Here is a 57,671-nt window from a genome sequence, read left to right as displayed (position 1 = left end):
GAGAGACTCGGCCGGGCCGAGGTGTCGTTGCAGTTCAAGGTCTCCCGCAGCAAAGCCGGGAGTTGGATAGCGCTGGCGGACCTCCTGGAGAAGCTACCGCTGATCCGTGCCGCCTATCTGAACGGGGAACTCTCCACCAACCGGGCTTCGATCATGGCGCGCGCCGCCCAACGTGGCGCGGACACCGAGACCGACAGCGACACCGACAGCGAAAGCACCGACGGTGACGAGTCCGAGATGTCGTTCGAAGAGATCGTCCTGGATTACGGATCCCGCGCCACCACCGACCCGGTGCTGTCGCAACAACTCGACGCCGCACTGATCTCGATGAACCCCGACAGTGTGATCGAGGACCGCGACACCATCACCGATCTGGTCGGAAACGTGACCATCACCCCCGACGTTGCCGGGCACTCCGCTCTCGACGCGGTCGTCCCCGCCCACTACGGGGTGTTCCTCACCACCCAGATCAACGCCTTGATCGACGAACGCACCTGCCGCAAAGACCCCCGCCGCGTCGGGCCACTGCGGGTGATCGCCCTCGGGGAGATCACCGGCGTCCCCGGCGCCCGGCTCGACTGCGAATGCGGACAGGACGACTGCGCCAAGGGCCGTGCTGTCGACAGGAACGACTCCGCCGAAACTCCCGCTGACGCCGAGGACGCGGCAGCGTGGGACCACCTGATGCCCGAACCCGCCGATGCCGACATCCCTGAAGTCGAGTTGGTGGAGCCCGTCGTCGAACCCGAGATCCCCGACCCGATGAATCCACCGACGCCGGATGAGGTGCCGGTGGCATTCGGACGGGCCCTGGTCGTACCCGGCGCACCCGTACTGACGGTGTTGAAGGACCCCGACGGGATACTCGTGCCCCGGTTGCAGGGATACGGGCCGATCGACCCCGACTACGCCACCACCCTCGCCGACGTGGCGAAAACCATCCACTACCCCGAATCCGTACGCACGGCTGGTCCGTTGATCGCGCAGATCGCCGACCGCGCGCAAGCACCACCGGCGGATCCGACCGGACACGGTGGTCACACCGTGCCACCCCCTGGGGCATTGACCTATGCACCCAGCGCTGCGTTGCGCGCTGAGGTGCTCGCCAACGACGCCTGGTGCAGATACCCCTACTGCGGCATGCCCTCACACCTGTGCGACCTCGACCACTGGCGACCCTTCAACCACACCGACCCCGAAGCCGGAGGCTGGACGGTGCTCGGTGACCTCATCCCGCTATGCCGGGCTGATCACCAGCGGAAGCATCTCGCCGAGTGGGTACCGACGCTCTACACCGATCGGCGGGTGGAGTGGCGGAACCGGCGGACGGGGCAGGTGATCGTCACCTATCCGCGGTGACGGTGTTTCGCGGTGGGATGGAACCAGCTGTGACTCACCGGGTCTCGAGGCTCCTCGCTGGCGCTCGTCGCACCTCGACCACCAGAAAATGGCTCCTCGACCACCAGGAAAAGGCACCTCGGCCATCGGGGGAAGGTCCTCGACCACCAGAAAAAACGTATCCGAAGATGAGAGATGGGCTGCCCCACCGCAGTGGGACAGCCCATCTCTTGGGCGAAATCAGCCGAGCACCAACGACTCTCCGTCGGCGCTGACGTTGACCGGAACGATGTCACCGTCGCGGATGTCACCGGCCAGCAGGGCTCGGGCGAGCTGGTCGCCGATGGCCTGCTGCACCAGACGCCGTAGCGGCCGGGCACCGTAGAGCGGATCGAATCCGCGCTCGGCCAGCCATTCCTTGGCCTTCGGTGTGACCTGCAGTTCCAGTCGACGCTGCGCCAGCCGCTTCTGCAGCTGTCCCAGTTGGATGTCGACGATGGACACCAATTCCTCGGGGCTCAGCGCATCGAAGATCACCACGTCGTCGAGACGATTGATGAACTCCGGCTTGAAGGCCGCCCGCACCGCCGCCATCACGTGATCGGCGTCGCCGCCGGACCCCAGGTTTGAGGTCAGGATCAGGATGGTGTTGCGGAAGTCGACCGTGCGGCCCTGGCCGTCGGTCAGGCGTCCTTCGTCGAGGACCTGCAGCAGGATGTCGAACACGTCCGGGTGTGCCTTTTCGACCTCGTCGAAGAGGACCACCGTGTACGGCCGACGACGCACCGCCTCGGTCAGCTGACCGCCCTGCTCGTACCCGACGTAGCCCGGAGGGGCACCGACAAGTCGTGCCACGGCGTGCTTTTCGCCGTACTCACTCATGTCGATGCGCACCATCGCGCGCTCGTCGTCGAACATGAACTCCGCCAGCGCCTTGGCCAGCTCGGTCTTACCGACGCCGGTCGGTCCGAGGAACAGGAACGATCCGAGCGGTCGGTTGGGGTCGGCGACCCCGGCACGTGCACGACGCACCGCATCCGAGACCGCCACCACGGCGGCCTGCTGCCCGACGACCCGGTGCCCGAGTTCTTGTTCCATGCGAAGCAGTTTGGCGGTCTCCCCCTCGAGCATCTTGCCCGCGGGGATACCCGTCCACGCCGACACGACCTGCGCGACGTCGTCGGGACCGACCTCCTCCTGCAGCATCACGTCCTGGTCGGGATCGGTGCCGGTCTTCTCGATCGCGGCCTCGAGTTCCTTCTCCAAGCCTGGGATTCGGCCGTACCGCAGCTCTGCGGCCCGTCCCAGATCACCATCACGCTCGGCGCGATCGGCTTCTCCACGAAGGTTTTCCAGCTGTTCCTTGACGTCGCGGACGGCGTCGATGGCGGTCTTCTCCGACTGCCAGCGCGCCGAGAGCTCGTTGAGCTTCTCGCGCTGATCGGCCAGTTCCTGACGCAACTTCTCCAGCCGGTCCTTGCTCGCCTCGTCGTGCTCCTTCTCCAGCGCGACCTCCTCGACCTCGAGGCGTCGGACGACACGCTCGACCTCGTCGATCTCGACGGGGCGCGAGTCGATCTCCATCCGCAACCGCGAGGCGGCCTCGTCGACGAGGTCGATCGCCTTGTCGGGGAGGAAACGCGAGGTGATGTAGCGGTCGGAAAGCGTTGCCGCAGCGACCAATGCGGAGTCGGTGATGCGCACGCCGTGGTGCACCTCGTAGCGCTCCTTGAGGCCGCGAAGAATACCGATGGCGTCCTCGACGCTCGGCTCCCCGACGTAGACCTGCTGGAAGCGGCGCTCGAGCGCAGCGTCCTTCTCGATGTACTTGCGGTACTCCTCGAGCGTGGTCGCGCCGACCAGTCGCAGCTCACCACGGGCCAGCATCGGCTTGATCATGTTGCCCGCATCCATCGCGGATTCGCCGGTGGCACCGGCGCCGACGATGGTGTGCAGCTCATCGATGAAGGTGATGACCTGACCGGCCGAACCCTTGATCTCGTCGAGCACGGCCTTGAGCCGCTCCTCGAATTCGCCGCGGTACTTCGCGCCGGCGACCATCGAACCGAGGTCCAGCGAGATGACGGTCTTGTTGCGCAACGACTCCGGCACATCGCCCTCGACGATGCGCTGCGCGAGCCCCTCGACGATGGCGGTCTTGCCGACGCCGGGCTCACCGATGAGGACCGGGTTGTTCTTGGTCCGGCGGGAGAGCACCTGCACGACGCGACGGATCTCGGTGTCGCGGCCGATGACCGGGTCGAGTTTGCCCTCTCGGGCGGCCTTGGTCAGGTCGGTCGAGTACTTCTCCAGCGCCTGATAGGTCGACTCCGGATCCTCGGAGGTCACGCGGGCGTTGCCGCGCACGGCGACGAAGGCCTCACGCAATGCCTGCGGTGTCGCACCGGCATTGTGCAGCAGTTTGGCGACCTCGGAGTCGCCGGTCGCGAGGCCGACGACGAGGTGTTCGGTCGAGACGTACTCGTCGTTCAATTCGGTCGCGAGCTGCTGGGCGGCACTGACCGCGGCGATCGACTCGCGCGACAGTTGCGGCTGAGCGCTGGCGCTGGCCACCGTCGGCGCGCGATCGACCATGCCCTGGGCCTGCGTACGAACAGTCGACGGATCGACCCCCACCGCCTTGAGCAGCGGCGAGGCAATGCCGTCGGACTGGTCGAGCAGAGCGACCAGGATATGGGCGGGACGCACGTCGGGGTTACCAGCAGCGGCCGCCGCCTGCACCGCAGCACTCAACGCCTGCTGCGTTTTGGTGGTCGGGGTGAAGCTGTCCACTTCGGGTGCACCTTTCTCTACGTTCTTAAGTCGGTACGGCTCAAGTATGGCCGTTCGACTCCTACAACGCGAGCAAGGTTGAGTGCATTCCGCTCAACTTATGCAGTTTGGTGATATGGGTCACACTCGGCAAGTGCCGCGCGCGGTCAAAGTCTGGACTGGACGGCGCCTTTTCTGGATTCCTGGACTGGAACGCCACACCAACCACAACAGTCACAATTTCTGGACTGAACTCATCACATCACCGGCAACCAGCGGCGTCTTTTGAGTGAACCGGGAGACGCATCCCGCTCGTCGGACGTCCTCGACGAGCGGGCGGTCATGCGGTTGCCGTGCATGAGTCGCACAGTGTGGCGATCCACGCGTTCAGATGACGGGCGTCGACGGTTGAATCTTGGGTTCCGCACCATTCGCAGGTGCGGTAGGACAGATCTTCGGCTGTCTCGACGAGGTCGTTGAGCCGATCCTCTAGCTCGCCATCCTCCCAATTGCTGGACTCGATGTAGTAACGCAGACCGCCGTATTTCTGTTTGACCTGCCAGACCTTGTATTCCGGATCGATCGTGGCCAGTCGGGTATCGAGGTCAACGATGATCGGATACCAGCCACGCGACACCCTCACCGCGCGCCCCCAACCATCAGGGATACGGCGGAGAATAGCCATGATGCCGTCCGTGTACTCGCCGGCGTCGGTGGGCATGAACGTAGTGTTCAACAAATCAGCAACGACGTCTCGCTTCTCCTCCATCGACTTCTCCTGCCGTTTTCGGAACAATGCGCGTCTTTGAAAGACGAGTAAATACTCTGTTGCCCAACAGTATTCGACCAATCTCTACCGACTGGCCGCTGCAGGGCCCGCTCTCGGTTCACAGGCGGTCGCAGCACGGCAGCAGGTGATCGTAGAGGCTTTGGCGCGCGGCCATGTGAGTTGTCCGCGCAGTTCACACTATTCGGCTGGCGTCCGAACGGGCTGTCTCGCTCTGACTACGAAGTGCACGGAAGAGCGTCTCATACTCGCGGTAGGTGATACGCCGGGTGACGAAGGCATGTTCGATGTCGTCCCAATTACCGCGCACGTAAGCGTCACTCGCAGCATTGTTCACGTTGGGATTGAAGCCCTCGGTGTAGTCGATGGCCAAGAGCTGCGTCATCATTTGCCGTGCCGTGACAACTCCTGCATCGCGGCCGTCGATGATCTCGAGCAAGCCCGGCTGTCGCATCATCCTCGCCTCCAATGCAGTCAGCATACCCATGCTCGTAAACGACCGTCGAGCTCTTCAGGCACCTCGTCGTCTCGTCTACCGGTTCGAGGCCCGTGAGCGGTGACACGTCGTGCTGAAAGCCTCGAATGTCGAAGTGGTGCCGAACATCGTGGGCTCCCGTGATGTCGACGGTCGATCCCGTCGCGTGCGGTGCACGGTCCGAGGCGGGAACACGATGGTCTCGACGACATCGCGGGGTGTGGGACGGACTCGCGATTCGGTAGTCGCCGTTGATGTTTGCCGCCTGTCGCCGCACGAGTCGGTCGCGCTATTCGGGTGGCGACCGACCAGACTCTGGACCGATGCTCCGTGCCGGGCCAGCACGCGGGTGCCCGGCGGGCGTTTGAGTTCGGTGATCATCTCCGGTTCTTGCAGAGCCTGCTGGAGGAAACGGGTTGCCGTGTCTTTGTCTTGGCGAGGCTGTCCGTTATCTGCTGGCTTACACCACGGGGGCTGGATCGGGAGCCAGGTGCCCCAGACAGACGCAGCCGAGGTCGATCGGGCCGTCCTGGTACGGCTCGTTGTCGAGGAGGCGTCCGGTGGTCCCGACAATGCACGAGCTGAGCCCGATGTCGGTGGCCGCAAGGTGCAGAAGCATCAGCAGCGCACCTGCCTCACGCCACAGCAGCGAGTCGCCGAGTGGGTATCTGCTCAGCGTGAGGGCTGGATCGGCCACTACGAACACCGCTGCGGGCGGGTTGCCAGCGTGTGTCGCGTCCGCGATGTCAGCGAGCGCGGACGTAGCGCGCTCGTCGGTGATCGTGCCGCGCCGGAGCACGGCTGCGTGCGCGTCCAGCACCCATAGGCCGGGCGGGATACCGCGGACGTCACGTGCGAGGAGAGCGAGCTCGAATGGATGTCTGCCACCAGCGGACGGGGCTGCTCGACTGCCGATTGCCATGCCGGTGCTGTCGGTCGCTGTCGCTCGGCTCAGTCCCGCACGTGCGATGACGAGTCCTATCTCTTCTGCGGACGGTGGGGTCAGTCGGCGCGAGCTCACTCGATCAGCGACGACCTCGGCGAAGGGACGGCTGGGTCCGACGTCGCTTACCTGGATGAAGTGGGCGGCAGCGTCGGTCGGGGCAACGAGGGAACGGCGAACGGATGTGGCGCGGCTACCGCCTACCGGGCCGGGCCTGACATGTCGGGCCTGCTCGAACGAGCTCGCCGGATGGTACTGATCTAGTGGGTTCACGAGCGCTCGTCCCGCTCGTCGAGGATCTGCAGCTCGGCCAGCACCCGACGGCGCTTCCAGCAGCCCGGGCATGCACCGCAGGGGGTATCGCTGCGGTGGCAGGAGGTCGTCCAGCCGAGTTGGCTAGGCCCGAGGCCACTTCGACGGAGTAGATCTGTGGTCGAGCAGCCGATCGCGGGAGTGTGTACTTTCACTGCTCCCTCCTGAACCGCCATTACCGTGTTCAGCGCGTCGTAGAACGCCTGCGTGCCATCGGCGTGGCGTTCCCCGTCGCCGGCGACGGTGCCGATGTAGACGTCGTGCAAGCCATTGTTGAGAGCAACAGCAGCGGCAGCGGTGACCAAAAGCTGATTGCGGAACGGCCACCATTCCGGGCTGGCGGCATCAGGTGGCGCGGGGCCGTCGTCAAGGAGAAGCCCACTGCCGATCGCCGCAAGGTCCAATGTGATTGTGGCGCAGACGAGGTCAAGTTCCCGACAGACCGCGGTAGCCGCGCGTGTCTCTGCCGCGGCCGGACGCTGTCCGTAGGCTATGGCCAGGCATAAGGTGGGCCGTAAGATCGCGGCGAGCGCAGTGCTGTCCAAACCGCCGGACAACAGTAGAACACCGGGAGTTTCCGGAGGTGTGGTGTCAGCCGCAACGGTCATTGAGACTGGACCCTGACCCGCCCGGGAGAGAGCGCAGCGCCTTGCGCGGCCCATGCTGCGCGGTAGAGTGCACTCGAAAGGTCTTGATGCAGCTCAACGCCACTTCCGACGAGCATCTTGGTGCCATCGTTGTCGATGTCGGTGATGAGCCCGACCACCGGAAGCTCGTGTCGACGCGCCCAGCCGACTTCGAAGATCGTGCCCGGATCCCAGCCGTCGACAACGGCCAACACAGCGTTGGAGTCGCGCAATCCGTCGAGGTCGGGCCCAGCGACCTCGTCGCCCCCCGGTCCCACGTCGTGGAACGGACTGAACACCGTGATCCCCATCCCTGACAGCGCATTCCGACAGGTTTCGACTAGCCACCGCTCGGCCAGCGAGAAGAACGGTGAGGCCAGGTACACGTCGAACTGCCCGTCCGCTGCTGGCAATTCGGACGCAATTGCCGGGTGGATTGTGCTCGGGTCAGTTCCGCCGAGGATTTTCGGGGGCACCGCGAATACCCTTGTAGCGCACCACCATGCAGCGCTGGCACTACCCACCGCAGCGGCTTCGGCCAGTGTCGCGCCGCCTTCCCAGGCGTGGGTGAACCCGGCAGCGAACACGTCACCGCTACCGATCGGCCACACCGACCTGGTCGGATACGCACCGACTCGGACGATCCGGTCGGAGGCGCGATCGACAACCAGGCAGCCGCGGGCACTGTCTTTGACGATCACCCCGACTGCATCTGTCTCCGCGGCCACGCGGGCCGCAGCGACCTGCAGGTCGTGTTCGCCCTCTGCCAGAGCGCGGATCTCGCGTGCGTTGCCGACCACCACCAGCCGGTCCGCCTCGACGCCGGCAAGGGCTGCGGCTTCGAGTCCCCGGGGTTGCTGGGGGTCGAACACTAAACGATCGGCACGGATCGAGCGGGACCCGGTCTCGACCATCCCGAACATCAGCACCGTCCCGTCGTCCGCCATCAGGGGTGTGTCCAGGACTGCTGAGGGACCGTCGATCACCGGTGACGACATCGGTGTCGTGTACCGGAATCCGACGCGCTGATCGCGACCGACGTTTCGCGCGCTCACGCCGAGGGTGGCGTAAGCGCTATCCGCGTCCGTTGTGTGCGCCTCGTCGACCGCGGTTACCAGCTCACATCGACCAGCGGGCATCGCTGCCGCCGCGCGCAGGCCGCTGCCAGCGAACTGCTCGCTGTCTGGAATGAGCACGCTCTCGTGATAGCTACCACCGACGACGATCACGGCGCTCCCCGGATTACCGCCAACACACCTGCGTCGGTGATCGACACAATCTGCGCCCGGAAGCGCAGGCCCTCGTCCAGACATGCGGCCAGCGCCTCATCCCAATCGAATTGGCCGACGGTCGCCCCGCCGGCGACAGCGACGCGATGCTCGGCGGCAATTCCGGTGGCCGCCTCCACCGTCAGGAGATCGCCTGTGGCGACCGAGCATCCCGGCTCCAGCCGTATCTTGACCAGACGCCGCAACGTCGTGCAGTCCCGCGCCTGCACGTTCAGCTCGATGGCACCGCCAGCGATAGCACGAACAACCGCTACGTACTCGACCCCGCGGCGCAAGCAACTGAGGAGGGCCATCGTCGGCAATATGCCGCCGGCATCGCGATCGAGCTCGTCGGTGATCACCACGACTTCAGGCGGACCCGCGCGTAACAGAACATGACAGACGTCATCGATATGCAGGTCCTTGACAACGTCAGGCACCGGCGCCTGAAGCGTCCGAACAAGTTGCAACGAATGGCAGTCGACCCCGTCACCGCCCGCCCCGGCACCGTACCCGGATGCGCTACTTACTGGTGCATCTGAACCGCTCATCGTCCTCCTTCGGGTCGTGATTTACGAACGATAACGTGGGGCGCCTCTGCGGGTTCGCACTTCTTGCGCGCCCGCGGCCCAGATCATCGCATCGAGGTCGGCGGCATGCACCCCCCCACGGCTGGCCCACGCCAGGAAGAACGCCTCCATTCGGCGATAGTCCCTGTCGATCTGCCAGCGTGGGTCGAACACACCAGCGCGTACGGCAGCACGATGGATGTGTACATCGATGATCGCCACATCATCACTGGACAGGTGATTTCTCACGATCCACCCGGCAGTCTTCGGGCCGATGCCGGGCAGCACCAGCAGCCAGTCGCGCAATGCACGCGCCTCGGTCGGCAAGGCGTCCACCTCGCTGATTCTCGACAGAGCGCCGGCGAGGTATCTCGCGCGTTGACGCGGAAACCGGTATCGCACCTGCCGGTCGCCGACATGAAGAGGGGCCGACAGCACGGCCGCTACCTCCGCCGCGCTCGGCGTGCCGGCGAGCAGTCCGGCGTCGCGCACCGCATGGAAGCCCGCGAGACCAACTTCGAACGGCATGCCGTAACCGCCTAGTAGGCAAGCGGCCACCTCCTCAACAAAGTCGCGCCCCAGTCGGTGCCGTCCCGGCTGTGATCGTGGACGCGCGGCCGCAGCGTCCGCAGTCACCGCCACCCAGTAGTGCGCCGTGCCGACCTGCCAAACGTGCCCCCAATGCACATTTCTAGACTCAAATCCCAAGGGGCTCAATGATATCGAGGGACCTGCATCACTCAAGTGCATCGCAGAGGTGCCCGCGGCCAGCGTCATCGTCGACTCTCTTCGCTGGCGGGTCCGCCCGCGCGCGAATTTAGATCGTCAAGACTCAAGCCCAGCGCAGCGGCCAATCGCGCAACGGTGAGGAATGACGGCAGCGGCACGCGCCCGCACTCGATGCTGCGCACGGCGTCGATCGAAACCTTCGACTGCGCAGCGAGCTGGGGCGCTGATTGCTGACGCGCTGACCGCGTCTCAGCGATGAGTCGGCCCAGCATTTTGCCGTGCGCCCGATCTTCGGGCGGAACCGGACTCCGAGCCATGCTGATTATAATACATGTATTCTAATCAACGGGTCGATCGACGTCGGCGGTAGTCGCCTCCGGTACGGTCGCCTACCAGGGGTTCGTGCCCCGAAGGCCAGTACGTCCGGTTGGAGGGGAAGCGGATGCCCTACCAGGTGAAGGAAATCTTTTACACGCTGCAGGGAGAAGGGCAGAACACCGGCAGGCCGGCCGTGTTCTGCCGGTTCAGCGGCTGCAATCTGTGGAACGGCCGAGAGCATGGCCGGAAGGACGCAATATGCCGCTTCTGCGACACCGACTTCGTCGGGACCAACGGCGACGGCGGAGGGGTCTTCGCGAGCGCGGACATACTCGTCGACGCCGTTGCAGCGACTTGGCAGGGAGCGTCGCACCCACGAGCCGCCCGCTTTGTCGTCTGCACCGGTGGTGAACCTCTGCTACAACTTGACGCGCCGCTAGTGGAGGGGCTGCATGCGGCCGGTTTTGAAGTCGCCGTCGAGACAAACGGCACCAGATCGACTGTGCCTGGCCTAGATTGGGTATGCGTCAGCCCCAAAGGCGGCACCGATCTCGCGATCACAAGCGGGAATGAACTGAAACTCGTTTTTCCGCAAGACGGCGTCGACCCTGCACGGTTCGAGAGCCTGGGATTCGACCGGCTCTGGCTACAGCCAATGGATGGTCCCGACGTCGAGCAGAATACGGCTCTTGCTGTGCGCTACTGTCTCGAGAATCCCCAGTGGCGGTTGAGCATCCAGACGCACAAGCACATAGGTATCCGTTGATGGAGATCTTCCGAGAGTTCGAATTCGAAGCAGCACACTATCTTCCGCACGTACCCCACGGCCACAAGTGCCGCAATCTGCATGGACATTCCTATCACGTCCGGATCGACGTGCGTGGACCGATCGACCCCGAACATGGCTGGGTCCTCGACTACGCCGACATCGATCACGCATTCGCTGGGCTGCATCGGCAACTCGATCATCACTGCCTCAACGATATCGAGGGCCTCGACAATCCGACGAGTGAGATGCTCGCGATCTGGATCTGGGACCGGTTGCCCGCCGACCTGCCCAGGACATGCGTCACCGTGTGGGAATCCAAGCGCGGTGGCTGCGTGTATCGAGGACACGCTACGGAAGGCGCTTGAGTAGGCAAGCTGACAGCCGCGTGGGCGGCGGCGCCATGGTGATCTGGATGGGCGGCGTAGCCGTAGGGCCGACCATCAGCTGCTCGTGGACCTGACGTTCAGGTAGGCGCGTTGGTGCGACCACCGTCGTTGACTGCAGCCCTAGACTGAGTGTGGCATTAATGCAGTCGGCGGCGGTTTCTCCAACGATCGTAGCGAGGATTTTACGATCCAGAAGTAGACAGTCACTTCGGGAACTTTGCTCGACACGTGTTGTGGTGAGCGTGCGGCGATACAATCAGCGTCCATGGGGTGCAGCCTCTTTCGTTGCGAGAGGATCGGTGGGCCGAGCCCAGATCGGGAGTCGGTTGGGGAACTGCCGTTGTGCTTGGCGGAGACCATCATGTACCAATCGGGGAGCGGTGAGCGCTGCAGCGGTGGCCACGGCCACCGCCGCGACAACGTCGCTTAACCAATGCACGCCCAGATAGAGCCGCGTGAGTGCGGCGAGAACGGTGATCGCCATGGAAAGTGTGACGGCGAGTCGCCGAACCGTTTGCGACGCAGTGGCTGTGACGACCAGAGCGGTCGTCAGCGCCAATCCGGCTGTGCCGGTGACATGTCCGGACGGATATGAGTACGTCATCTCGGTGATGCCGGGGTGGTAGTACATGGGTGGGCGGGGGCGGGCGACAACCAGTTTGATCAATTCAGTGATCATCGCTGCTCCGACGACCCCTGTGACAACTGCCAGCGCACGTTCGACCGACCGGTCACGCACGATCAGTATCGCGGCCACCACAACTGACCACAGGCTTACCAGCAGCGGGCCAAACAGATACGACACCGTCGACACCGCCTCCAGGGGTGCGACGCGGTGTCCAGCGATCCAGTTCATCACCGCACCGTCGATCCAGAAGGGCCCACCGTCGTAGGCCAGGCCCACCCCAAAGATGCACACTGTAGCGATGAGCAACGGGGGTAGTTGTGCTCGCCACCAGGAGATTCCCATGTCGATCATGCTGGCCCGCAGATGCTTAGGGGACACTGAGCGGCGCTTAGTGGTGCGCCCGGCGCGGAGTTATGGTCCGTCCATAAACTGTATTTTTCGCGTTAATATTGATCGACTTCCCCGAATGGCTTAATTGACCCTTTCATATAGCCCGTTCTTGAGCTGTCATGACCGAGAATCAACGGTAATCACTCGTGGAACCACTAAACGGACAATATCATTCTCGGGCGGCTCGGATATGACGCACTCGAACTTGACGGCAATCGCTGTGAGCTTCTGACCTTTTCCGAACACCTCGGTCAGCGGATCGCCCGCACGACTTGGCCCGCAGAGTCGGGAGCCGGTGACGATACGGAGCCCGACTTCGTTGATGCGCAAGCTGAACCGAGCAGTGCCGTCACACCGAGACCGGCCCCACCGTAAATGAACTGCCGCCGGTTCACCGGTCACCACCTGTGCGCAGGACCGGTCGGTTGGGGTCGTCCCGACGCGTTCTCCAGAGGACCAGAACGAGAATCGCGGCAAGAGCGACTGAGCCCAGAGCAACCACCCCGTCTCCCCAACCGATCCCGACCGGGGAAGGCTTGCCGAGCCAATCGGCGATCGATGCACCCAACGGCCTGGTGAGGATATACGCTGCCCAGAATGCAACGATACTGTTGAGGCGCAGGAACTTCCACGCAACTCCGGGTACCACGATGAGCGCCGCGTACAGCACGATCGAACCCCCGAATCCCAGACCGAGGAAGAACGCACTCCAGTCCCCCAGCGCCGTGCCCAGGGCAAACGTCAGAAGAACCGTCCCCCAATAGAAGAGCTCGCGCCGGCGCGTGGTGATGTCATGAATGCTGAGAGTCCCTTCGCTGCGATACCACAGCACCATCCACACCCCCAGAACGACGGCATAGAAGAGGCTAGTCACCGTGGTGGACACACCGACCGCGTGCAGCCCATCGGCGCCGACCGTACCGAATATCGCGATCGCTGCGACCGCGCTCCAGTACGTGGGGGCGTGGTAGCGACGGGCACGTAGTTGCCTCACCATGGCCACCGCCACCGCGATGACACCGACCAGCACAGGCAATGCGATGCTGAACTTTGCCAGAAAATCCGACATCGCCTCGCCCATACCGGTGGTGATCACCTTGACCACCCAGAACGAGACGCCGATGAGCGGAACCTTCAAACCCAAGGGCTCGTCGAGAAAGCCCGAAACGCCCGGATCAGTGCGGTCACGATATGCGGAACGACCGGTACCAGACGGTTCGGTCGACTCGAGTGCGGGATCGGTCATGATCATCCGTTCTGCTTCTCATCAGCGAAAGGGTGCGTGTCAACCCAGCATCCACCCCGATCCTCGGGGCAGCCTGCGACTCGGCTGTGCGCCGCACAACCTCATTGCACCCAAAAGTACGGTTGGCCAACTTGTTCCGGCAACCAGACTTACGCCAATCGGACTCAGCGCGGCTTAATGTTGTGACACGGGCACGATGCACCGCAGCGGAAGGGTGAATCCCACCGAAGCGCCACCCATTGCCGAATCGTCGATGATGACTTCGCCGCCATGCGCGTGGATGATCTCGGCCGTGATGGCCAATCCCAGCCCTGCTTGCCCGGCGGTCCGGGAACGAGCGGGGTCCAAACGGACGAATCGATCGATGACTCTCGACTTGTCGGCATCGGCGATGCCGGGACCGTCGTCGGACACCAAGACCCGCACCGTATCTGTCGGGGATTCGGTAGTCATCTCGACGACCAGCCTGCTTCTCGCATGACGCGCACCGTTGTCGATGATGTTGCGCAGTGCACGCCGAACCTTTTCGGAATCCGCGTTGAGCTGTACAGGCACAACCGCCGCCTCGATGTCGAGGGCGGAGATGGCCTCCAGCCGGGCGACCTCCTCGCTCAACAGATCGTCGAGGTCCACAGAGCTCACTCGGAGCTGGAGGCCGCGCTCATCCGAGCGCGCCAGAAGCAGAAGGTCGGCAACCATATGTTGCAGACGCTGCGCCTCGGGAAACAACACCGTCGACGCGGTATCCGCATCGATCGGTTCCCTGGTGACGCGGCACAGGTCGAGCAGCCCGACCACGGTCGTCAATGGGCTGTTCAGTTCATGAGAGGCGTCGTTTACGAATCGCAATTGCTGCGTTCGAGCGGTCTCAATTCGATCGAGCATGGCATTCATGGTTGATGCGAGAGTCGCGATCTCGTCCCCGGTACCGGGGACGGGAACGCGATGGGCGAGGTCACCTCCGGAGATCGCATCGACGCGCCGCCGGATGTCATCGACCGGCCGTAGCGCACGACCGACGAAGTGGTGGGTCAGCAGTGCCATACCGATCACCACGAGTGGGAACACGATTGCGCAGATCAACGCCACGGCTCCGACTGCAGCATGAATGGGTCCCTCGGCGGCGCCGACCTCGATGGTGAGTTCCCCGTCGGGTGTGGCGACCTGCGTGGTCGCGAGCCGTAGATCATGTGCCTGCACGCGTGACACATCGCCGTCGTGACGCGACGGGTCCCGGGTCGTCGGGTTCGCGGCGGCCTGCGACAGAGTCGGGTTGCTGCTCAGCCGTACTCGGCCCGACGAGTCGATGACCGTTATGACGGCGATGTTGTCGCCGTTCGTCATCATCGAGCGATCGATCCCGGCGATCCCCTCGTCGGTCGCCGCCGCTGCGATCTGTTCGGCGCGGGCCGACGTGGCCGAATCGGCATCATCGACGAGGACGTGCCGGAACAGCACGATGATGAGAAGTCCCGCGACCGCGAGGGTCGCAGCGACCAACCCGGCGGCGACCACCGTCAGCCGCATCCGCACCGGACGGCATCGAGTCCAGAGCTGCGCTACCAGCGCGTTGGCCGTCCGGACCACGTACCGTCCGCTGTCAGACCCGACAGTGTCGACCTCAGACCGCCGAAGACGCACGGCGCACCCGCCTCGCGCGAATGGCCTTGATGATCAACGGCGCTACAGAGGCCACCACGATCACCACGAAAATGGGCTCGATCAACTTTTGCACGACCGCGAACTGGCCCAGCCAGTATCCCAACATGGTGACGACGGTCGTCCAGGCGACCGCACCGATCACGTTGTAGGCCAAGTACGTTCGGTGGCGCATGCCAGCGGCTCCGGCGACGATCGGGGTGAGTGTTCGCACGACGGGCACGAACCGGGCGAGCACGACCGTCGCCGAACCTCGTCGCTGGAAGAACTCATGCGCGTCGTCGACGTAACTCTGCTTCAGGATCCTGTTGCCGGGACCGAACCAACGGGTACCAACGGTCCGACCGATGGCGAAACCAACTTCGGCTCCGACAATTGCGGCCAGTGGCGCGAGCAGCAACACCTGCCATAGGGGCGCGAATGCATCGACCCCGTCCTTCCCGCCGGCCGCGATCACCATCCCGACCACGAACAGCAACGAGTCCCCCGGCAGAACCGGGAAGAGAATCCCTGACTCGACAGCGAGGACCAGGAGTAGCCCGACCAACGCCCACGAGCCGAAGTAACCCAGTAGTGTGACCGGATCGAGGATTCCCGTCATCGATCAACCTCCCAATCAGTGTGTGGCGACGCTGTTCTCATTCGCCGAGCCAAATCTACGAGCGCGCGGCTTAAGGCGCGCTTAGTGTCTTCAGACACCGACATCGAAGGGGCCGTCTCGTGACTGACCGAACCGCGACGTTGATTCACCTCGGTCCGGCGCTCGTGGTGGGCGTGCTGGTACTGATCGCCATCGCCATCGCTGTCAACTGGACCACGAGTGCGGTCCTCGCTCGCGACACCGCCGTCGCATCGATTCGCGCCGTCGTCCAGTTGGCCGCGCTGGCCGCGATCCTTGCCGTGGTCATCACCCGGTTGCCGGCGGCGTTGGCTTTCGTCGGGGTCATGGCCGTCGTTGCGTCCTGGACTTCGGCGAGTCGTGTCGTCGCTCACCGTCCGTCCCCTCGTCAGGTCGTGACGTGCCTTGTGCCCGTTGCCGTACCGACCATGCTCGTCGTGGCCTGCTTCGTCGCTGTGGGAGTGATTCCCGCAACCGGCATCGCGATCATCCCCACCACCGGAATCATGTTCGGCGGTGCGATGAACACCACGTCATTGGCAGGCCGCCGCGCTCACGACGAGTTGGTCAGTCGTCACGGGGAGGCGGACGCCGCCCGGGCACTGGGCTTCCCCGAACGCGACGCCCGACTGGAGATCATTCGCACCGTGGCATCCTCGGCACTCATCCCCGGTCTGGACCAAACCCGATCCGTCGGACTGGTGACCATTCCCGGCGCCTTCGTCGGAATGGTTCTCGGCGGCGCGTCGACGACAACGGCGGCAATCATGCAGTTGTTCGTTCTCATCTCACTGCTTGCCGTCAGCTCAATCGCAATGGCAGCAACGGTGGAATTGATTGCCCGCAAACATTTATGAGTCTCTGACTGCGAACGTCTGCGACCGCGTGAGCGCTGTGACAAAGCTCAGCGTGGTCGTCCGACATGTCGCCGAACGCCCACCCAGCCGACGAAATCGGGCAACCAATCTGCATCCGAGAAATGTGGCAGGACGAAAGCCACTGTGACCAGGAGCACCACACAGATTGCACCGATCCAGAGAGCCCTTTTGAGCAGCCCGCGCGCACTCACCTCCGTACCCGCACCTCTCGTGCCACACCGTCGCGGACATCGTCCTCGATTCGGTCAACACGAGACCTAGTCAGGTAGGCCACCAGTCCGACCATCACCATCAGGAACACGATGTTGACGAGAGTCGAATCAATGGCGAGTCCGCCGACATCGGCAGGTTGGGTCAACAGATCGCCGAGTGACGCTCCGAGCGGACGCGTGACGATATATGCGGCCCAAAAGGCCACCACTGCAGTGAGACCGAGAAACCGATGGCACAGATAGATGGCTGCGATGACCACGGCGAAGCAGACCAGTGACGTCCGATATCCGAGGCCCATGCGCTCGGCGATGAGGTCGCCGGCGGCAGTGCCGAGCGCGAAAGTCGTGAGGATCGTGGCCCAGTAGAACCCTTCGCGGCGGCGGGTACGGATCGAGTGGATGGACAGTGTCCGTTCCACCCCGTACCACAAGGCCAGCAGCAGGATCAGCATCGCGGCGAACACTGCTGTCGACACTTCCAGCGGGACTCCCCAGTGGTCGGTGAGGTTGTCGGTGATCAGCGTGCCGGCAACACTGATGACCAGCACACACCACCAATAGATCGCGGGGACGTACCTTCGCACACCGAACTGAGCGAAGAGCGCGACCACCAACAGGGCACCGGTTATCACGGACGTGAATTGCAGCCCGAATCCCAGGGTCATGTTGAGATAGTCCGCAGCCGTCTCACCCACCGTCGTGGCAAGGATCTTGATGATCCAGAAGTAGATGGTGACCTCGGGAACCTTGCTCAACCCCACGCGGTGTGGTGGTTCGCTGGACGGATTCGACGCTCGACCGCTCTTCATGCCCACCACCCTGCTCGCGCATCGCTTAGTGGAGGCTGAGCACAGTTGAGACGCGAATGCGACCCGCGGCTGAGAACTGACTGAGTGCAGCTTGCGGCGCTGATTCTCGTCCGTAATGTCGATTCCATCATCGCCCACGCCCATGATCAGCCGATGCCGCCCCGACAGGAGGAGCCAACGTGGACAGCCCTGAACCACCCGTGAGCCCGGCCGGGATCAATTGTCTGCGAACGATATACAACCTCATGGAGGACAGCGTCCCGCTGCGCCGTATCCGTGTGGCGCAACGGCTCGGTGTCGCTGGTTCGACCATCTCCGAGACCGTCGCTCGACTGCAGGAACACGGGTTGCTGACGACGACACCGGACAACCTGATCGAACTCACGCCCGCCGGCCACCGTATCGCCGCCTCCGTCGTCCGCCGACACCGTCTCGCCGAGCGCATGCTGACCGACATTCTCGGGGTACCCGTGTCGCGCGTGCACTCCGAAGCAATACGGTGGGAACAGGTCATCAACGACGACACCGAACGTGCGATCAGCAATCTCGTGGACGGTTCGGTGAAGTCCCCGTGGGGGAACCCCATTCCGTCGGCGGACGATGGCGCGGAGAACCGAGTGGTGCCGGTACACACCGGAACACCGTTGACCGAGTTGGTCGCCGGGCGTGCGCCCACCGATGTCATCGTCGAATCCATTTCCGAGGAAGCTCAGAATGATCCAGATGCGGTGCGCGCGTTGGTAAATGCCGGGATCGTCCCCGGGTCTCGCATCACGGCTGTCGCGCGGCGTTCACACTATCTACTTCGCGGCACCCACGCCTACGAATTGCCGACCGACAGCGCCCATCTCGTCCATGTTGTCAGAATGTGAACTCACCTGAGCCACTGATCACGTCTGCACCACGACTCTGATCGCATGGACGTACTTCGTCGGGATCTCCAACTTGTCGAGACCGTGGACGATGTAGCACCCGGCCGCAGAGCGGACGCGTGCAGGAGCCCCCGGGATGATGCCGGCCGCGATGAGCGCGTCGATCATCACGGAGTCGCCCTGCGCATCCTCAGAGATCGACCTGATCGTGACACGACAGTCGTGCGGAGGTGTCCCGAGTTCATCGAGTCGCTGCCCCGGCAGCACGATGTCCGTGTTCTCGCGACGTGGGTCGAGCCCGGGAATCGGTAGCCCCCAGGGAGAGTCGAGGTCGCCCAGTAGTCTTGCGGCTATGCCACGTTCGGCATCGTCACTGAGAACGTGCTCCCATCGCAACGCCTCATCATGAGCACGTACGATCGGAACGTCGAGCAGATCGACGAGCATCCGTTCGGCGAGCCGATGCCGTCGGGTGACCGACTCGGCGATCTCGAACCCGTCGGAGGTCAGCGTGATCAGTTGATCGTCTCCGACGCTGATCAGATCGTCACGCACCAGTCGCAGGACGGCCTTGGTCACCGTTGGGCCCGCCTGTCCGAGCCGGTCGCGCAGGCGAGCGCGACGGACCGGAACACCGTCTTCGATGAGGTTGTACACAGTGCGGAGATAGGCCTCCATGGCACTGCTGACCTGCCTCATCCGCGTTGACTCTCCTTTCGCGCCGATCACAATCGACATCGCGCACGGTAGATCAGTGGTGTGCCGAGCCCTAATCGCTCTCAGCGGGCACCAAGCTTTCTGTCCCAGGCGATGGAGGGACACACTTGCTTCGCAAGTGCGTCCCTCCACGGCGTCACGTCCCGAGTACGATTCCCGGCACTTGCGACAATGAAGCCGACAGGGCATCGATCTTGTTGGACAGATCTTTTCTCTGTTCCGCATCGACCTGGGTGTAGGTGACGTAACCGTCGCCGTCGCGGAATCGGTTGATCGTCGCTCGCACGTCGGCGAACTGGGCGGTGATCTTGTTCATCAGATCCGGATTCTTCGCGCTGATCATCGGCTGCATCTCGGCGATGAGTGTTTCCGACCCATCAAGATTCGCCGCAAAGTCCCAGAGGTCGGTGTGCGAGTACCGGTCCTCTTCACCGTTGACCTTGGTGCGCGCAACCTCATCGATCAGGGCCTGCGGACCGGCGACGAATTGTCTTGTCTCAAATGAGAAGTCCGGCTTGTCGATTTCATTACGCAGCTTTGTCACATCGGCGACCAGTCCGTCGGCGACCTCGGCAATGCTCGTGGCATTGTCGGTGGCTTTGGCGTTGGCGGCGTCAGCCGGCGCGATCTGGCCCTCGGCATCACCTATCTCGGACGCGGCAGGCGGCCACAAGTAGCGTTCGATGCGGTGAAATCCGGTGAACGGCTGCGAGCCGTTCTCGGTATCGTCCCAACGCATGTCGATCGCCGGGTCCAGATCGGGGAACGATTCGGCGACCGGCTCGATACGTTCGTAGAAGGTGCGAACCCGACCGAACTCCGCACGTGCGGCAGCGAGGTCACCACTTTTGACTGCAGCCACGAACTGTTCGGTCTGCGACTGCAATCCGGTCGCCTGGCCGCGAACATAGTCGAGGTACCGGGCCTTGGCGGCGTTGACGTCGGCGGGCACGTCGGTCTTCTGCTTCTTCTCGCCCGACACCGTGATCTTCTTCTCGATGCCGGTCCCCACCATGCCCGGTTTGCAGGCAACGGTGTAGGTGCCAGGATCGGTGATCTCGACCGTCAGGTTCCCCGACAGTCCTGGGCCGATGTTCTCGACCTCGCCGAGTACCCGATTGTTGTTGGCGTACACATAGAATTCGGTGACCTTGGAGCCTGAGTTGGCGACTTTGAAGGACACGTTGCCGGTCTGTGCGGTCGAACTCGACAGGTCACACGTGTCTGCGGTCGAGGTCACCTCGATGCTGCCGGTACCGGAGTCCTTGGACGTGCAGGCAGCGAGCACAGCAGGCACGCCCACCATTACTGCCACCACCGCCACCGGCGTGGCGAGTGTTCTCTTCACCTCGAACATTTCCTTTCAGTGACCGGCGTCTGGAGTTGCCGGAGTCTGGGAGGTCTCGGCATCGCGGGCGGCGGCTGCGGGCCGCGCGATGCGGTTGGACCGAACAAAGAGCGACAGGACAACGGCGACATAGGCCGCCCAGGCCACCACCTGTAGCACCGTCGGATCGGGTCGGAAGTTGAAGATTCCCGCCAGAATCGTTCCATACCATGAGGATTGGTCGAAAACAGCGGAGATGTCGAACGCGAGGTTCGCCCCACCCGGTAACCATCCGACGGTCTGGAGGGCGTGTACGCCGTATCCGAGAATTCCGGCGGCGACGAAGATGAGAAAGACACCGGTATAGAGGAAGAATGCATGAAAGTTGAGGTTGACCGCTCCGCGGTAGAGCCCGACGGTGAGTGCGACGGCCACCGCGACGCCGATGACCAAGCCCAACAAGGGCCAGAGTCCGCCGGAGACGCTGTCGGCGTAGCCGACCATCAGCAAGGCGGTCTCGAACCCTTCTCGACCCACCGCGAGAAACGCCAGGCCGTACACCGCGAACCGGCCTCTCGTCAGCGCCGTGGACATGCCCGACTTGAGGTCGGCGGAGATGTGTGCGGAAGCCTTGCTCATCCACAACAGCATCGATGTGACGATCACGACCGCCACCAGCGACGCGACTCCCGCGATGAGCTCGGCACCGAGCGTGCTGACGGTCGAGGTCCCGAAGTGGATCACCAGGAAGATGATCACCACCATCGCGACCGCCGTGGCGACACCGGCCCACACCCACTTCAACGCGTCACGGCGATCAGCCTTGACCAGGAATGCGATCAATACCATGACGACGATGCCCGTTTCGAGCCCCTCGCGGAGCCCGATCAATCCGCTACCGAAGAGCTGGGCCGGAACAGATGGGCCGGCGAGAGACGTGTGAACGAGAGTCATGTCGGGATTCCAATCGAGGCGCTGCTACTGGCGAGAACTGATGAGGAAGAACGGCACTCAGTCCTCGAACAGACGTTGCCCCCACCATTCGTCTGTGGAAAGTCCAGGAGGACAGGCGAAGAGCGCCGAGCCGTTGTGCGTGATGTACTCATTCATTGCATCCTTGGCTGCCAGCGCGCGTTGCATCGGCACGAACTGGCTTCGCGGATCACGGCAATAGGCGATGAAGAACAACCCGGCGTCGAGATGTCCGAACCCGTCGGAGCCGTCGGTGAAGTTGTAGCCACGCCGAAGGATCTGTACGCCGTCGAGATTGTCCGGGTGCGCCAGCCGCACGTGCGCCGTGCGGGCGATGACGGGCGCACTACCGTTGGTGATGTTGAAGTCGGGCCGGTCGAATTCTGCTGCTTGTCCGAGTGGCGCTCCGGTTCCCTTACTGCGTCCGATCACCAGTTCTTGCTCGGACAGTGATGCACGATCCCACGTCTCGATGCGCATCCGGATCCGGCGGGCCACCAGGTAGCTCCCACCGGTCATCCATGCGGCCGAGTTGCGTTGTTCGGGATCGTTGTTGTCCGAGTTCGCGACCCACACCCAGCGGTCCGACGTAGCCGTGTCCTCGGACTTGATGTTGGCAGTACCGTCCTTGAAGCCGAACATGTTTCGCGGAGTCTCTTGAGCGGCGCTGGTGCTGGAGGTGCGGCCGAAGCCAAGCTGCGACCAGCGCACGCTGACCACGCCGAAACCCATCCGAGCGAGATTGCGCACTGCATGCACCGCCACCTGGGGATCGTCGGAGCACGCCTGGATGCAGATGTCACCACCGCACCGCGCCGGATCGAGCTGATCACCGACGAACGCGGGCAGCGGTGTCAGGGCCGCCGGCCGCCGGGTGGCCAGACCAAACCTGTCCGAACGCGTGGGGTCGCTCGCGTCGGGACCGAACAGGGAGGGACCGAAACCTATCGTCAACGTCAACCGTGACGGCGAAAGATTCAGCGCCTCGCCGGTATCGGAAGGCGGAAGGTACGCGCCCTGACCGACCGCGCCCTCCGGCTCGGTTTCGAGCCCTCTGGTCATTCGTTCGGCCGCCGCGGTCCATGCGCGCAACAACGCGATGAGTTCGGTCTTGTCCTCGGTGATGACGTCGAAGGCCGCGAAATGCAGTCGGTCCTGTGCTGCGGTGGCGATTCCCGCCTGATGCGAACCGCGGAACTCCACCACCCCGGGCGACGACTGCGCGGAGTGTCCTGCCATGACGACACCGCCGGCCCCAGCGGCTGCACCCACCGCGACACCGACTCCGGCACCCAACACGGTGCGCCGTGACATCCCGGCCCATCGCGCGGTATTCATGAAGGGCATCCTTGCCTGAGTAAGCTTAGGAGACGCTGAGTAAGCAAGGTGCTGTGGAGTTGCGCGATTGCGTCTCGACAGTTTCTCGTGGTTTCCTTCGACCGTGCGGCCGCCGTTTTCAGGAGTTCATCGCCGGCTCTTGGGGTGGGTCCGTCCGGTCCGGATGCGACTGACACTCACCGCCACCGCTCTGGTCACCATCGCGCTCGCCATCGCTGCGATCGTCGTCGTCGAAGCCCTCCATCATGTGCTGTTGCGCAGTGCCGACGCCGCCACGTTCACTCGCGCGGAGCAGATTGCCACGCAATTGCGCACCAACGGGATTCAGGGAATCGACGAATCCCTGCTGACTGGAAGCCAGAACGTCGCGGTGATCCAGATTCTCGATTCGTCGGGCCACATCCGTACGGTGAATGAACCCACGTACAACCGTCCGATGTCGGGCGCCCTCGCCCCTGGCGAACGACGAACGATCCATGGCGCGTACGCGACCGACACGACCGAGGAGTTCCAGACAGCAGGGCTCGGCGTTGCCTCACTTGACGGTCCGCTGACAGTCCTCGTCGGTGCCGCCGAGGACCCAATCAATCGCACGGTGGTCTTGGTTGCAATCCTGTGTTGCATCGTTTTCCCGGTCATCGTCATCGTCATGGCATTGCTGACATATTTCTCGACCGGGCGAGCCCTGCGACCCGTCGACTCCATTCGCCAACGCGTCGAGGAAATCTCCGGTGGTGACCTGAGTAGGCGTGTGCCGGTTCCCCAGACCGGCGACGAGGTGGCGCAACTCGCCGACACGATGAACGCCATGCTCGGCCGTATCGAAGAGTCGCGTCAACGACAGCTCCAATTCGTCAATGACGCTTCTCATGAGCTGAACAGTCCACTGACCACGCTGGTGGGGCTGCTCGATCTCGCGGGAAGCAAACAGCAACCCATCGATCCCGATACCGCGACCGACGTCATGCTGCCGGATGCGCTTCGGCTCCAACACATGGTCGCCGACCTACTCCTTCTCGCCCGTGCGGACGAGAGCGGGGTACCACTGCTTCTCGACGATGTCGACCTCGACGATCTGGTCAACTCCGAAGTTGTTCGACTCGAAGCCATCTCCGACCTGACTGTGACAGCACGTCTGGTCCCGACGAGAATCATCGGCGATGAGGAGAAGCTGCGTCGCGCGTTGCGCAACATCATCGACAACGCGTCCCGCCATGCACACGGAAGGATCGCCGTCACGATGACGCGGACCGGACCCGATCATCGCGTCACCGTGATGGTCGGTGACGACGGTCCCGGCATTGCCGACGTGGACAAGTCGCGGGTCACCGAGCGCTTCGTGCGACTCGACGCGTCGCGTCAGCGCTTATCGGGAGGCTCCGGCCTCGGCTTGTCGATCGTCAGCGAGATCGTTCACGCCCATCGTGGGGAGACTGTCGTCCAGGACTCCGAATATGGTGGCGCGGCGGTCGGTTTCACGGTTCCCGTACCCACCTCGGAGGCCTAGCCTCCGCCGTCGGCGGCAAACCGGTAACCAACACCCCGGACGGTCTCGATGGACCGGCATCCGAATGGCGTGTCGATGCGCCGCCGCAGATAGCTCACGTACACCTCGACGACGTTGTCGTCGCCGTGGTAGTTGGCATCCCACACCGAGGTCAGGATCTCGGCCTTGGTCACGACCTCGCCCTTGTGACGCAACAGGAACTCCAGTAGCGCGAACTCCTTGGGAGTCAATTTCAGGGTGGTGACACCACGGGCAACGGTATGCGCCGCCGGGTCGAGCGTGAGACTCCCCGCCTCCAGCACGGTCGGGCGCTCCGGCGCGCCCCGCCGTGCCAATGCGCGCATCCGGGCGATGAGAACCACGAAAGAAAAAGGCTTCGTGAGGTAGTCATCGGCACCGAAGTCGAACGCCTCGGCTTGATCGTACTCACCGTCCTTGGCGGTGAGCATCAGAATCGGCGTCCACACCCGCGCCTTCCGCAGTTCCCGAACCACTTCATAGCCGTTCAGTCGCGGCATCATGATGTCGAGGATGATCACGTCGTAGCGGTCCGTGGATGCGGCCTCGAGACCGGCCGCACCGTCGTGGACCACATCGACCACCCAGCCCTCGGCCAGCATCATCCGGCGCACTGTCTCCGCCACGTGACGATCGTCGTCGACTACCAGAACCCGCATCTGCCCACTCTTGCCTCGTTCGCCGAATTCATGAAGATGATCACACCGCACCATACGTTCCGGTTACCTCGACGTGCACCGAACAGGCAATCGCCGGCGGAACCGTGGCCGAGGCGCGGGAATTCGCCAGTACCACTGCGCTTTTACCGATGGTCGCCTTGATCTCGACGCCCGGTTCGATCCCGTTGTCCAGAAGTGCTGCCAGCGCATCGACGTTGCTCTGCAAGTACTCGGAGAACCGGCGGATGACACAACGCGTCGGGGTGTGGAGTGGTAGCTCGGAGATCGGGGTACCGATCACCGCGGGCACGTCGGAGAACCCGAGCATCGAGAGCCCCGGTATGGGATTGCCCCATGGGTCGGTCGCCGGATAGCCCAGCAACGGAACGAGCCGTCGCTCCACGTCATCGACCATCGCCTGCTGCCAGCCGCACGCGATCTCGTGAACATCGATGCGTGGAATCCCGATCATGTCGGCGAGCATTCGTTCGGCCAACCGGTGGCGACGCACCCGTGTCACCGCCAATCGGTTTCCGGATGGGGTGAGAACTATGCGCCGGTCCTCGGTGATCTGCACCAGGCCCGACTCACGCATCCGCTCGATCTTCTGGGACACCGCAGACTTGCTGTGTCCCAACCGCGAACTGATGCGCGCCCGGCGCGGCACAACGCGATCCTCCTCCAGCTCGAAGATGGTCTGAAGATAGCGTTCGGTCGCCTCACTGCGCTCCCTCGCGATCATCGACGAGGTAGCTGCGGCCGACGCGGTTGCCCCCGCAAGGTCTCCATGGTTGACCGATCCTCTCGGACGGTCGCTTAGGAGACGCTGAGTAAGCGCCGATCCCGTCTTGCGCTACCCGGGCGACGCACTGCCGGCGATGCGCTGCGCCGACCTGACGAACCGCATCAACATCAGGGCCGCGGTGGTGGCGAGACCGCACGTGAGTCCCCACCAGACCCCTGCCGCGTTCAGTCCGAGCGGGAAGGCCAGGATCAGTGCGGCGGGCACGCCGACGACCCAGTAGCCGATCAACGACAACCGAAAGCCGGACACGGTATCGCCGAGCCCGCGCAGGAGTCCCACGCCGATGTTCTGTGCGGCGTCGACGAACTGCATGACGATGCCGATCATCAGCAGTGACTTGCAGAGGGCGATCGTCGGTTGGTCGGCGTCGCTGGTGAATGGGGCGAGCACGACGTCGGGGAATAGTAGGTAGACGAGCCCCGCCGCCGTGGCGACTGCTGCACTCGCCGTCAGGGCAAGTCGCATGACGTTCATCGCCTCGTGCGCATGTCGGAGAGCGACCTGGCGGCTGACGATGATCGACGAACCCTGCGAGAGTCCGATCGCGACCTGGAACACGATGTAGGTGATCTGGTAGACGACGCCGTGTGCGGCCAGAGCCGGTGCCGAGATCGCTCCCATCACCAGAGCGAGGACGGTGAACATCCCGGCCTCGCTGGCGTAGGTGGCCGACACCGGGACGCCGAGTTTCAGCAGCGACACGACGTCGGCCCGCTCGACCCGCCAGAAGCGCACCGACAACAACGCCGACAGTTCCGCGTCGCGCCGGACCATCCACCAGAACACCCCGAACGTCAGCAGATAAACGAGTGACGTGCTCAACCCGATTCCGGTGAGACCCAAATCGGGCAACGGCCCCCAGCCGTAGATGAAGGCAAGGTTCAGCACGGCGTTGACCGCCACCGATCCAACGGTGATCCACAACAGCGCCAGAGGCTTTCGCATACCGACGGTGAACTGTCGAAGCACCTGGAACCACAGACAGGGGACGAGGCCGGGTGCGAGCGCAGCCAGCATGGACCGTGCCGCGTCGACCACTCCCGGCGATTGTCCGAGGTACGGCAGCAACGCCCCCACCCCGATGATGGCAATCGCGCCGACTATTCCGGCCAGCGTGGCGACGAGAAACCCGGCGCGCACATGCCCGCGAACCGTCGATGCGCTGCGTCGGCCGTCGGTGTCCGCGGCGGCGATCTGATTGCCCATCGGCACCAGCAGACCAACGCCCATCGTCCGCACCTGATTGAAGATGACCACGGCCAGGCTGCCGCCGGCAAGTGCCCCGACGCCGAGCAGACTCATCATCGCGGTGTCGGTCGTCGACAGGGCGATCTGTGCGAGCTGTGTCCCGGCCACCGGCACTGCCAGGGCGACGAGTTGTCGTGCCAGGTTGTGGTGTGAGACGTCGCGCTGCACGATATCGGGGCTCAATTCTGCGTCGGGATCGGATCGCCGTGCGCCACACGGTACTGGGCAGCGCGTCGCCACTCGCAACGGCGGTCCCCTCGATGACGTCATCGAGCATCTCCTCGACGCGATTCTCGGTGGCCGGGCTCAACAGGTGACGCGCACTCATCCACTCGTCGGAGAAAACGGTGTCCAGGTACTTCTCGCCGCCGTCGCAGACTGTCGTGACAGCGGTCGCGCCGGGCTTCATCATCGGAAGCCGTTCGAGCGCAGCGTAGATCGCGCCACCGGCAGAGCCTCCCAGCAATAGTCCCCGGCGACGGGCAATCACCCGAACGGTGGCGAATGCTTCGATGTCACCGACCTTGACACCTTCGTCGAGCAGGTCATAGTCGACCGCGGTACCGACGACCGCACCTTCCGGTGTTCCGGTCCCCGATTGCCAATAGTCGTGGCCGGGGCCTCCGAAAGCGATCGAGCCGTGTGGCTCGACACCGACCACCGTTGCCGGGTGTCCCAGAGCGGCGAGTTCGCGTGCGGTCCCGAAAAGGCTACCGCCCGTGCCGACCGGACTGATCAAGTAATCAACTCCACCCGGTAGGTCACCGAGCAGTTCGTGGGCCACCGCGTGATAGCTGACGGCGTTCGCATCGTTATTGTGCTGTTCGGTGAAGTAGGCATCGGGCTGTTGCGCCGCAAGCCGCTCCGCGTAATCCTCTCGCGCGGATGTTGCCAACACGTCGTCGCCATCGGCGGCGACAAAGGTGAGCTCGGCGCCCATTGCCGCCATGGCACGGAGTTTGTCGACGCACGCATGGTTGTCCACCACAGCACTGAACCGGTAGCCTCGCTCGGCCGCGACGACCGAAAGTCCCAAACCTGTATTCCCGGAGGTGGATTCAACGATCTTCCCGCCGGGCCGGAGAAGCCCGCGTCGTTCCGCGTCGTCGACCATTGAGATGGCCATTCGGATTTTCGCAGCTCCCGTCGGATTGAACTGCTCGAGTTTGAGCAGGAGCCTGCCACCTCGAGGAGCACGGCACAGTTCGAACAGAGGCGTGTGTCCGACGAGGTCGGTCACCGAGCGGACAACCCGCTCGGTGGTTTTCATTTCGGTATCGGCGTGCTGGACGCTCGTGACTGTCATCGGTCGATACTCCAGGTTGTCGTGGTGTCTCGTTGACGGACAACGAGTTTGGGTGGAAGCGGGGTCTGGTGGAACTCGGACTCGTTCGAGTCCATCTGGTAGCCGGCCGTGTTGGGATAGACGAGCAGGTCTCCCACCTTCGCCCGCCGCGGAAAGCGGATCCGACGTCGGCTGAGAAGATCGCCGTCGAGACAGGTGGACCCGGCGACGACCGCGGACATCGTCTCCGTCGTGTGACCGTGAGGTGCAGTGTCCTCATCGAGGTCGATGAGGCGCGGGTCGGGGAGAAACTCGCTCCCGAACCACTGCTCCGACAGGCTCAACGACGTACCGGACACCGTGACGACTGCCGTTCCGTCGGGCGTGTGGTGTATTCCGCGGACGGTGAACACACTGAACCCCGCACCGTCACACAGCGCACGACCGGGCTCGACCATGATTCGAAGGCTCAGGTCACGGACGCGCTGCGCGACAGATCCACTGTGATCGCCCGGAGCGCGCTGCGACCGCGAGGTACCGAGCACCGCGGATAGCATCTCGGCACCTGCGACATCGGGCGCGTACGGGTAGAGCGAAGCCGGAGCGTTTCCGTCGAAGTACCACTGCGCAACCTCTTCAGCGCGATACGCATCCCAGTGACGCCGATCGAGGTAGTCGACGGCGAAACCGCCACCGAGCGAGATCATTTCAGGACGATGTCCGCAGTCGCGTGCCGCGAGGCACAGGTCGATGGCATGGTGTGCCATGGCCGCGCGTGGGGCGATGTCGTACCCGGACAGGTGAAAGCTCATTCCCCGCAGAACTATTCGCTTACAGTCCCGTAGTTCCGACAGCGCCACCCGAACTTGCCCGTCGGTCAGCCCGAATCGAGTGGTGGCGCCTGGGGGGCGAAGCCTCAGCAGGATACCGAGGTCCTCGGCAGGCGGGCGCGCGCACAGGCGGCGAACGGATTCCAGTGAGTCGATGGCCACGACCGCGTCGTGACGCGCGGCCAGACGCAGCATTTCGTCGCCGTGCGCAGGGCCGGTGACCACGATCTCCTCGCCCCGTACGCCGGCCGTCAGTGCCGCTCCGAATTCCTCGACGGATGCGACGTCGACCCCGAACCTCCCCCGTGCCGCGGACGCTGCGCTTGCACACTCGCGCACGAACGCTCGGGCCTTGTTGGCCTTGTAACCGTATCGAATCCGCCCGTCGACACCGCAGTCGTCGAAGGCTGCGGAGAATGCGGCGAGGTTGTCAGCGAAGGTCGCGGGATCGAGAACGTGGAAGGTGTCACCGACAACGCGTGCCATCTGCGCCAGGGTCTCCGGTTGCAACAGCAGGTCCTCGGCCCATGTGTGCCATCGTGCCGGCATAGGGGCTGCGCTCACTACCACAGCGCCACCTCCGTACCGATCCCGTGCTCACGGGCCTGCGCGATCAGCGCCCGCCCGACAGCCACATCCGTGACGACAAGACCGGAGTTGTAGGCGAACACCCGTTGTCGGTCGTCCACCCGGGCAGGCGCCCGACCCACGAGCACTGCCGGCAACTCCGCATCGACCTTACGCAGCGACCCGTGACCGTCGAGGAGGTCGGTACCGGTGACGGCCATTTGATGGGCGTCGGTCGCGATCACGCGGTCAGCGGCCCACAGACATGACGCGTCGAGGCCGTACCCCACGAGGATTGTCGCCGTTCCCGGCGCGACTTTCTGGGCGCGTACGCGGTGCGGTGTGCCCGGACCTGCTGCGCCGATGACGATCTCCGCCTGTGGCGCAGCATCATTGACATCGTCGACGTCTTCGACACGCACATCGTGTTGTGCCAGCCGTTGCCGGGTCTCGATCAGGCCCGCTGGATGGTTGCCGGCAAGCAGCACGGTTTTCAGCGTCGGAAGTGCGGTCAGCACCGAGGTCACCGTCTCCTGGGCCTGGCGGCCACTGCCGATCAGGAGCAGGGTCGCGGGAGCAGGCGGCGCGGAGACCTCGGCCAACAGGGCGGTCACCGCCGCGGTGCGCAGTGCGCCGATCCTCGATCCGTCGAGCAGTGCAGTCGGTCGGCCGGTCTCGTCGTCGAAGACCGTCAACGTCGTGTAGTAACGCTTGGTGCCGTGCCCGGGACGGGGGTCATGAGTGTAGGACATCTTGAAACCGACCGACGGCGGGCCGACCGATGACGAACACCGGCCGACCATCGCGTACGAAACCGACTCGTCGGCGGTCAACTTCACCTTTCGCGGATTCTGCGAGGAATCCACGGCAAGCCCACGGCACGCGTCGGTGACCGCCGCCTTGACGCGTCGGTGATCGACCATCAGTTGGTCGATGTCGGATCGGCTCAGGACGAGGATGTCACTCATACCAGCGCCCCGGCGTACGGCCGCACCACAACTTGTCCGAATCCCGGCTCGAATGCCTCCGCGGCCGGTCGCAGGCGATGCGACAGCTTGATGTTCAGACGCAGCAACCATCGGTCGGTACCGTCGAATCGTGCAGTGAAGGGGACCCTGCCGTGAACGGCGACGTCGTTGTCGAGGAGCAGAATCTGACCTGGCTCGAGTGCCACGATCTTCGACACCGCGGCAAGTCCTGACTCGAGTTTGGCGTACGCCGATGCCCACGCGGGCCGCGCCGACGCATCCGGGGTGTAGGCGGGGTCGTATCGCAAGCAGGCACCGTCTTCGCGCTGCCACACCGTTCCAACCGGAGAGGGTCGTCCCGCCTCGTCACCGCCGACATACGAATCGTCCGGGAGTATGGGGCATTCCGGCTGCCGCAGATGTGCGACGTCGTCCGCGGACAGGTGATCCCCGGCGAGTACGTCTCGGATCGAGGCCAGCGTGGTGCCGATGGAGTCACGGTTTCTGATGCAGCCCAACATGATCAGGTGAGCGCGGTCGGGATGGAACGCGTCCTCGGTGTGTGGACTGAGCAGGACCGATGAGCTCGCGCCGGTTTGTTCGTTCTCATGTCCTGGAGTGGGAACGATCGAGTTGACGAGGCGTCCCTCCTGCTGGCCGGCCCAGCCGAATGGCTCACCGATCGCCGCGCCGATCATCGCCATCGCAAACCCCAGAGCGGGACAGTCCTGCGCTTCGACCCAGCTCCTCGGGGTAGGCCCATGTCGCGAGTCGTCGACCGGTAGCCGGTCCAGTACCGTCGCCGCTCCCCGCGGGGGGGTGCATAGTTCCAAAATCGAGGACGGCAGCACTTCACGAAGGCAATTGTTGATCGCCGAACAGAATTCGGCGGAATCAGGTGCGCGGTATCGCGCAGCGAACTCAGCTGCTATGGACATCAGCCGTGCACCATCGTCCGGATTAACACGGCGCGTATCAATGGTTGGTTCCGAGATCATTCCTGCTCCAAATGGTGGGAATGTGGATGGAGTGAAACTGTCGATTTCCGCTCGTCGAAGTTGAGCGCACTTCCACCTCTACCAACAACAGGTTTGGATAGGCTATCCAAAAGTGGAATCGGTCACGAATTTCTTTTCGGCTTGCTTATTTGCCGAGCCAAGGAGCCGAAGCGGGAAGGGTGCTCGACTTTGGTTAAGTGCGCTTAACTTCCTTGCGCCGATGCGCGTTTGCCTTTCGGGTGCCACCCGCGAACGACCGCGACACCGCCGCCCGGGCTGACCGGCCCGCCGGATTCGAGAGGTTTCGCAGGTCGCGCGTGGTCCAGGTGGTCGCGTGGCAACTACGTGACCGCGCCGCCGGAGACGCCACACAGGCAATCGACACGCACCGAATGTGATGCCGAGTTCAGTACGGCCTTGCCGGTTGGTACTCGGACATGGTTAGGTGCCCGTCGGCAGGGGTTAGGGTATCCATACTCGCGACCCAAGGGTGATCGTCCGATCAAGAGGGAAATGTCTTCGTGAGAATCAATCGCCGACAGTTTTTGGCTGCGGGAGCGGGTGTTTCCGCCCTGACCGTGCTCGCCGCCTGCGGCTCCGCCGACAATTCGTCATCGTCGACCACACCGCGATCGGGCGGAACATTGAGGGTCGGTGCCATCGGTAAGGCATCAAAAATCGAACAGGACCCACACCAAACACTGAGCAATGACAGCGACTTCCTCATCGCCTCCCTGACGTACGACGCCTTGACCGTTCCCGGCGCCGACCCGAACGTGGCACCCCGTCTGGCATCACGGTGGGAACAACTACCCGATCCTCGGCGTTGGCGGTTCACCATCGCCGAGGGTGCCGCTTTCCACGACGGAGTACCTGTGTCGTCGGCGGACGTCGTCTACTCACTTCAACGACTCCATGAGATCGCCGGTGAAACAAAAGTTCCCGTGACCTCGCCGAATGACATCGTTGCCGACGGACCCAACGCGGTCATCCTCACTACCCCGGCACCCAATCGCGATTTGCCGATGCTGTTGCGGCTGGTGACCTTCACCGTCAAGCAGGGCACCACCGACTTCGCCAAGGCGGTGGGCACCGGACCGTTCATCATGGAAAGCTTCACCAATGGCAACGCCAGGCTGGTCAGGAATCCCAAATGGCATGGCACGCCGTCGGTACTCGATGCGATCGAGGTGACGCGATTCGAGGACACCACCGCGATGGCGAACGCAGTGCTGTCCAACCAGATCGACCTGGCATCCAACGTCGGCGCAGTGGCCGGCCGGACAGCGGAGGGCCGCAACGGATTCACTGTAGTCCGCCGACCCAATGACGTGGTCATCCCGATCGTGATGCGCACGTCGGACGGCCCTTTCGCAGATCCGCGAGTACGGGAGGCCCTGCGACTCACGGTCGATCGCGACGCAATGGTGAAACAGGCGGTGTCCGGCTACGGCGCGGTGGCCAACGACGTGCTGGGTACTGGCGACCCGATCTACGACAAGTCGCTGCCGCAGCGCACCCGCGACCTCGACAAGGCGAAAGCGTTACTATCACAGTCGAATTTCGACCTCACCAAGACGTACCAGTTGATTACCAAGGATGAGGCACCGGGTGAGGTCGATTCGGCCAAACTGTTCGCCGAGCAGGCCAAGGCCGCGGGCCTGAACATCGACGTGGTAACCCAGGACGCCAACGTCTTCTACGACGACACCTGGCTCAAGGCCCCGTTCTACACCGCCAACTGGGGAACCAACGATTCTGTGGTGTTCTTCGCCAGCAAGACCATGTACTCGGGCACCAAATGGAACGAGTCCGGCTTCGCCGATGCCGCTTTCGACACCGCCTACCGAAATGCTCTGGCCGCCAACGATGATGCGTCATACAAGGCTGCCGGTCAGGAGCTACAGAAGATCCAGTACGACCGCGGCGGCTACCTGGTATGGGGTATGGCCGACGGTATCGACATCGCCAATTCCCGGGTACGCGGCCTGCCCACCCTCGGAGGTTTCGGCCGCGTGCAACTCGAACGTGCCTGGTTGCAGAGTTGATCTCTGCGCCGACGTCGGTTGCCCGTCTTCGGTTGCCGCCGTGGCCGACCACCGGTCCGTGGCGCCTTCTCCTGCGCGTCGTCGGGCGCCTCGGCACACTGCTCGTCGTGTTGCTCGTGGTGTTCGCCACGATCGATCTGCTACCGGGCGACGGGGTGCGCGCAGCGCTCGGGCGCGATGCGACCGACGCGCAGGTGGCGGCGCGTGAAGCCGCGCTCGGCCTCGATCGGCCAATCCCGGTCCGCTTTGGCAAGTGGCTGGCCGGCCTGTTCTCCGGCGACCTCGGCACCAGCGTACGGGGCACATCGGTCAACGAGATGCTGTCGACGAAGTTCCCCAACACCCTGCTTCTCGGGGGGCTCGCGTTGCTCGTCACCGCGGTGACTGCAGTCGCGTTCGGCGCTTTGTGGTCGTTCTTTCCGCGCAGCCTGCCCGCTCGTGTTCTCTCCGCCGCAACGATTGCCGTCATCGCCATCCCCGAGTTCGTCATCGCGGTGTGTCTGGTCTTCGTGTTCGCACTCGTCCTGGGATGGCTTCCGGCGGTCACCACCACCGGCCCCTCGGGCGCGCCCGCCGACGCCGCGTCCCTCCTGCTACCCGTCGTGGCTCTCGCGATTCCGCAGTCCGGTTGGAACATTCGGGTGACCAGGTCGGCCCTCGACGAAGCCGCGCAGATGCCGCATGTCGCAGCCGCCGAACTCGACGGACTCACCCGCCGTGAGATCATCCTCCGGCACGTGCTCCCGATCGCCTCGCCGACCATCGCGGCGTCGCTCGCCACCACGGTCGGGATGGTTCTCGGGGGCGCTCTCGTCGTGGAGACGATCTTCAACTACCCCGGCGTCGGCGCAGTGCTCGCCGGAGCGGTCACCGACCGCGATGCTCCGGTCGTGGCCGCGGTCGTGGCGCTGACGGGTGTGGTGATCACCGGTTTGTTGATTCTCGCTGATGCGTTGCGTACATGGGCCGTTCGGGGGCGAGCGTGAAGCGCGCGGTGTATCCGCGGTCGCCGTTGGCGAGGGTCGGTGTCCTGATCCCGGCCGGACTGATCATCGGCATGGCCCTGCTGGCGCCCGTGTTCATCGACACGTCACAGACCGGGGGCGACATCCCCTTCACCGGGCCTTCGGCGAACAGCTGGCTGGGGACCGACCACCTGGGCCGGAACGTGTTGCCGCAGTTGCTGGTCGGCGGCCGCGAGATCATCGTCGTGGCGATGACGATCGCCGTCGTCGTCACTTCCCTCGCCGCAATTCTCGGGACCACGGCAGCTCTGCGCCCCCGGCTGGGCGTCCTCATCGAACGGACGGTCGACGGCGCGATGCTGGTGCCACCCATCCTGGCCATAATGCTCGTGCTCTTGTCGTGGCCCGCCGGCGGTACCGTGGGACTCGTCCTTGTGGCGGTACTCGTCGGAACTCCATACTCGGCGCGCGTGTTCGCCGCTGCGGCAGGCGGAGTGGCCGCGACCGGATATGTCGAGGTGGCCGTGGCCGGCGGGGAGAGCCTGCCGTATCTGGTCACTCGCGAGATCTTGCCGAACATTCGCGACACCACCCTCACCCAGCTCGGGCTGCGCTTCGTCGAGGCGATGTATCTGGTCAGTACTGCTGCTTTTCTCCAGCTCCCGGCGTCCCTGGGAGAGTCGAACTGGGCCTTGATGGTGCGCGAGAACAGCGCGGGCATCCTCCTCAATCCCTGGGCGGTATTGGCCCCGGCGATCGCACTGGCCGTGGTGGCCATGAGTCTCACGCTGGCTGCCGGTAGCGTCAGGCGTCAGGCGTCGGTAGGATGACCGCCTCCATCGAGGTCGAGCACTTCTCGGTCTACCTTCCCCAGCAACCGAATCCAGTTCTCGAAGCGACCTCACTGGTCTGCAATCCCGGGACGATCACCACACTGTCCGGACCCTCCGGCTCGGGCAAGACGACCCTCATGAAGGCACTCGCCGGAGCCTTGCCGCCCAGAGCTCGCCACGAGGGAACCCTTTCGGTGCTCGGGACCGATGTGCTCGAGCTGTCGGCATCCGACCTCCGTGCATTTCGCCGCGAAAACGTCGCCTACGTCGGGCAGGACCCGGGCTCGGCTCTCAACCCGGTCTTCACCGTTCGCACGTTGTTGACCGAGGTCCAAGAACCGCACGCCGCAATGTCCTGGCGAGAATCATTGGGTGTCGTCGGGCTGTCCGACGAGTTGCGCTCACGACGACCGGGAGAACTGTCCGGAGGGCAACAGCGTCGGGTGGCGCTGGCACGCGCACTCGTCCGCGGTGTCAAGGTTCTCCTCGTCGACGAACCCTTCGCCGGGCTCCATCCGGGAGCTCGAGCGGACATCCGTCAGCTGCTGATCTCCTTGTGCCAGAGCATCGACGTCAGTGTTCTCGTCTCGGGTCACGACATGTCGTTGTTGAATGCGATGTCCGACAACCACGTTCGTCTGCAACACATCCGGCGCGCGCGGTCGTCATCGGGTGTCACGGCCGACGGGGCATCGGGACTCGCACAGGACGACTCTCGGCTGCCATCGCAGGACGCGGTGCCGTCCCTGACCGCGCAGGCGGTGTCGGTGTCCCGGGGAAACTCCGCCATTCTCGACGAGGTCAGCTTTTCGGCGTCCGACGGCGTACTCACGGCTTTGGTCGGCAAATCCGGCGCGGGCAAGAGTATCCTGGCCCGGGTTCTGGTCGGCCTGGAATCAACGGCGACCGGGGAGATACATCTCGATGGCGAGGCATTGGCGTGTACATCGAGGCCGCGGTCGACACGTGGCCGAATCCAATTGGTTCCGCAGAATCCGCTCGCATCACTGAATCCACGTCACACGATCGGACAGACCCTCAATCGGGCGCTGTATCGAGCACACACCGCTCGGCGCCGGCGGTCTCAGCGCGATGGTGAGGTTGCCACCCTACTCGCCGACGTCGGGCTCCCTGCCGACTTCCACCAACGCCACCCGCACGAACTGTCCGGCGGGCAACGGCAACGCGTCGCCATCGCGCGCGCTCTGGCAGCACGACCCAGGGTACTGATCTGCGACGAGATCACCTCGGCCCTCGACACCGAAACCGCCCACGACGTCATGGACCTCATCGCCGAGGTGGCCGCGCAGCGACGCATGGCTGTGGTCGTGATCAGTCATGACATCGACCTTCTCGAGCGTTACGCGACAACCGGATTTCTCATCGAGCAGGGCCGCATCACCGCTCACGGACCGATTCGAACGCTGCTCGGCGTGTGATGGGCCGGCGAGCGCAAACAGTGTCCCTGCTTGGGCGAGACGTTGCGGTTGCGGCCGCCTCAGTGCCCGCACCGCCACATCCGACCGAACTGCGGCGCACCATCGATCATTCGTGACGGCGCGTCGTGTGAAGCCTCGATCGCGCGGTTCTTGTGTCAAGACGGAACGCCTTTGGCGGAATCCGCTGCGCGGCGACGAACCCTCAACACCCAATTGCCCAGCGCATACACGGCAGCGGCGCCCAGCAGCCCTCCCGAGACCGTCAGCATGGCAGATGCGCCGAGCGTGGTTCCGGCAAAGTAACCGAACGTGGACACTCCGGCAACCCAGACCACGCCGCCCACGACATTGCAGATCAGGTATGTCCGCAACGGCATCGAGTTCATGCCCGACACGAGCGGCACCAAAGAACGCAGAACTCCCACCCAACGTCCACCCACTACCGCTACGACGCCACGGCTCTTCGTCAGTTGTTCTGCTCTGCGCCAACGCGCTTCGCCAACGCGTCGGCCCATCGCGCTGGTGCGAATACGCGGACCGAGCGTGCGACCGAAGGCATATCCGAGGCAGTCACCGGCTATCGCGGCCACCAGCCCCACGCCCATGACACCGATCAATGTCGCGTGACCGACACCGGCGAGCGCAGCACCGGCGAGCAGCACCGTCTCGGCGGGTAGGACGAGACCGAGCAGCACGGCCGACTCACCGAAAACCAGCAGCCCGACGAGGCAATAGACGTACACAGCGGGCATGGTTGCGAGGGCGGCGAACTGGTGAGACATACGACAAGCCTGCCCGGTCAACGTTGTGGGGCCGCTGAGAGTGCCTTGGCGTCACCTGCACACCGACTGTCAGGTGACTGCGCCGCTCAGGTGGCGGCCAGCACCCCGGATGAGAGCAGGCCTATGAGTATGACCCCCAGAAGGATTCGGTATCCAACGAAGTAGGTGATGGGGTGGTGGCTCACGAAGCGGAGCAGCCAAGCGATCGTTGCGTAGGCCACAATCGCACTGACCAGGGTCGCGATCACAGTCGCCGTCCATCCGACTCCACCGGAGATGTCCGTCGCGGTGGTGGCAGCTTCGTAGCCGCCTGCAGCCGTGAGCGCGGGGATCGACAAGAAGAACGAGAGTCTGGTCGCTGCAACCCGATCAAGACCCAGAAACAGTCCTGCGGAGATGGTTGCCCCGGACCGAGACACCCCGGGGACCAGCGCGATGCACTGCACGGCACCGACAATGACCCCGTCACGGATCGTGATCTCCCGATCGCCGCGACGCTGTGTTGCCCATCGCTCGGCGGCGTACATCACCGCACTCCAGGCAATCAACGCGCCCGCAACCACCCAGAGACTCCGCAACGGACCCGCAATGACGTCCTTGGCGAGGAAGCCGATGACACCGATCGGCATCGAACCCACGATCACCGCCCACGCCAAGCGGTACTCCGGCTCGCGCCGAGCGCTTTCCGAAGTCAACCCTCGGCCCCACGTCGAGGTCAACCTCACGATGTCGTGCCGGAAGTAGATGACCACGGCTGCGATAGCGCCCACCTGAATGATGGCGGTGAAGGCGGTCACCGACGCGTCGTCGATCGTCAGTCCCATCAGTTCCTCGACAATCGTCAGGTGGCCGGTGCTCGACACCGGTAGGAACTCCGTGAGCCCCTCCACCACACCGAGTATCACTGCCTGGACGATGTTCAATGTGCGTCTCCTATCGGCGGGTGGCGGTAGCCAGGTCTCCGACATCAGATCAGACAGTTGCTGTGTCAACGCTGAGTCATCGCATCCTGAAAGCGCTCTCAGCCGTTGACAGCGAGGACTCAGCCGCCCGGTCGCATCATCGTGGTGAATCGCGATCCGCGACACTGCACCGACGAGCGGTCGGACCAGCGACTCATCGCCAGTCCACGAAAGGTCTTTCATGTCTGACACACCATCTACGGAAGCCGTCCAGAGCATCCGACTCAGGGCCTCATCACGCGACCGCGAAGACGCCGCCACCGTCCTGAGAGCCGCCATGGCAGACGGCATGCTCACCCTCACCGAGTTCGATGACCGCTCCTCGTCGGTGTACTCCGCAACCTACCGTGACGAAGTCGCCGATCTGACCGCCGACGTCGATCACGTCCAACACCTCGCGCGCACAAAACCGACCACTTCTTCCGAAGGCCGTATTCGCCACAGCCTCTCGCAGATCTCTGCATTACTGCTCGTATCGACCGGCTACCTGCTGCAGCACCGCCGCGTCGCGGTCGTCATCGGGTCCCTGTGCCTGCTGTTGCTGATGGGCGTGTCGGCCCTGGCCGGGGGATGGATCCTCGACGGGCACGAGCACCACGCTGGAGACCTGCACCATGATGACGAGTGACCACGGCAACGAAAACGGATTCCTTCCCCGTGACGCATCTTTGCCGCTGCGCGAATATGCTTCCAGGGAAACATGATCCATCGTCGGATACCTGGAGTAGCGTAAGCAGCGTTCCACGCTCCCATGTGCTCGGCGACGCTCCTGGGTCGCCCGGCAGTGTCACTCAGCTGCCGATCGCACCTCTGTGTCGACCGGTCCGACGGATTCTGATCTAGCCTGGACCTTCTGATGGCATTCGCGGCCTCGGCAGCTCCTCAGCAATCGATGTAGGTACTGCTACGTCTCTCATTCGTCGGTGCTACCCCGAGACGACCGACGAGAAGAAAAACGAGGAACGCGTCGAGGGCTATGCTGCGAAATTGCGTCGAGGCCTGCCTAGCAACGTCGTTCGCCCCAAAATAGACCGCGCTGAGGCGGATAATGCGCGATTCGGTGTGGGTAACTACACCGATGACGCCGTGTCCGGGGCACAGCTGACCGTGCCCATCTCAAAGTCGACTTCATCGAATATACATCGCCACCGACTGTCACCGCGCTGCCCCGAGACCGAAGTGAATGCACCCGTTGGACAGGACCAGTGGCGGGCCCAGCTGGTCACGAAGCGTGCACGACGAACGCGGTTGCGATGAGGTCGATCACGCGTTCGGAATCACCACCACCGCTCAGCCAGTCGCTCGGCGCCATAGACTCCCCGGCAGCGCTGAGGTCGGGGTGCGGATTCTGCATGAACCAGGCGACGGCGATCGGATGCGCCGTGATGGGAAATGCTGGTGCGACTCGACCCCAGCCGGGTAGCTCGCCGTCACCGGTGAATTGAAATACCGGAAGCCGATGCGCGCTACCAACCTTGACCGACAGGAGCGTGCGGTGTGACAGCCGCTGACGCACCCACCCCGCAGTAACACCCAGTCTGGCTGCAGCGTCATCGGTACTCAACGCGCTCGCAAGGAGGGTGCCGATGCGTCGCAGGGCGGTCGTTGACGCGCGTTCCGCTGCGAGCGGCATCTCGTCGACAAACGACCCCGCCGCCAGCAGCACGGCCTCCTGATCGGCACTCATCGCCCGCGACGGCGCCCACGCCGGGTTGGTCGAGACAGCGTCCGTGAGGGCGAGAAGAAGGTCAACAACCGGGACACGCATCGAACTCTCGATCTGGTGCAGAGCAGCCACAATCGCCACGAGCTCGTCGGGCTGCTGGCGCTCACCCTGGTCTGCAGGGATGATCGCGTCGAGGTCCTGCAGGCCCCTGCTGACCATGGCGTGTGGGCTGACCCGTCGCGGGCTACCCATCGCAGCTCCTTCCTGCCGCCGATGCGTCAATGATAGAGCGCAACAGCGCAGATCACGGCTGTCCATGGCCAGCCCCGTCTCCCCAGGTCGCGATTGATATGCACTCGAAATAGGACTCGGCCTCGGCAGCTTTGCCCGGGCTGTTGATTCGATCGACAGGACACACTTGAACGTGCAATCACTCCGAGAGGTAGGCCACTCTAGGCCTCGTCAGCGTGCCGTCGCGCCAGATCGACCGCCATTTCCAGCAGCGGCGCACGTACGGTTTCGACGGGTCCTTCCTCAAACAATTGCAGCGGGGATTTGAACGCGAACTCAGGGTGGGCGACCGTCCACCATCCTTGAATCTCCCGAGGAGTCAAGGCCTCCGAGAGTTCCGCGACTATCTGGGCAGCTGTCTGCAATCGTGTCAGCGTGGCGGCACCCTTAACGTCTCGTTCGCCTTCAATCCATTGTCTGATTCCGCGAGTTTCCGACACGCCGAGCACTCTCGCCGCAAGGGTGAGGCCCAACGCATCGACTACTCGCTGGGCGAGAGTTGCAGTGTCGCCGAAAACCGCCAGCTCATACGACTGAGACATCTCGCTACTCGGCACCTTCCACAACGAAAAACAGCCACAACTCCAGGTCGAACGATGGCGCAACTCCACATCCAGCACCGCATAGCTCTGACCTGCATGTTCGGTCCTCAAGTATGACATGTCTACCAAGGCGCTGATGGAACGAGAACGAAGCTCAGCCCGCCCCAGACGGAATTACAGCCGCAAACCGTCGTTCTATGTCAACCGCCACGGCATGCCTGCTAGCATCAAGCTCATCGGAGCCTCAATGGGGCGCGGCGATCCTGGGCCGCGCACTTTGAGGCTTTTTGTTTGTGGCGACGGGAGGGATGAGTGGAGCTTGGCGGCCAGCGCGCTCGGTGAGCGCGCCACGTCCAAACGACCCCCGAATCGGGTCTACAGCGGTACAGACGCATCCGCGCTACACACACAGAAGGCCGGGTCGACACCCGGCCCACTGCTGACGTATCTCACGCGACATCCAGCCGGTCAAAGCTCACAGACGTCGCGCCGATCAACTCACCTAGGAGGGTACTCCATGCCCCGATCACAGAACCATTGCACGCTTCCTTGCAAATGGCCCGATCGGTCGGACGTCTCATGACCGAGGACCGCCCGCAGACACCTCGTGTCCCCGCCCGTCGCGGGGCCCGGCGAGTCGACCGGAAGCTCACCGAGCTGCTCGGTAACCAGGTGTCGCGAGTCGATGTGATGCGCGTCCTCGAGGATCCGGACGCACTCGTCGAACTGTCCCAATCCGCCGAGATAATCCTTTGGGACGGCCGAAAACCGCTGATTAGGAGCATGTTCGGTGGTGATGCGCTGCCTCTGGCTGACTTGCACCCGGTCCGGCGCATCGGCACGTTTCACGGCGCTCGGAGTCGATTCGCCTTCCACCCGACGGCTTTTGCGGGCCACCCCCACCTCGTGCTCTGTGAGTCCCTGCTGGAAGCGGCGTGGCTGGCGCAGTTCGATCGGCGGCCGGAGCACTGGGGCTACATCGCTCAGGCCGGCATCGTTCGTTGGCGACTCGGCGACAAACAGATCGTCCATGTACCCGACATCTTGGGCCAGGATGTCGGGGGACATCAGTGGATCGCTGATGTCCGCTATAGAACTTGTCGAAACCGAACTTCTTGGTGCCATCCACGCTCAGTCGACCTGGGCAACCCCGGAACGTACACAACACGACGACGGAGCAAGCGCCCTCGCTCTCCTGACCCCCGCCAAACGGGCCATCACCCTTGAGCGAGCAAGGCATATCCGAGAAATCCTGACCGGGAATCCGACCGGAGAGCCGTTCGATCCCGCCACATGCGACACCCGCTACGATCCGGCTCGCTTCAACGCGGAGACCCGCACGCAGACAAAGGTCTCGGATCTGAAGGGCGCGCGCGGATACAGCCGCTCGACTCTTTTCGAGCTGCGTCGCGCCTACGTCGAATCCGGGGGTAACGTTGCCGCGCTGGCACCGGGCGGAATTCCTGTGCCTACAGATCCTCGAGAGGGTCTCGAACCTCGCGTCGTCGAGTTGGTAGCCGCTATCGTCGCCCAGCTCAATTCCGAAGCCTATTCGGCGATGGATCTGGACTCCAAGATAGTTCACCTGCAGTATGAGCTGCGAGAGCGTGGCGTCATCGACCACCCACTTCTCCGGGCACGGCGACTCAAAGCGCTACTCAAGTTCTTTCAGCGAGGCATTCCTCAACACAACACTGAAACCCGACGGAACAAAGCCGCACGGACAATCGGCCACGTGTCCGCACCCAAGCCGTCTCAATTCCTGGAGAGAGTGGAAGTCGACGCGACGCGCCTCAACATCGACGTTTACGATCCCGATACGAAAGCCTCGTTCTTTCCATACGTTCTGGTTGCTATTTGTTGCGCAACCAAGCTCATGGCCACTCGGCTCTGCGCGAAACAGCCGACGACACGGGACGTGCGCCTATTGCTCTTCGACATGCTTCGACCCATCGTTCTTCCCGACCGCCAGCGCGATCACCTCCTCATGCTAGGCCTACCCAAAGAGTTATGGATCCGCCAGGAAGGCGGCGAACTGCACACAGTCGTGATTGACAACGGCCGCGAGATGCTCAACGTTTCCACCATCGACGTCGCCCTCCGCTTCAAGATCCGGATCGAGGGCTGCCGAAGCGGAACCGGTTCGGATAAGCCATTTGTCGAGTCGGCCAACAAGAATTTGGATCGAGTACAGCAGTGGTTCAAAGGCTATATCGGAAATCGCCCTCACCGACGCGGCAAGAACGTCACCGCAGCAATATCATACCGGGCGGCCGAATTAATTCTGCAGGAATACACCCACTCACTGTATCCGCACTTACCGCATACCGGACTGCCATCCGATCCGGACAGCACCGATCTGCTGACGCCCGCCCAGGCGTACGAGCGCTGCCTGGTTCGCGGCGGGGTCGCAGAAACTCGAGTCCATCCGGACGATGTCTTTACGCTCCTTGACAACGAGGTGGTGGCAGTGACCTCCGACGGCGTACGTCACGGCGGCGCCAAGTTTCGTGGCGAAGCGCTGCGATACGTAGTGCGAGAGGATGATCCGACCAGTAAGTACGCATCGAGTATCAGAATATTCCACGATCCAGCCGACAAATCGCGGGTCTTTTTCTACTCCACAGACAGACAACGGTGGTCCGAACTGCGGGCCATGCACGACGACTCGCAAGCTCTCCCACCCTGCAGTGATGTCCTATGGTCGGACTGGCTCTTCGAACTGAATCGCAAGCGATTCACCGAAGACGAAAAGCTCGATGTCCGCCTCGCATTCAAAGAATTCATCGAACGGATCATCCGCGAAGAGCCACTCCGCTACGCCCATGACCGCGCCTACCTGCACTCATCGGTTCCATCGCCGGTAGGAACTGCTGGCGCCACCTACACCCACGTCGACGACGACAAGCGCCACAGAGACTTTCCCATCGACGTCGACACCCTCATCCCCGACGACCATCAACTCGCCGAACTCCTCAGCAAAGGACAAGACTGGTGATCACCGACCCAGTTCATATCACCCGACCCCTCAGCCCGTATAACCGCGCCGATCTCGCACACTTTCCCCGCCATCTCGATGACATGGCCAACCCGCCCAGCACACGCACCGACACCCCCAGTGCTATCGCACGCTGGATACGGGGTATCGGACCGATAGAAACCTCCGACATCGACAAGATTCACCGCGCGATGATTCGACTCTTGGCCCAGAACAGCGAGTCACCAGCAGGCTCGCGACAATGGCTGGCAATCGATGGCCCACCATTGATGGGGAAATCTTCGTCAGTGATCGTCGGCGCACTCCGCGTGCACGATTGGCTACGCGATCACCAATCAGGAGACGTCAGAGATCCTTTCACCCACATTCCCGTCATCATCGTGTCAGGGAATCTGGGACACACGCCCCTCGCACGAACCCTGCTCGATAACATCGCGCGGTTCATCGGCGTGACACTACCGGCGAACTTGCGTGCAGCGATTACGGCGCTCGACTATCACCTACGCAACGTCGGCGCGCTTCTCGTGGTCGTCGATGACGCACACTTCATCAAACTCCGAGGCGGTTCGCGCAATCTCACCGACGATCTCAAGGACATCCTGACTTCCCTGACAGTATCTTTCGTATTCGTCGGCGCCGGACTACGCAGCAGCGCGCTACTCCATACACCAGGAGCGGACCCGCCCGCGAGAACAGGACGACCCTCGACCGGCACCGAAGCCACCGCCGAAGAGCGGCGCTTCCGCCGGGACCAATACTCGGCGGTTGAGCAGCTGCAGTGGCGCATGACGTACCTCGCATTGATAGAGCAGACCCCCTCGGTCGATGGGGCGCCTGACGATGTCTTCATCAACCGAATGAGCGAGATGGTCAAACAGCTGGAGCGTATCGACGGTTTTGATCCGAAGTATCTGCGCACCAAGACTGGACTCAAACTCGTCTTTCGGCGGGCGAAAGGTCGAACCGGTATCGGCTTCAAGATCATCAGCCTCGCAGCTGCAGTCGCGGCCGAACTCGAAACGACGCCGACCGATCAACATGTGCGGGCCGTGATGCGGCTGTCGGACGCGGACATCATCGATGCCTAGACTACCGCTCACCGATCGTCCGCGATCCGACGAGTCACTGGATTCCTGGCTGGAGTACCTCGCAGGGCTGATGTCCTGCTCGGTCCGGAACCTACTCGCTATGTGCGACATCAATCCTGGGCGTCGTTCCGCGGGATTCACCACCGGTGTCGACGACGATTTCGCTAGAAACCTCGCGGCCGCAACGGGGTCATCGATCGACGAGATCCATCGGGCGACCGTCGCTCGCTACGTCGAGTCTTTGGGGACAGATGGAAGGATCAACCCAAGCCTGCTATCCGGATGTAGCACCAGGTTTTGTCCGCAGTGTCTGGCAGACACTGGTGGACGCTGGAAGCTGATCTGGCACCTCCAGACCAGCACTGTCTGCCGAGACCATCGCTGTCTTCTGCTTGAGCGATGCCCCCGCTGCGGCGGAAAACCACGAATGACGACGAGCCGTAAACCCCAGGCCTTGTGGCCTCCCCGGCAGCGGCATGCGCAAGGACTATGTGGCATCTTGGGATGCATGGATGCGCTTGTCGCAGCCGCGGCTCCATCAATTACAGTCGAAGACAGCGCCATGCTCTCACAGCAGCTGTGGATTGACGCCAACGTCACCCATCCGCAAATATCCATTCGCTCGCTCGGTGATCTCACCGAGCGAACCGGTATCATCATGCGCGACATTGTCAACATCAAGACCGCGGCCGGGCGTGAGACAGTACTCGCTTCCGTCGAGCACAAGACATCATCCCTCTACAGCTCACCAAGTGCGGCAACGACTCGCTTATTCGACGAGATCAGTAATCAAGACCTGGTTAGTCCCTACCTCATCGGTGAAGCTGTTGCACAGACACTTCTCGCAAGCACCTACACAGCAACCGATCGAGATGCCGTCATCGACAATCTCAATTGGTTGCCATCTGCGACTGCTATAAAATCTTGCTACCGTAGGCCGGAGTCCGACAAAAGCTCCGGCCCCGCCGGGCTCAGCACGCGGAAACTGCTCTATCACCGCGAAATGGCCAGATCTTCAAACAATTCCCCTCCCCTTTGGCACGCAGAAATCCTCCAAACGGCCGGAGTTGAACCTCTCCATGCACGCACACTGCCATCGCGAATGTGGCCGGCAGTTGTGCACGCCCATCCATCCACCAAAGTCAGCACTCTGGAGTTGCTGCCTCTCACATCAGTGATCTCCCTCGCCGCACTCGGCTCCCACGGCCCACCGGCAAATCAGCGAAAGAACTTCGGCGTCTTAATCAAGAGCCATCGTCTTGATCTTGAGCTCCAGGCTCTGTGGTCGGGCGACAGCGTCGGCCAGATGCTCGACTTCTACCTGACCCTCCACGAACACCTGCGTTCCCAACCACCCCCAATCGACTATGCCCGCAGACGCCAACGCTTCCCCGCGCCCACGGTCCTTTACGGATCACGGCACCCCCACCCCAACCCTGCGCGTTTCGTCTGGCAAATCCTCACTGGGTCTGACCCGTTCTCCACCGCTGGTGCAGGGCAACAATTCGGCCCAGCTATCGCGAACTACGGTCGTTTCGTCGCTGCTCTTACCACAGCGCAGAAGTCCGTCCTCGTCGAAGAGGCGCGTCGCCTCCTCATTATGGCTGGGATCTTCGATGAGCCAATCTACTATGCACCCGCCTTCGACGGAACAGAGTTCCGGCGACGAGACTCTGACGAACTCCAGCATATGAGCATCGACGACGTGCTTATCCCCGGAACCCACATCATCGCGCTCAGGAGTGCTTCGCAAGATCGCGATCCCGGAATAGTTCTCCAGCGGGCACTCGACGGCGACACCAGTCTCGCGCGAGCACTCGCTTTCTTCGCCGCCACCGCTGGCAAAAACCAGGCGGTCGCCTCTCGACATGTCCGCAAAAGTCAGCGAGGCCTGGCGTACTGCGAAGACGTACTGGAAGTACTACTCGGCCGGGTGCTGCACGCCCGTGGTCGGCGCGGAAACCCCCGTGCTCTGACCCCGACAGGTATTGAGCTTCGTGATCGTTGTATGCCCCATCTCGACCAGCTCTGTGCAATCGGAGGCGTTGCCAGCTTGCCCAGCATTTCGGGCACTCATGAAGGCCACTGACAGTTGTGCACCAGGATGTCAACCATGCTGTGATGCGGACACATTGGTTTGCGTCAGAACTGGTCAGTTTTCGCTGAATACATCGCCCGCAGACTTTTCCACAATCTCATCTACGTGATCAAGTAGCAGTTTTACGGCTATCAGCGCCCTGCTGAGATCGTGGACCATGAGTCCGACATTCTGGTACCCACCACGTTGTTTCACTAGGTCTTCATCCTGACTACCAAGGAAGTCATCGATCGACGATATCGCATCCCGCATATTGCCAATAGGAACTAGCGGCGAGGATTCCTGTCGTCGTTGTAGAACTTCGTACAGTTCCTCAACTGGATTTGGTTTCAGATCAATCGAATTGACCAGCACCTTCTCTGTCTCATAGTTTGACCAGGAGAGACCGTGCGCAAGTCTCGTAGATTTTATCTGATTTTCTATGAAATGCCAACGCGATCTCACGACGTTCCACGCTTCAGTAAACTGCATTAAGTGGATTGACTGGATGAACCCATTGTGGCCCAGACCGGCAACACGGCGACCTTCGGACACCCGGTCTAGCTCGTATTCAGTTCGGGTAATGCCATTCACTGTGACGCTCCGCATAATGTTGTACTCGGCGATGACCTGACTCAGCCCGTCCAGAATGCTCGAAGCTTGCAATATCCCCTCGCGGGCTTGAGGGGTGAGGGCTGAGTCTATAGCATCTCGAAAGTCATCCCACCCACGAACGGTGAGGCGTTCAACCTCGTGTAGCTCTTTGCGCTCGTCCCTACGGCTCACAACTTCTGCGATTACGTAGTATGCGACCGGGACGCCGACCAGGAACCCAATCACCGAGGTTGCGAGGCTTGGTAAGAAGGACAGGCCATTCCACACCTGAGTCCCAACATCGAGGTAGACAAAGACCGCAGCGCCAACAAGTCCTGTGGCAACCATCACCAGGAACGTCGACGCTACACCCGTGGACGTACCCGCCGTCAAGAATCCCCACACACGCTTCAGTATCGCCACCCGACAAGCTCCTCGCGACCGTTAATTTGTTCGCTGCCACGAACATCAACACGATAGCCACAGTCACCGCCGCTTCAAGCGCTGGCGCGACCATCAGCCGCTCGCCGTCAGCCTCCTGACGGGCTGAGATGTATCGAATGAACCGCTACAGCTGGGCTCATTATCGTGCGCAGAGTCACTACTACGTCTGGTTCACCCGCGCCAGGGACACCGTGAGCTCCTCTACTCCGGGTGGTACATGACAAAGTGGGAGCTCGAAAGTGCGCATTTCTTCGTGAAGCTGGTTACGCCCAAGGACGCAGCTGACAGCTAGATCCACAAGACATCGCCGATGGGAACCTCCGCATCACAGCTGAGACGAGACGCCAGCTGGCGGTTCAACGTGAGCTGAGAGAGACTACATCAGTCACATTGCCACGCGCTATTACGTCTCAACGACGTCGACACGCTCGGTATTGATTGGCGATGCGCCTTCAGCGCTTACACGGGCGAGAGCTAGGCGCACCGAGGCATACCGATCCGTTCTGAGCTTGGCGATGATCGGCTCAAATGCGGGTTCCGGCGGCTGTGCCGCGATTGCGGCACCCAGTTGACGTCGTACAGACGTTGACGGGTCTGTACTGAGAAACTCGCCGATCTGCGGGTCTTGCGAGGGCGCTTGCGCCCACAACGCTGCTGCGGCCATTCGCAGCCGTGGTTCGGGACTCAACGCAAGGTCATTCGCGAGGACGTGGGCGTCAGCCTGTATGGCGGCGCTAGCTGTGAGCTCGGCAACCCTCCAATCGGTTGCAGCGAGCCGTATTTGGGATCGGAGACGATCTACGACCACTCGTGTCTCCTCGGCATTGACGCGCGTCATCGCCGCTGTCTCCAGCATCGTGGCTTCGAAGACAGTCCCACCATCACCGAACTTGAAGCGAGCGAGGGGATCCTGGTAATTGGCGCGCTCAATGATATCAACACGGGCCAGCTTTGGGGAATCAAACTGTTCGATGCACGTGCTGAAGGCAAGTCCCTTTTCGGTAGCTCCAAGTCTGCCTATCAGTGCCTGTATCGCGGCGGCAGCATCAACGCGCTCGTCCGCTGACATGAATTGATTTCGGATCCGGTCAACCAGGTGCTCCAGCCACGGTCCCAAGAGAGAGACCGCGTCCGGATCGCTACCTGCGGATAGAGTGGCGTCGAGGGCGACGCTGGCCTCGGTGCACGATCGCCCCACGACGAACGAGCTCTTGGGAGTGTTTAGGGGCTCCTCCATCAGCTTCTCGATCCGTTCCCGAGCGTAGGCCGCTGCGGGTGGAGTCCCTACCTGCCAATGCGCAAGGATACGGCCCGCGGCAGCGCTGTTCTCTTCAACCGCCACACTTGCTATGCGTTTGCGGACTTCAGGAATGTCACCTAGGCGCGCAGCAATTCGCTGCTCAGTATTACCTACGTCCTGGGCTAGCAGTGCTAGAAGCTGGCCTATGGCCTGCTCCCTCAGTGAGGGATGGTACTGGGCGACCACCATGAAGTAGTTGAGCAACTCGCTGTCGATGTAGCGGTATTGATTGTTTTCCCGTGGTACAAGTTCGGCTGCCGCACCATGAATTTGTGACGCAACGTCCTCTGGCAGACGCTCGCTCAGCGCGCCGATCGCATCAAGCGACGCGATAGCGTCATCAGTGTCAATTCGTGCTGGGTCGGTGGCTGTCAAAAATAGACTGGCGAGGGAGTCGGCAACGCGGTCAACGTCCGCGTCCGGAAGTAGATCGACTGTCGCAGCAACTGCGCTCGCTGCGGCCGCCCTCCGCGACTCGGATGGCGAAGCGAAATGTTGAGTGACGTCCAAGAACTCTTTGAGAGCCCCGGCAGCGTGTCCGGCCAACTTCCGACTGCCTAGGTTAATGTACTGGCGGACAGCGGATGTCGCACGGTCCGCCGACTCAAGCGCCCGTGCGTAGTTTCGACGTGCGTAGCTTTCATCACGTTCGGCTCCACTGATGCGTTCAAGTCGCAGCCAATGGTGGGCCCAGCGAACAGCATCGGGTACGTCTGCGCTCACGATGTTATCTAGCGCGTTGATGTTCGCCTGGCCTGCTCCGCTGATGAGCTGGTCGCGGTTCGTCGTCGCCCGAGCGCCAGCCATCGCCAGACTGGCGACCGTATTCGGACCGAACAGCGGGTTTACTTGAGTGATGGAGGCGACACACCGCAACGCTTTGCGGACGTCACCGCCGAGCCCGGCATGCCAAGCATGCATCACCGCTCGTCTGTACGCATTCACCGCTGCGGTGTCGTCACCGACGTAAACACACGCCCGTCCGAAACGCCGTTCAACTAGCGCGCGGAGACCGTCGTCGGTGAACGACTCGTCACGCACGGTTTCATACGCGTCGCGCGGCCGAGCTCCTAGCATGATCTCGAAGTCGGCGATTGCACAGCGCAGGCGGAGCCGGTCGACGCCGACCAACTGAGCTGGCAACGTCTGCAACGCTGACAGCAAGACTCCGTGGTCGTCCCGGTCGTCTTCGTCAGTGAGGACCTGTTCAGCGATTAGCAGTCCAATGCGCGCGCTATGCGGCGCATTGTTCGCGACAAGCAAGGAGAGTTTCTCGACAACGTCGACAACTTCGTAGCCGCGTTCAAACCAATCGGCGCAGTTGCGCAACAGGGATACCGCGGTTTTGGCAGATTCCAGGTGCTGTTCATCGACGCTTCTTGCTATTTCGTCAGCCAGCTTCAGCGATTCCCGCACCGCTGAACAAGATTCAATATCTTCCAGCGCCACCTCAATCGACAGATTCAACGCTCGGCTGTAGTCATGAGCAGCCCCGTAAGCTCGTATAGCTTCGAGCTTCACTGCATCCGCAAGGGGCAATGCATTTTCGCGCAGCTTCCTCGCAATGCGACTGTAAATCTCAGCTGCCGCAGGAGCGTCATTTTCCGGATCTGAAGTCAGGAGTGAGGATGCGCGTTCAAATTCCTCGCGTTCACCGATCGCCGTGAGAGGGTCATCGAGCAGCCCAGCGGCGTTACCGATACCTGCGCGGGCTGGCGGAGTGTAGTGGCAGAAGGTCTCCGCCCAGTACGGACCAAAATATCCGGCAACGATCGCGCCAAAGAAGCGCAGCTCACGCGAAAGGACGTGTGAGTCAATAAGGCGTACACGAAAGTCGCCGGCAAACTCGGCCTTCAGCACTTCGAGCTTGTCAGTTACCGCAGTGTCCTCATTGGGCCAGGACGTAACGAAAACAAATTCGTCGGCATCCGGAAACGGACGCGCGACCGAAACTCGTTCTCCATCCTTAATTCTTGTAGGACTCCCATATTCACGAACTGCCTTTTCGAGCCCATCAGCCGTCAGAGAGTCGACGCGTCGGACCTGATAGACGATTTGCCGTTCACCTTTTAACCCGACAATGTCTAGTCCGCCTTGCCACTGACCTGACCGCCCGTAAGCGTGGACCTCGTCCAATCGATATACCGATTGCGCAACATCGGCCACCAACCGTTCGAAGAGCAGCGGATCCATTAGGGCCAATGGCAGGATCGGACTACCCGGTGTCGGTGTCGGCGCTTCCTCGGGTGCTGGACGACGCGCGAGAACTTCGTTGAGGACGTTTGGCCCTGGTCCCTCGGAGGCTCCGGCATCTGCACCGTTTTCGTCAGTCAAGAACTACCCCATCCACACCGGTGATGATAGATCGATGCAAGCATAGATGCGGACAGACCAGGCACTACGCCTCGAGGTATCGATCGGCAACTGCAAGGTCTGGGTGTTCGAGTGGCGTACCTCAGCGCCTTGGTACTCAGTCGTGAGGGTTCCTGGCGACGCCAATCTGGTCGGTGGTGCCTGGCAACCTAACTGCATGGTATCCGTCACCAGGCCTTGGACCAGACCCATGAGCTCCATGTCAATCACCGTTTCCGACACTATCCTCGATCGGTATCGCCGAGTAAGGGCGTCGGCTGATGTCGCATATGCCAGCGGCCTTGCGTCGGTTCCACTTCTTGTCGCGACCGCTGTCAACCCGATCGTCGCCGGGGTCATCGGGTCGCTTTGCTTCGTGCTCTTCGCCGCGCTACAAGGCTGGATCTACAGATTGCGGCCCTGGCCGAACCGGCAAGGGTTCGGGAAGTCGCAATGTACCGCGACCAACTGGCCAAAGTGCAGCGCGTAGTCGCATTCGCAGCCTTGGCGACAGGGTTCGCCATCATCTCGCTCGATACACTCGTCGAGCTCCGAGTCCATCCCGCGATCGCCCTGGTCAAGGGTTACAGCCGCCGGCTGGAAGTCGTGGTTCATGACTGGTAGAGGTCTGAATCCCGTGCAAGCACATCAACCGCCAGCGACTTACTGAGGGGTCGACCTGTACCCGCAGGTCAAAGCGATTTTGCGAGTGAGTCCGGGCTTTCTGCCGAGACCCAGTCCGGAAACTGGGTGTTTTCCCAGCTCACCAGTCCGGACTTTCAGCGCGCGCGGCACCAAGTGCGATTCAGCCACCGACCCCGGACTTACGCCTGCGCATCCCCCACACCCCGATCACTGCGACGGCGACGACGCTGACCGCGGTGAACCACGGCAACCCGATCGCCACGATCAGCGGCACCGACAGCGCGGTGATCAAGCCGCCACCGAGGAACGGCTCGTACGGTAGCTGTTTGTAGCCATAGGCATTCGCGGTCGAGGTCTCGCGTCGGGGATCGACCATGTCGGCGAGGACGAAGCCGGTCGCGACATTGCCCTGCGATTGCCCGAAGTCGGCGATGGCGTGCTCGAACCAATCCGCACCGTGGAATCGGCGCCCCAGCCAGATCAGACAGACCACACTCCACCCGACACCGACGACGGTGAACACGACGATCGCCGGGACGTTGGAGCCGATGGTCGCCAGCGACATCGTGCCGATCGCACACACCAACAAGACGTCGAGGGCGATCGACGAGATCCCCTCGATCGCACGCTTGTCGACCCGGTGGGCCTGCCCGGTTCTCGTCACCACCCATTGCACGATGAACCCGCCGATGACTGCCACCGGGAACAACGGCATCTTGTCCAGGATGTCGGAACCGAGTGCGGAGACGATGGCCCGCGCTCCCCACAGGATGCCGACCGACACCAGAATCGTCACGCCGATCAGGGCGAAGGCGAGGGTGGTGGGGTGCAGACCGGTCTCGTTGGCGGGCTTGGCATCTGCCGGGACCACGTGGATGTCGTCGACGTCGTAGTTCTCATCGGACCGGAGGGGCTCGTTGCGGCGCAGCGGGATTCGGGGATGGCGGACCGCCCAGCGCACCAGCATCGATCCGACGACCACACCGGTCACCATGCTGATCGTCGCCAGGCCGAGCCCGATGTCGACGAGTTCGGGAGCGCCTTCGTCGCTGAAGACCTGACCCATGCCCGCGATGGTGCCGTGACCGCCGGCAAACGACATCTCCAACAGGGAACCGGCTTCGGCGGGTAGTCCGAAGAAGGGAGTGAGGACCAGGAGCACCGCGAGACCCCCGAGAGCGAACTGTCCGAACGACAGGAACGCACCGAACAATGCGTGCGGTGCCGCGGCGTCCCACAGGGCCCGCGGGCTGGGCAGCGTCTTGCCGAGCATGATGGCCGCGAAGACCACGTTGATCATCAGTCCGGGGATCACCCGCCAGACCTCGATGACGTCCGAGGGGAACAACCCGTGGCTGTCGGTGAGCCGGCCGAGCACCTGGGGTCCGAGGATCAACACCAGGAATCCCGACACCACGCTCGCCGGGATGAACAAGGTGTGCAGGAATCCGACCTTCATGCGCACGGTCCACCCGACGACGAGTACCGCGCCGAGGATGGCCAGCGACAGTCCGACGGTCTGGGCCTCACTGAGTTGTGCGAGCACTACCGCGCCCCCGATTCGGCTGCATGCATCGCCCCATCGTAGGCACCGACGTCGGTGGCGGACGTGTCGGGATCGCCCTACGGAGGCCGTGATGAAGCGAAACCGACGAAGGTGTTGACACCGCTTACTTCGGGTTCTACCGTGAGCCGGGAGGCGTCCACAACAGGAAACGAACCTCCCGAGATCCGACCCGGCCTTCCGGGCGGCAACTCAGCGCGGGAAATGCATTCTCCACCATCGATTCTCGTGCCGCGGTTCTGACACAACCACCCGCGTCGAAAACCTCAACTGCCAGATGCGACTGCAATCGACGCACGCTTCCAGAGGAAAGAGGCTCACCCCATGCCCGAGATTCCCGCTCCCCTGCCCCCCTATCTCGAACCCGCGGCGCAAGAGCTGTGCGCCGCCACCGATCCCCACCCGCGCATCTACGAGGTACCACCCGATCAGGGACGTCAGATCCTGCTCGACCTGCAGAGCGACGAGAGCGTCCCCCGACCCGAGGTCGACGAGGAGTGGGTGGATGTCAACGCCGGCGAATGGGGCACCGTCAGAACCCGGATCATCCGGCCGAAGGGCGCGAGTGGCCAGCTGCCGGTCGTGTTCTACATTCACGGCGCCGGTTGGGTTTTCGGGGACGACAGAACCCATGACCGACTGTTCCGGGAACTGGCCGTCGGCGCCGGCGCGGCCGGGGTCTTCCCGGTCTATGACCGCGCACCCGAACACAAGTACCCCACGCAGATCGAGCAGAACTACGCCGTTGGCCAATGGGTACTCGAACACGGTTCGGAGCATGGACTCGACACCAGCCGCATCGCGGTGACCGGCGAGTCCGTCGGCGGTTGTATGTCGGCGGTGTTCGCACTGATGAACAAGGAGCGCGCTGGCATCGATCTCAAGGCACAGGTGCTGCTCTACCCCGTGGCCAACGCCGACTTCAACACCCCGTCCTACCTCCAATTCGCCGAGGGCTACTACCTCACGCGCGACGGAATGAAGTGGTTCTGGGATGCCTACACCACCGATCCGGCACAACGGGCAGAGCCCCACGCGTCACCGCTGCAAGCGAGTGTCGAAGAACTGCAAGGACTCCCGACAACACTGGTCATCACCGACGAAGCCGACGTGCTGCGTGACGAAGGCGAACAGTACGCGAACAAACTCCGTGAGGCGGGAGTGGACGTCACCAGCGTGCGGGTCGCCGGCATGGTCCACGACTTCCTGCTCCTCGACAGCCTACGAGATACCAAGGCCGCCAACGTGGCCCGCACACTCGCGATCGATGCACTGCGGAGTGCGTTGCAGGGCTGACTCTCAAAGATCGGCGGCACCGGCCACCGTGTACGAGGTGCTGGATCCCTACGCACGTCCGAACTGACCCCGATACTCCCTCGGCCGCATACCGGTGTGCCTTGTGAACAGGTCCGAGAACGCGCCGCCATCCTGGTAGCCGACGGCACGGTGGACGTCGCCGAGGGTGCGGTCGGTGGACGCCAGAAGGTGCTGCGCACGCCGGATGCGGGCCCGCTGTAGATAGGTCAGCGGCGACTCCCCGGTTTCGCGTTTGTAGGTCCGGAGCAGAGTTCTGGTACTCACCGACATCTGCGCCGCAAGGTCTTTGAGGCTGTACGGCTCGGTGAGGTGACGCTCGAGGTGGCGTTGTACCCGCGCAGCGAACGACGACCCGGCGGGCGGCAGCAGCGCGGTGTCGACGTAGGGCGTCTGGCTGCTACGGGCGTCGTCGAGCAGCGCGATCCGCGCGGTGCGACGCGCGACGTCGTCGCCGTGGCGGCTCTCGATGAGGTCGATGACGAAGTCGTACATGGCGCTGAATGCGGCGGTCGTGGTGACCCCCTCGTCGGTGACGACGAGCTTCTCGTCGTCGACCACCGCGCACGGAAAGGCTTGTCGCAGAGCATCGGCGAACAACCACGCGGTGGTGACCGTGCGGCCGTCGAGTACCCCGGACGCCCCGAGCAGAAAGGCGCCGACGCACACCGAGACGACGGGCCGGCCATCGCAAACGTGCCGGCCGATCACCTCGATCTCCGGCGCCAGATCTGCGAGTCTGTCCGAAACATTTTCCCCGGGAACGAATTCGAAACCAGGGATCACCAATACGTCGGTGTCGTCGCCGGCCGCGGACACCTGCAGCGGGATGTCACCGGAGGCGACGACGCGACTGCGCGGCGAGACGATCGAGGTCACCAGCGACGGCTCCTGGTGGTGCGCCCGGGCGACGTGGCCACCCATGGTGAGCACGTCGGTGATACCGAAGATCTCCGAGGCGAAGCACCCCGGGTATGCGAGGATGCCGACACGCGTCAGGTCAGCCATGTTCCTCCGCAACGGTTTCGGAGCCTCCGAGCAGGGCCACGGTCAGGTAGTCCACGATCTCGTCTCGCGCCCGGATGGTCGGATGACCGGCCTCGTCGACGAGATGGGCGGTCACCACGCTGTGCGGCGTGCCGACGACGTCGGCGAAGAACGGCGGCGGACTCGGATTCGCCGACGACCCCGGCAGCACGCGCCCATCGAACCGGTCGCCGAGCAGCTCGGCATAGGCGGCGAATCGTGCTGCGGTACACCACCGATCGGTGTCGAACCGATACCCGATCACCCGCAGGTCGTCGGCGTCGAGCCGGCGACGGAGGGCACGGCCGTCGGCCTCGGACAGTTCGAGACCGCCCGGGTCGTCGAGCGGCAGTGACGGGTGATTGACGACGGCAGCGACGACCGAGTCGTCGAGCATCATCGTGAGGGCGAAGTTGCCGGTGAAACACAACCCGACAGCGCCCACACCCGGCCCACCGCATTCGGCATGCGCCACCCGCGCCAGCGCGCGCAGCGTCGTCGCGATCGGACTCGTACCGCCACCGGCGAAGGCATTGAACTCCCGGCTCACGCACGCCCGCTTCATGATCGACGTGCCGGCCTCGGCCTGCGGGTAGGCTCCATCCACCCCGAACAGCGACGGCAGGTAGACGGTCAGTCCCGCATCGCGTATCCACCGACCGAACCGCAGCACGTCGGGGCTGATGCCCGGCATCTCCGGCAACAACACCACCGCGGGGCCTCTGCCCGAGGTCCACACCGTCAGTTCGTCGCCGGCGAGATCGAGGTGGCGAGCAGTGAAATCGGTCATCGGATCATCAGTCGCGGAGGTCGGGGTCATGTCTTCATGCTCGGTCATGATCAGGTCACGCCGACAGTGGCGGGATCGCCATCCTTCCGGGTGATCCCGCCACGATA

The 57,671-nt window shown here is 63.1% G+C and carries 50 protein-coding genes and 2 pseudogenes (1 of these 52 running past the window's edge); 17 read left to right on the top strand and 35 right to left on the bottom strand.

Annotated features, from left to right (window positions below; translation table 11 throughout):
- Positions 1–1,359: the 3' portion of an HNH endonuclease signature motif containing protein gene (locus tag GOPIP_RS21120; protein ID WP_006371831.1), read on the top strand. It extends 225 nt beyond the left edge of the window; the window shows 1,359 of its 1,584 coding nt (coding positions 226–1,584); the start codon falls outside the window, past its left edge; the stop codon is at positions 1,357–1,359.
- A gap of 219 nt (positions 1,360–1,578) precedes the next feature.
- On the opposite strand, the gene clpB is transcribed toward GOPIP_RS21120, so the two are convergent.
- The 9 genes from clpB to GOPIP_RS29935 all read right to left on the bottom strand — a co-directional run bounded on the left by clpB (position 1,579) and on the right by GOPIP_RS29935 (position 10,091).
- On the bottom strand, positions 1,579–4,131 hold the full coding sequence (gene clpB / locus GOPIP_RS21115; protein ID WP_006371830.1) for an ATP-dependent chaperone ClpB: 2,553 nt from the start codon (positions 4,129–4,131) through the stop codon (positions 1,579–1,581).
- A 319-nt stretch (positions 4,132–4,450) separates the two neighbouring features.
- The gene (locus tag GOPIP_RS21110) at positions 4,451–4,879 is read right to left on the bottom strand and encodes a hypothetical protein (protein ID WP_006371829.1); all 429 of its coding nucleotides are present in this window, start codon (positions 4,877–4,879) and stop codon (positions 4,451–4,453) included.
- Positions 4,880–5,072: 193 nt separating this feature from the next.
- Complete coding sequence (locus GOPIP_RS28055) at positions 5,073–5,378, bottom strand: hypothetical protein (protein WP_050955303.1); 306 nt, start codon at positions 5,376–5,378, stop codon at positions 5,073–5,075.
- 454 nt (positions 5,379–5,832) lie between these two features.
- Positions 5,833–6,660 (bottom strand): nitroreductase family protein, encoded by an 828-nt coding sequence (locus GOPIP_RS28860; RefSeq protein ID WP_138944154.1) that lies wholly within the window; start codon positions 6,658–6,660, stop codon positions 5,833–5,835.
- Complete coding sequence (locus GOPIP_RS21095; RefSeq protein WP_006371825.1) at positions 6,585–7,235, bottom strand: 7-cyano-7-deazaguanine synthase; 651 nt, start codon at positions 7,233–7,235, stop codon at positions 6,585–6,587. The genes GOPIP_RS28860 and GOPIP_RS21095 overlap by 76 nt, the downstream gene beginning before the upstream one ends.
- Positions 7,232–8,167, bottom strand: coding sequence for a PfkB family carbohydrate kinase (locus tag GOPIP_RS21090; RefSeq protein ID WP_168436262.1), 936 nt, complete (start codon positions 8,165–8,167; stop codon positions 7,232–7,234). Before GOPIP_RS21090 ends, GOPIP_RS21095 begins: the two co-directional genes overlap by 4 nt.
- Positions 8,168–8,478: 311 nt before the next feature.
- Entirely contained in the window at positions 8,479–9,072 is a 594-nt protein-coding gene (locus GOPIP_RS28855) for a hypothetical protein (RefSeq protein ID WP_006371823.1), read from the bottom strand.
- Between the two features lie 21 nt (positions 9,073–9,093).
- Positions 9,094–9,618 (bottom strand): 8-oxoguanine DNA glycosylase, encoded by a 525-nt coding sequence (locus GOPIP_RS21080; protein WP_050955302.1) that lies wholly within the window; start codon positions 9,616–9,618, stop codon positions 9,094–9,096.
- Positions 9,619–9,863: 245 nt separating this feature from the next.
- Complete coding sequence (locus GOPIP_RS29935) at positions 9,864–10,091, bottom strand: helix-turn-helix domain-containing protein (protein ID WP_354546530.1); 228 nt, start codon at positions 10,089–10,091, stop codon at positions 9,864–9,866.
- Between the two features lie 170 nt (positions 10,092–10,261).
- Here GOPIP_RS29935 and queE point away from each other — a divergent pair, with 170 nt between their 5' ends.
- Positions 10,262–10,903: a 7-carboxy-7-deazaguanine synthase gene (gene queE, locus GOPIP_RS21075; protein WP_006371820.1), complete on the top strand. Its 642-nt coding sequence runs from the start codon at positions 10,262–10,264 to the stop codon at positions 10,901–10,903.
- The gene (queD, locus tag GOPIP_RS21070) at positions 10,903–11,271 is read left to right on the top strand and encodes a 6-carboxytetrahydropterin synthase QueD (RefSeq protein ID WP_006371819.1); all 369 of its coding nucleotides are present in this window, start codon (positions 10,903–10,905) and stop codon (positions 11,269–11,271) included. Before queE ends, queD begins: the two co-directional genes overlap by 1 nt.
- A 277-nt stretch (positions 11,272–11,548) precedes the next feature.
- Here queD and GOPIP_RS21065 read toward each other — a convergent pair whose 3' ends face one another.
- From GOPIP_RS21065 to GOPIP_RS21050, 4 genes are all read right to left on the bottom strand, one after another.
- Positions 11,549–12,262 carry a phosphatase PAP2 family protein gene (locus GOPIP_RS21065; protein WP_244421191.1) on the bottom strand — a complete coding sequence of 238 codons (714 nt, stop codon included), beginning with the start codon at positions 12,260–12,262 and terminating at the stop codon, positions 11,549–11,551.
- A 439-nt stretch (positions 12,263–12,701) separates the two neighbouring features.
- Positions 12,702–13,562: a COG4705 family protein gene (locus GOPIP_RS21060; RefSeq protein ID WP_035728596.1), complete on the bottom strand. Its 861-nt coding sequence runs from the start codon at positions 13,560–13,562 to the stop codon at positions 12,702–12,704.
- 168 nt (positions 13,563–13,730) lie between these two features.
- Positions 13,731–15,143: a sensor histidine kinase gene (locus GOPIP_RS21055; RefSeq protein ID WP_006371816.1), complete on the bottom strand. Its 1,413-nt coding sequence runs from the start codon at positions 15,141–15,143 to the stop codon at positions 13,731–13,733.
- A 34-nt stretch (positions 15,144–15,177) separates the two neighbouring features.
- Complete coding sequence (locus GOPIP_RS21050; RefSeq protein ID WP_006371815.1) at positions 15,178–15,816, bottom strand: VTT domain-containing protein; 639 nt, start codon at positions 15,814–15,816, stop codon at positions 15,178–15,180.
- A gap of 119 nt (positions 15,817–15,935) precedes the next feature.
- Between GOPIP_RS21050 and GOPIP_RS21045 the strand changes: the two genes are divergently transcribed.
- Entirely contained in the window at positions 15,936–16,691 is a 756-nt protein-coding gene (locus tag GOPIP_RS21045) for an ABC transporter permease (RefSeq protein ID WP_006371814.1), read from the top strand.
- 208 nt (positions 16,692–16,899) lie between these two features.
- On the opposite strand, the gene GOPIP_RS21040 is transcribed toward GOPIP_RS21045, so the two are convergent.
- Positions 16,900–17,733: a COG4705 family protein gene (locus GOPIP_RS21040; RefSeq protein WP_006371813.1), complete on the bottom strand. Its 834-nt coding sequence runs from the start codon at positions 17,731–17,733 to the stop codon at positions 16,900–16,902.
- Positions 17,734–17,912: 179 nt separating this feature from the next.
- Here GOPIP_RS21040 and GOPIP_RS21035 point away from each other — a divergent pair, with 179 nt between their 5' ends.
- A complete protein-coding gene (locus tag GOPIP_RS21035; protein WP_006371812.1) occupies positions 17,913–18,605 on the top strand; it encodes a metal-dependent transcriptional regulator in 693 nt (230 codons plus the stop codon).
- An 18-nt stretch (positions 18,606–18,623) separates the two neighbouring features.
- Here the strand turns inward: GOPIP_RS21035 and GOPIP_RS21030 are convergent, their stop codons facing one another.
- The 4 genes from GOPIP_RS21030 to efeB all read right to left on the bottom strand — a co-directional run bounded on the left by GOPIP_RS21030 (position 18,624) and on the right by efeB (position 22,968).
- On the bottom strand, positions 18,624–19,304 hold the full coding sequence (locus tag GOPIP_RS21030) for a metal-dependent transcriptional regulator (RefSeq protein ID WP_006371811.1): 681 nt from the start codon (positions 19,302–19,304) through the stop codon (positions 18,624–18,626).
- A gap of 154 nt (positions 19,305–19,458) precedes the next feature.
- Positions 19,459–20,628, bottom strand: coding sequence for an iron uptake system protein EfeO (efeO, locus tag GOPIP_RS21025; RefSeq protein ID WP_373278849.1), 1,170 nt, complete (start codon positions 20,626–20,628; stop codon positions 19,459–19,461).
- Between the two features lie 57 nt (positions 20,629–20,685).
- Positions 20,686–21,603: an iron uptake transporter permease EfeU gene (efeU, locus tag GOPIP_RS21020; RefSeq protein ID WP_006371809.1), complete on the bottom strand. Its 918-nt coding sequence runs from the start codon at positions 21,601–21,603 to the stop codon at positions 20,686–20,688.
- A 57-nt stretch (positions 21,604–21,660) separates the two neighbouring features.
- On the bottom strand, positions 21,661–22,968 hold the full coding sequence (gene efeB, locus GOPIP_RS21015) for an iron uptake transporter deferrochelatase/peroxidase subunit (RefSeq protein WP_035728591.1): 1,308 nt from the start codon (positions 22,966–22,968) through the stop codon (positions 21,661–21,663).
- 130 nt (positions 22,969–23,098) lie between these two features.
- On the opposite strand from efeB, the gene GOPIP_RS21010 reads away from it, so the two are divergent.
- Positions 23,099–24,466, top strand: a complete 1,368-nt coding sequence (locus tag GOPIP_RS21010; protein ID WP_006371807.1) for an ATP-binding protein — start codon at positions 23,099–23,101, stop codon at positions 24,464–24,466.
- Here the strand turns inward: GOPIP_RS21010 and GOPIP_RS21005 are convergent.
- The 7 genes and pseudogenes from GOPIP_RS21005 to GOPIP_RS20975 all read right to left on the bottom strand — a co-directional run bounded on the left by GOPIP_RS21005 (position 24,463) and on the right by GOPIP_RS20975 (position 31,550).
- Positions 24,463–25,143, bottom strand: coding sequence for a response regulator transcription factor (locus GOPIP_RS21005; RefSeq protein ID WP_006371806.1), 681 nt, complete (start codon positions 25,141–25,143; stop codon positions 24,463–24,465). The genes GOPIP_RS21010 and GOPIP_RS21005 overlap by 4 nt on opposite strands.
- Positions 25,144–25,183: 40 nt before the next feature.
- Complete coding sequence (locus GOPIP_RS21000; protein WP_006371805.1) at positions 25,184–25,885, bottom strand: metal-dependent transcriptional regulator; 702 nt, start codon at positions 25,883–25,885, stop codon at positions 25,184–25,186.
- Positions 25,886–25,996: 111 nt separating this feature from the next.
- Positions 25,997–27,364, bottom strand: a complete 1,368-nt coding sequence (locus GOPIP_RS20995; protein WP_035728589.1) for an MATE family efflux transporter — start codon at positions 27,362–27,364, stop codon at positions 25,997–25,999.
- Between the two features lie 73 nt (positions 27,365–27,437).
- Positions 27,438–28,466: pseudogene (locus GOPIP_RS28430) on the bottom strand (PLP-dependent cysteine synthase family protein); the annotation flags it as partial.
- Between the two features lie 32 nt (positions 28,467–28,498).
- Positions 28,499–29,875, bottom strand: a complete 1,377-nt coding sequence (locus tag GOPIP_RS20985; protein WP_138944152.1) for an alanine racemase — start codon at positions 29,873–29,875, stop codon at positions 28,499–28,501.
- Positions 29,875–30,846: a hypothetical protein gene (locus GOPIP_RS20980; RefSeq protein WP_035728583.1), complete on the bottom strand. Its 972-nt coding sequence runs from the start codon at positions 30,844–30,846 to the stop codon at positions 29,875–29,877. The genes GOPIP_RS20985 and GOPIP_RS20980 overlap by 1 nt, the downstream gene beginning before the upstream one ends.
- Complete coding sequence (locus GOPIP_RS20975) at positions 30,843–31,550, bottom strand: TauD/TfdA family dioxygenase (RefSeq protein ID WP_006371801.1); 708 nt, start codon at positions 31,548–31,550, stop codon at positions 30,843–30,845. The genes GOPIP_RS20980 and GOPIP_RS20975 overlap by 4 nt, the downstream gene beginning before the upstream one ends.
- 815 nt (positions 31,551–32,365) lie before the next feature.
- Here GOPIP_RS20975 and GOPIP_RS20970 point away from each other — a divergent pair.
- The 4 genes from GOPIP_RS20970 to GOPIP_RS20955 are packed head-to-tail and all read left to right on the top strand — an operon-like array spanning position 32,366 to position 37,129.
- Positions 32,366–33,892, top strand: a complete 1,527-nt coding sequence (locus tag GOPIP_RS20970; protein WP_035728581.1) for an ABC transporter substrate-binding protein — start codon at positions 32,366–32,368, stop codon at positions 33,890–33,892.
- On the top strand, positions 33,889–34,878 hold the full coding sequence (locus GOPIP_RS20965; protein WP_244421189.1) for an ABC transporter permease: 990 nt from the start codon (positions 33,889–33,891) through the stop codon (positions 34,876–34,878). Before GOPIP_RS20970 ends, GOPIP_RS20965 begins: the two co-directional genes overlap by 4 nt.
- Positions 34,875–35,687, top strand: coding sequence for an ABC transporter permease (locus tag GOPIP_RS20960; protein WP_244421188.1), 813 nt, complete (start codon positions 34,875–34,877; stop codon positions 35,685–35,687). The genes GOPIP_RS20965 and GOPIP_RS20960 overlap by 4 nt, the downstream gene beginning before the upstream one ends.
- Complete coding sequence (locus tag GOPIP_RS20955; RefSeq protein ID WP_006371797.1) at positions 35,684–37,129, top strand: ABC transporter ATP-binding protein; 1,446 nt, start codon at positions 35,684–35,686, stop codon at positions 37,127–37,129. Before GOPIP_RS20960 ends, GOPIP_RS20955 begins: the two co-directional genes overlap by 4 nt.
- Before the next feature lie 155 nt (positions 37,130–37,284).
- Here GOPIP_RS20955 and GOPIP_RS20950 read toward each other — a convergent pair whose 3' ends face one another.
- The gene (locus GOPIP_RS20950) at positions 37,285–37,911 is read right to left on the bottom strand and encodes a DedA family protein (RefSeq protein WP_006371796.1); all 627 of its coding nucleotides are present in this window, start codon (positions 37,909–37,911) and stop codon (positions 37,285–37,287) included.
- An 86-nt stretch (positions 37,912–37,997) separates the two neighbouring features.
- Complete coding sequence (locus tag GOPIP_RS20945) at positions 37,998–38,834, bottom strand: undecaprenyl-diphosphate phosphatase (RefSeq protein ID WP_006371795.1); 837 nt, start codon at positions 38,832–38,834, stop codon at positions 37,998–38,000.
- Between the two features lie 220 nt (positions 38,835–39,054).
- Here GOPIP_RS20945 and GOPIP_RS20940 point away from each other — a divergent pair, with 220 nt between their 5' ends.
- Entirely contained in the window at positions 39,055–39,501 is a 447-nt protein-coding gene (locus GOPIP_RS20940) for a DUF1707 SHOCT-like domain-containing protein (protein WP_006371794.1), read from the top strand.
- A 594-nt stretch (positions 39,502–40,095) separates the two neighbouring features.
- On the opposite strand, the gene GOPIP_RS28050 is transcribed toward GOPIP_RS20940, so the two are convergent.
- From GOPIP_RS28050 to GOPIP_RS28425, 3 genes are all read right to left on the bottom strand, one after another.
- A complete protein-coding gene (locus tag GOPIP_RS28050; protein WP_006371793.1) occupies positions 40,096–40,791 on the bottom strand; it encodes a hypothetical protein in 696 nt (231 codons plus the stop codon).
- 200 nt (positions 40,792–40,991) lie between these two features.
- A complete protein-coding gene (locus GOPIP_RS20930) occupies positions 40,992–41,483 on the bottom strand; it encodes a hypothetical protein (RefSeq protein ID WP_138944149.1) in 492 nt (163 codons plus the stop codon).
- 387 nt (positions 41,484–41,870) lie between these two features.
- Complete coding sequence (locus GOPIP_RS28425; RefSeq protein WP_006371791.1) at positions 41,871–42,440, bottom strand: hypothetical protein; 570 nt, start codon at positions 42,438–42,440, stop codon at positions 41,871–41,873.
- On the opposite strand from GOPIP_RS28425, the gene GOPIP_RS20920 reads away from it, so the two are divergent.
- From GOPIP_RS20920 to GOPIP_RS28420, 4 genes and pseudogenes are all read left to right on the top strand, one after another.
- Positions 42,427–44,370 (top strand): transposase family protein, encoded by a 1,944-nt coding sequence (locus GOPIP_RS20920; RefSeq protein WP_138944148.1) that lies wholly within the window; start codon positions 42,427–42,429, stop codon positions 44,368–44,370. The two genes, GOPIP_RS28425 and GOPIP_RS20920, sit on opposite strands and share 14 nt — an antisense overlap.
- A complete protein-coding gene (locus tag GOPIP_RS20915; protein ID WP_006371789.1) occupies positions 44,367–45,458 on the top strand; it encodes a TniB family NTP-binding protein in 1,092 nt (363 codons plus the stop codon). The genes GOPIP_RS20920 and GOPIP_RS20915 overlap by 4 nt, the downstream gene beginning before the upstream one ends.
- A pseudogene (locus tag GOPIP_RS29930) lies at positions 45,451–45,837 on the top strand (TniQ family protein); the annotation flags it as partial. The gene GOPIP_RS20915 and the pseudogene GOPIP_RS29930, both read left to right, overlap by 8 nt.
- A gap of 129 nt (positions 45,838–45,966) precedes the next feature.
- Positions 45,967–47,547, top strand: a complete 1,581-nt coding sequence (locus GOPIP_RS28420) for a hypothetical protein (RefSeq protein WP_006371788.1) — start codon at positions 45,967–45,969, stop codon at positions 47,545–47,547.
- 63 nt (positions 47,548–47,610) lie between these two features.
- Here GOPIP_RS28420 and GOPIP_RS20905 read toward each other — a convergent pair whose 3' ends face one another.
- A complete protein-coding gene (locus tag GOPIP_RS20905) occupies positions 47,611–48,552 on the bottom strand; it encodes a hypothetical protein (protein WP_006371787.1) in 942 nt (313 codons plus the stop codon).
- A gap of 424 nt (positions 48,553–48,976) precedes the next feature.
- On the bottom strand, positions 48,977–52,066 hold the full coding sequence (locus tag GOPIP_RS20900; protein WP_006371786.1) for a hypothetical protein: 3,090 nt from the start codon (positions 52,064–52,066) through the stop codon (positions 48,977–48,979).
- Between the two features lie 612 nt (positions 52,067–52,678).
- Between GOPIP_RS20900 and GOPIP_RS29190 the strand changes: the two genes are divergently transcribed.
- Positions 52,679–52,849 carry a hypothetical protein gene (locus GOPIP_RS29190; RefSeq protein ID WP_006371785.1) on the top strand — a complete coding sequence of 57 codons (171 nt, stop codon included), beginning with the start codon at positions 52,679–52,681 and terminating at the stop codon, positions 52,847–52,849.
- Between the two features lie 181 nt (positions 52,850–53,030).
- Here GOPIP_RS29190 and GOPIP_RS20885 read toward each other — a convergent pair whose 3' ends face one another.
- A complete protein-coding gene (locus tag GOPIP_RS20885; protein ID WP_006371784.1) occupies positions 53,031–54,416 on the bottom strand; it encodes a sodium/glutamate symporter in 1,386 nt (461 codons plus the stop codon).
- A gap of 342 nt (positions 54,417–54,758) precedes the next feature.
- Between GOPIP_RS20885 and GOPIP_RS20880 the strand changes: the two genes are divergently transcribed.
- Complete coding sequence (locus tag GOPIP_RS20880; RefSeq protein WP_006371783.1) at positions 54,759–55,730, top strand: alpha/beta hydrolase; 972 nt, start codon at positions 54,759–54,761, stop codon at positions 55,728–55,730.
- 48 nt (positions 55,731–55,778) lie between these two features.
- On the opposite strand, the gene GOPIP_RS20875 is transcribed toward GOPIP_RS20880, so the two are convergent.
- The gene (locus GOPIP_RS20875; protein ID WP_006371782.1) at positions 55,779–56,756 is read right to left on the bottom strand and encodes a GlxA family transcriptional regulator; all 978 of its coding nucleotides are present in this window, start codon (positions 56,754–56,756) and stop codon (positions 55,779–55,781) included.
- Positions 56,749–57,594, bottom strand: coding sequence for a dienelactone hydrolase family protein (locus GOPIP_RS20870; RefSeq protein ID WP_035728638.1), 846 nt, complete (start codon positions 57,592–57,594; stop codon positions 56,749–56,751). Before GOPIP_RS20870 ends, GOPIP_RS20875 begins: the two co-directional genes overlap by 8 nt.
- Between the last annotated feature and the right edge of the window lie 77 nt (positions 57,595–57,671).

The organism is Gordonia polyisoprenivorans NBRC 16320 = JCM 10675 (assembly GCF_000241325.1).
GTDB classification, from domain to species: domain Bacteria; phylum Actinomycetota; class Actinomycetes; order Mycobacteriales; family Mycobacteriaceae; genus Gordonia; species Gordonia polyisoprenivorans.
The sequence above is the reverse complement of the archived record's forward strand: the minus strand, read 5'-3'. Positions and strand labels throughout refer to the sequence as shown.

What these genes read in the sequence shown, in the direction of transcription:
- GOPIP_RS21110 (WP_006371829.1), bottom strand. Translation starts at nt 4,879, where the DNA reads ATGGAGGAGAAGCGAGACGTCGTTGCTGATTTGTTGAACACTACGTTC.
- GOPIP_RS28055 (WP_050955303.1), bottom strand. Translation starts at nt 5,378, where the DNA reads ATGCTGACTGCATTGGAGGCGAGGATGATGCGACAGCCGGGCTTGCTC.
- GOPIP_RS28860 (WP_138944154.1), bottom strand. Translation starts at nt 6,660, where the DNA reads ATGCCCGGGCTGCTGGAAGCGCCGTCGGGTGCTGGCCGAGCTGCAGAT.
- GOPIP_RS21095 (WP_006371825.1), bottom strand. Translation starts at nt 7,235, where the DNA reads ATGACCGTTGCGGCTGACACCACACCTCCGGAAACTCCCGGTGTTCTA.
- GOPIP_RS21090 (WP_168436262.1), bottom strand. Translation starts at nt 8,167, where the DNA reads ATGGTCGAGACCGGGTCCCGCTCGATCCGTGCCGATCGTTTAGTGTTC.
- GOPIP_RS28855 (WP_006371823.1), bottom strand. Translation starts at nt 9,072, where the DNA reads ATGAGCGGTTCAGATGCACCAGTAAGTAGCGCATCCGGGTACGGTGCC.
- GOPIP_RS21080 (WP_050955302.1), bottom strand. Translation starts at nt 9,618, where the DNA reads ATGCCGTTCGAAGTTGGTCTCGCGGGCTTCCATGCGGTGCGCGACGCC.
- GOPIP_RS29935 (WP_354546530.1), bottom strand. Translation starts at nt 10,091, where the DNA reads ATGCTGGGCCGACTCATCGCTGAGACGCGGTCAGCGCGTCAGCAATCA.
- queE (WP_006371820.1), top strand. Translation starts at nt 10,262, where the DNA reads ATGCCCTACCAGGTGAAGGAAATCTTTTACACGCTGCAGGGAGAAGGG.
- queD (WP_006371819.1), top strand. Translation starts at nt 10,903, where the DNA reads ATGGAGATCTTCCGAGAGTTCGAATTCGAAGCAGCACACTATCTTCCG.
- GOPIP_RS21065 (WP_244421191.1), bottom strand. Translation starts at nt 12,262, where the DNA reads ATGGGAATCTCCTGGTGGCGAGCACAACTACCCCCGTTGCTCATCGCT.
- GOPIP_RS21060 (WP_035728596.1), bottom strand. Translation starts at nt 13,562, where the DNA reads ATGATCATGACCGATCCCGCACTCGAGTCGACCGAACCGTCTGGTACC.
- GOPIP_RS21050 (WP_006371815.1), bottom strand. Translation starts at nt 15,816, where the DNA reads ATGACGGGAATCCTCGATCCGGTCACACTACTGGGTTACTTCGGCTCG.
- GOPIP_RS21040 (WP_006371813.1), bottom strand. Translation starts at nt 17,733, where the DNA reads ATGAAGAGCGGTCGAGCGTCGAATCCGTCCAGCGAACCACCACACCGC.
- GOPIP_RS21030 (WP_006371811.1), bottom strand. Translation starts at nt 19,304, where the DNA reads ATGAGGCAGGTCAGCAGTGCCATGGAGGCCTATCTCCGCACTGTGTAC.
- efeO (WP_373278849.1), bottom strand. Translation starts at nt 20,628, where the DNA reads ATGGTGGGCGTGCCTGCTGTGCTCGCTGCCTGCACGTCCAAGGACTCC.
- efeU (WP_006371809.1), bottom strand. Translation starts at nt 21,603, where the DNA reads ATGACTCTCGTTCACACGTCTCTCGCCGGCCCATCTGTTCCGGCCCAG.
- efeB (WP_035728591.1), bottom strand. Translation starts at nt 22,968, where the DNA reads ATGCCCTTCATGAATACCGCGCGATGGGCCGGGATGTCACGGCGCACC.
- GOPIP_RS21005 (WP_006371806.1), bottom strand. Translation starts at nt 25,143, where the DNA reads ATGCGGGTTCTGGTAGTCGACGACGATCGTCACGTGGCGGAGACAGTG.
- GOPIP_RS21000 (WP_006371805.1), bottom strand. Translation starts at nt 25,885, where the DNA reads ATGATCGCGAGGGAGCGCAGTGAGGCGACCGAACGCTATCTTCAGACC.
- GOPIP_RS20980 (WP_035728583.1), bottom strand. Translation starts at nt 30,846, where the DNA reads ATGAGTGACATCCTCGTCCTGAGCCGATCCGACATCGACCAACTGATG.
- GOPIP_RS20975 (WP_006371801.1), bottom strand. Translation starts at nt 31,550, where the DNA reads ATGGCGATGATCGGCGCGGCGATCGGTGAGCCATTCGGCTGGGCCGGC.
- GOPIP_RS20955 (WP_006371797.1), top strand. Translation starts at nt 35,684, where the DNA reads ATGACCGCCTCCATCGAGGTCGAGCACTTCTCGGTCTACCTTCCCCAG.
- GOPIP_RS20950 (WP_006371796.1), bottom strand. Translation starts at nt 37,911, where the DNA reads ATGTCTCACCAGTTCGCCGCCCTCGCAACCATGCCCGCTGTGTACGTC.
- GOPIP_RS20940 (WP_006371794.1), top strand. Translation starts at nt 39,055, where the DNA reads ATGTCTGACACACCATCTACGGAAGCCGTCCAGAGCATCCGACTCAGG.
- GOPIP_RS28050 (WP_006371793.1), bottom strand. Translation starts at nt 40,791, where the DNA reads ATGGGTAGCCCGCGACGGGTCAGCCCACACGCCATGGTCAGCAGGGGC.
- GOPIP_RS20920 (WP_138944148.1), top strand. Translation starts at nt 42,427, where the DNA reads ATGTCGGGGGACATCAGTGGATCGCTGATGTCCGCTATAGAACTTGTC.
- GOPIP_RS28425 (WP_006371791.1), bottom strand. Translation starts at nt 42,440, where the DNA reads ATGTCCCCCGACATCCTGGCCCAAGATGTCGGGTACATGGACGATCTG.
- GOPIP_RS28420 (WP_006371788.1), top strand. Translation starts at nt 45,967, where the DNA reads ATGGATGCGCTTGTCGCAGCCGCGGCTCCATCAATTACAGTCGAAGAC.
- GOPIP_RS20900 (WP_006371786.1), bottom strand. Translation starts at nt 52,066, where the DNA reads ATGGATCCGCTGCTCTTCGAACGGTTGGTGGCCGATGTTGCGCAATCG.
- GOPIP_RS29190 (WP_006371785.1), top strand. Translation starts at nt 52,679, where the DNA reads ATGTACCGCGACCAACTGGCCAAAGTGCAGCGCGTAGTCGCATTCGCA.
- GOPIP_RS20880 (WP_006371783.1), top strand. Translation starts at nt 54,759, where the DNA reads ATGCCCGAGATTCCCGCTCCCCTGCCCCCCTATCTCGAACCCGCGGCG.
- GOPIP_RS20875 (WP_006371782.1), bottom strand. Translation starts at nt 56,756, where the DNA reads ATGGCTGACCTGACGCGTGTCGGCATCCTCGCATACCCGGGGTGCTTC.
- GOPIP_RS20870 (WP_035728638.1), bottom strand. Translation starts at nt 57,594, where the DNA reads ATGACCCCGACCTCCGCGACTGATGATCCGATGACCGATTTCACTGCT.